The following is a 57,671-nucleotide window of genomic DNA, read 5'->3' on the forward strand; positions in this document are numbered from 1 at the left end:
CGGTGTTCGACGGCGCCAAAGACAGCCAGGGCCGCAGCTTGTACGCCAACTGGCCGTGGGATGCCGGGATTGCCAGCGATGGCTGGCGAGCCTGGAAGCTGGGCACCTCGCAAACCGGCCAGCCCAATGCGCGCAACGCCACCCTGACGCCCAACTCGCTGGGCTATTACTTCATGACCCCGCCCAACCCCAACCTGACCCTGGCTGAAGTGGACTTCGACCAGGCAGCCGCCGCCGTGGCAGAAACCGGCGCCATCAACGACCCGACCGGCACTCAGCTGTCGAGCTTCATCGCCAATGGCGGCAAGCTGATCGTGATCCACGGCAACAGTGACCCGGTATTCTCGGCCAACGACCTGCGTCATTACTGGCACCGTCTGGCGCGTGACAACGGCGGCCAGCAACCGCTCGGCCAGTGGGCACGGCTGTTCATGGTGCCGGGTATGGCGCACTGCGGCGATGGCCCGGCGCTGGACAACTTCGATCCGTTACAGGCCTTGCAAGACTGGCAAGACCACAACACACCACCGCAGCAGTTGATCGCCACCGGCAACGCCTTCCCCGGCCGCAGCCGGCCGCTGTGCCCCTACCCGCTCGAAGCCCGCTACAGCGGCCAGGGCGATATGCAGAACGCTGAGTCCTTTACCTGCAGCTTGCCGGATACTCAGCAACATGCCGTCCGTTAGACGTGCAGACCAAAAAACTGTCGATATAGCAAAAGGCTTACACAGGATAGCGAACAATTGCCATTTGCCTGCATGGCCGACACGCCTATATTTGGATCCAACCACTGGTGAACAGGAAGCTCACCAGGATCAAGGATGATCGACCGTGAAAGGATACTGCTGACAGGGAGTTGGAACGGTATGGACAAAGAACCCGCTTCGGCGGGTTTTTTATGCGTGCGGCAAAAGTCTCTGCTTCCCCCATGACAATGCCTCGCCAAATGGACTCGCACGGCGAGCGAATGACAGAGCCAGCATGACCGGACTATCTCCCTCGTTCGTGCCGCAGCAGTCGCCGCAGAGCGGCCTCCCACATCCGTTGACTGCAATCTCGGGTAACCTCGGCTGATCCACACCAACCGAGAACACGCATGTCTTTGACCCACCAGCAACTGATAGCCATAGCCTCAAACGATCCGGTGAATGCCGAGCTGATCCGGCGCTTGCCCGAACTGGGTCTGGAGCAATGCGCATTGGTTGCCGGTTGTCTGTTCCAGGCCGTGTGGAATCAGCGCTCAGGGCTGGCGCCGGGCTGGGGAATCAAGGACTACGACGTGTTCTACTTCGACACAGACCTGTCGTGGGACGCCGAAGACGCGGTGATTCAGCGAGCCGGAATTCTGTTCAAGGATCTTGATGCAACCATCGAATTCAAGAACCAGGCCCGGGTTCATCTCTGGTACGGCGAGCATTTCGCCAGGCCTTATCCACAGTTGCAATCTACCCGCGACGGTATTGATCGTTACCTGATCGCCGGGACCTGCGTAGGGCTTGAACTCGACAGCGGCGAACTCTATGCGCCTTACGGGCTGGACGATATCGACCAGGGACTGCTGCGCATCAACCCACTGAATGCCGAAGCGGAACTGTTTGCCAACAAGGCCAGCAGCTACCAGGCACGCTGGCCCTGGCTGCGCGTCGTGGACTGAGTCTGAGCAACGGACACAGATGACGCATGGCAGATAGCCAACCCAAAGACATACAAATATCTGATTATTAAAAAATCAATAGATAACCATTTTTCATAATTAGCTTAGAGCGAAAAAGACTTTCACAGTCATTTCTTATAGGGATAAGGTCTGATCCATACCCGACCCCTTTCCTGGTGGAGGCCATTGCCACGATTGATCCAGGACCTTGCGGCCCTGGTCAGGAGCCCTCTATGCCGACCCGTTCCCTGCTCGCCTCGCTGATTGGCACCGCCCTGCTTGGCGGCTCTTTGCTGTTCAGCACTCTGAGCCAGGCCGCCGACCTCGCGCCATTGAAAGTCGCCAACCAAAAATCTTCATACAAGTTGCTGTTGCAGGCGGCCGGTGAACTCAAGGATGTGCCCTACACCATCGATTTTTCCGAGTTTCCGGCCGCCGCGCCGCTGGGCGAAGCCCTGAACGCCGGGGCGGTGGATGTCGGCGGGCTGGGCGATGCGCCTTACGTGTTTGCGCTCGGAGCCGGGTCGCCGTTGAAGGTGGTCAGCATTACCCACGCCGATGGACGCTTCTCGACTTCGATTCTGGTGCCCAAGGATTCACCACTGAAAACCGCTGCCGATCTCAAAGGCAAGCGGGTGGTGACCAACCGTGGTTCCATCGGCCACTTTCTGGTGATCAAGGCGCTGCGCGATGCCGGGCTGCAAAGCTCGGACGTCACCTTCGTCAACCTGTTGCCCAGCGATGCCCGCAGCGCGCTGGAAAGCGGCAACGCCGATGCCTGGTCGACCTGGGATCCCTACACCACCATCGCCATCACCCAGAACGGCGCACGCATTCTGCGCAAGGGTGACGACCTGCTGACCAACCACCTGTACACCGCCGCGACCAGCAAGGCGATTGCCGAGAAGCGCGTGCAGCTCGACGACTTCGTGCAGCGCCTGGACCGCGCCTGGGAATGGGCCAACAAACACCCGAGAGAGTACGCCCAGGCCCAGGCGAAGGTCACCGGCCTGCCGCTGGAAGTGCACCTGGCCAGCGCCGAGGCCACGGAATTCCAGAAAGTCGCGATTACCGACCAGGTGGTCGCCAACCTGCAACAGACCGCCGATATCTACCGCGAGGAAGGCATTCTCAGCAAGCCGGTGGACGTCTCCAAAGGGTTCGATCCGAGCTTCAACACCGTGCGCGGTTTGCCCGCAGCGGCGGCGTTAGCCGCAATACCGTCCAGATAAGCCCTACGGACCCTGTGGGAGCGAGCCTGGTCTGGGCGGCATACCGACGAAGAGGCCAGTAAGTCAGAGCCTCTATTGCGAATGTGCCGCCGTCTTGGCTGAGCAACCGGAGCGCCGGCCTCCCACTCCCGCAGGTCTAATCGAACGGTATTGGTTTTAGCAGCCAGGCGGTCTTCGCGGCTAGCGCGGATCGCCGCCCGACCGCTCTTGCGATGCACCCATAAGGAAATGCTTCATGAATGCATACACCCGTCTGCAGTCAGGCCCGCGCTCGCCCGCGTTTTGCGGTCTGCTGCTGTGTGGCCTGGCCAGTGCAGTCCAGGCTGCCGACGCCGACACCGTGTTGGGCACGGTGTCGGTGATTTCCACCGGCACCCGTGGCAACACCCTGACCGTCGCCGAGAGCCCGTCGCCGATCGATATCATCAGCGGCGAGCAGATTCGCAAGACCGGCAAAGCCAGCCTGCGTGAAGCGCTGGGCAAGATCGTGCCGTCGTTCAGTGCACCGGCCCAGGCCGGTGGCGGGACCTCTTCGTCGGTGCGGCCGGTGTCGATCCGTGGTCTGTCCGGGGATCACCTGCTGGTGCTGGTCAACGGCAAGCGGCGCCACAACACCGCCGTGTACAACAACTTTGCGCGCATCGCCAGCGGCAGCGTGCCGGTGGACCTGGACCTGATTCCCACCGCCGCCATCGAGCGCATCGAACTGCTGCGCGACGGCGCGTCGGCGCAGTATGGCTCCGACGCGATTGCCGGGGTGCTGAACATCATCCTCAAAAGCCAGGCAGAAGGTGGCAGCGCCAGCGTCACCACCGGTCAGCAGCAAGACAAGCCCGGCGACCTGGTACAAACCGCGCTCAATGGCGGCTTCGCGCTGGGCCAGAACGGTGGGTTCTTCAACACCTCACTGGACATTCGCCTGCAAGGCCCATCCTATGCCGCAGGCGATGCTCAAGGCGCCTGGTATTACCCGGTACTCAATGGCCAGTCAGTGCCGTTCGGCACCCCCGGTGCCAGCCCCGACCCACGGGAAGGCTCGGTGGACCGACTGCTGGAGAAAGGCTATGGCCGCTCCAACCGCGACGAGGTCTATAACCTGTCGTACAACGCCGAACTGCCGATTCACGACAACCTCAAGCTGTATTCGTTTTCGACCTACAGCGACCGGACGATTGTCGACACCCGCGGCAGCTTTCGGGCGACCAATCTGGGCTCGATCCCGCAGATCGTCCCCGACGGCTTTCATGCCCAGCGGCTGATCGACGAGCAGGACTTTCAGGTCGCGTTCGGCGGCAAGGGCGATGTCGGCGGCTGGGGTTACGACCTGAGCACCACCTATGGCAAGGACGACGTACGGCTCGGTGCGCAGAACACCCTCAACTCGTCCATCGGCCCCACCAGCAAGACTGACTTCTACCTCGGCTCGCTGGAGTTCGAGCAGTGGACCAGTAACCTGGATTTCACCCGGCCATTCGACATCGGCCTGCCCAGACCGCTGCAGTTTTCAGCCGGGGTCGAGCACCGTTGGGAAAAGTATGTGCAAGGTGCCGGCGAGCCGGACTCCTACCGCGACGGCGGTTATGTGTACCCGGCCGGTCATCCGCGTGCCGGGCAACGCCCTACCGCCGGGCTGCAATCGTTTACCGGCACCTCGGTGGTGGATGCCGGTTCCCTGGACCGCGACAGCGTGGCCTTCTATCTGGACGCCGGCACCAATCTGACCGAGAAGCTCTACACCAGCGCGGCGTTTCGCTTCGAGCACTACGACGACAGCTCGGGCAACACCGCCAGCGGCAAGCTGTCGAGCCGCTATGAACTGGCGCCCGGCCTGGCGTTGCGCGGCACCTTCAATACCGGCTTTCGGGCACCGTCGCTGGCCCAGCAGACCTTCTCGGTGACCCAGAACACCGCGACCCTGCTGCCCGATGGCACCACCCAGTTACTCCTGGCCCGCTACCTGCCGCCAAGTAGCACCGCTGCCCAGGCGCTGGGGGCGCGGGATCTGGAGCCGGAGAAATCCACCAACTTCAGCGTCGGCCTGTCGTGGGAGCCAACCCGCAATGCACGGGTGACGCTGGACGCCTACCGCATCGAGATCAAAGACCGCATCGTCAAGAGCGAGATCATCCGCGACACCGGCACCTCGAGCCGGGTGCGCGACACCCTGGCCTCGCTGGGCATCAACGATTTGTACTCGGCGCAATACAACATGAACGGCGTCGACACCCGCACCGACGGTATCGATCTGGTCAGCGAGTTGCACAGTGACTACGGCCGCTTCGGTACGGTGCGCTGGTCGGCGCAATACAGCTACAACCGCACCACCCTCGAAGGCATCAAGCGCAACGGCACCGTCGACAGCCTGCTGGGCAGCAATTATGTGATTTTCGGTCATCAGGCGCAGACCGACCTGACCGAGGGCTCGCCGCGCGACAAGCTGGTGTTGGGCGGTCACTTGCAGGTCGGAGATTTCATCACCGACCTGCAAGTGAGCCGCTACGGCAAGTACACCGAGGCCGGCACCAGCGCCGCCGCCGATCAGCGTTTCGGCGCCAAGTGGATCACCGATCTGGACGTGACCTACCTGCTGACCGACAACATTTCTCTGTCGCTGGGCGCCAACAACCTGTTCGGCGTACGCCCCGACAAACAGGACCCGACCCCGACCGCCACCGGGTTGGGCAGCAGCAACCCCACCGAGATCAACAACCCCGACGCCTACGGCAGCTTCAGCCCGTACGGGCTGAACGGCGCGTTCTATTACGCGCGGGTTTCGTATGACTGGTAAGCGTCAGTGATTGCTTCGCGGCTAAAGCCGCTCCTCCCACCGCTATTACCGTAACCACAAGAGGACTACAGCATGCCCGCAGAAAACGTTGTATCCATCACTCCACCGCTCAGCGTAAAGCCGCTGGAACCCACTGTCGGGGCCGAGATCAGCGGTATTGATTTGAGTCGCCCGCTGAGTGCTCAGCAACGTGACGAGGTCCACGCGCTGATCCTCAAGCACAAGGTGCTGTTCTTCCGCGACCAGCACATCAACAGCGAACAGCAGATCGCCTTTGCCCGGCAGTTCGGTGAACTGTACGAGCACCCGACCACCAAGAAGCAGGACCACAGCAAGCCCCAGGCCCATCTGATCCTCGCCAGGGAGGCTCGCGAAACCTACGGCAATGCGCCCAAGGGCCGGTGGCACACCGACACCAGCTGGATGCTCAAGCCGACCTGGGGCGCGGTGTTGCGCGCGGTGGCGTTGCCCGAGCTGGGCGGCGATACGGTGTGGGCCGATGCCGGCCTGGTGTATCGCGGGCTGTCTGATGAACTCAAAACGCGCATCGACAACCTGTACGTGACGCATAACTTCAAGTCGTCGCTGGACAAGGTCGGCTATGCCTATCCGATCCTCGCTCACCCGCTGGTGCGCACCCATCCTGAAACAGGCGAAGACGCGATCTTCATCAACTTCTCGATGTCGCCGCAGTTTATCGGCTGGTCGGTAGAAGACAGCAAAGCGCTGGTCGCCGAACTGCTCAAGGAATTCAGCAACCCCGAATACCAGGTGCGCTTCAAGTGGACTCCCGGCACCGTGGCGTTCTGGGACAACCGCGCCCTGCTGCACTACCCGGTCTACAACTACGGCGAATTCGAGCGGGTGATGGAACGGGTGCTGATTGCCGATAACGATATCCCGCACCGGGTGCGCAAGCCTGAGGCGGCGCAATGACCCAGCCACCGGTAAATCGCCAATTGCACCTGGCGCTGTTCGTCAGCCACGCTGGCACGCATCTGGCGGGCTGGCGTTTGCCGGAGGCAGAAACCGGCAATGCGCTGGACATCCGCTGGTATCAGCAGCTTGCGCAAAAGGCCGAGGCGGCCAGGCTGGATATGCTGTTTGTCGCCGACAAACTGGCGCTGGACGATATTCATGGCGGCTCGTTCGACGCCGCCGTGAGCTGGCGACCGAATGGCTCACCGGAACCGCTGGCGCTGCTTTCGGCACTGAGCGTGCTGACCTCGCACATTGGCCTGGGCGCGACCATTTCCACCAGCTACCACCAGCCGTACCACGCGGCCCGCCAGTTCGCCACCCTGGACCACTTCAGCGGCGGCCGCGCGGCATGGAACGCGGTGACCTCGGTCAACGACGGTGAGGCGCGCAACTTCGGCTTCGACCAGCACCTGGGCCATGCCGAGCGTTATGCCAAGGCGGCCGAGTTTCTCGATGTGGTGCGCGGGCTGTGGGACAGCTGGCAAGACGAGGCGATTGTTGCGGACAAGGCCAGCGGTCGTTATGCCGACGCCAGCAAGCTGCACTACCTGAACCACGACGGTGAGCACTTCAAAGTGCGCGGGCCGTTGAACCTGCCGCGCCCGCCGCAGGGCCACCCGGTGCTGATCCAGGCTGGCGTATCGGCTGCGTTCCAGTCGCTGGCCGCGCAAAACGCCGAGGTGGTGTTCCCGGTGCAATCGACGCTGGAAAAGGCCCAGGCGTTCTACCGTATCTTCAAGCAACAGGTGGTGGATGCCGGACGCCAGCCAGACGATGTGAAGGTGCTGCCGGGCCTGTACCCGATCATTGCCGACACCGACCAGCAGGCCCATGAACTGGCCGCACGACTGGACGAATCAATCCTGCCCATCGCCGGCCTGGCGTTCATGTCGGCAAGCATGAACTACGACCTCGCCCGGCACGACCCGACCGCGCCGGTGCCCGACATCCGCGAGCAGATTCGCGGCAGCAAGGGCCGCTTCGACGTGGTGATCGGCAATGCCATCGAAGCCGGCTGGACGCTCGAACAACTGGGCCGCTGGTATGCCTCCAGCCTGGCCTTCGCCAAATTCATCGGCTCGCCGCAAACAGTGGCCGACCAGATGCAGCAGTGGCTGGAACAGAACGCTGCCGACGGCTTCGTGATCATGGCCCCGTACATGCCCGGCGGTGCCGAGCGTTTTCTTGAACAGGTGGTGCCCGAGCTGCAACGCCGCGGGTTATTTCGTACCGAGTATCAAGGCACGACGTTACGAGAACACCTTGGCTTACGAAAACCACAACGGCTGAATAGAGCCAGCCAATAAATAACCATTGAAAATAATATAACGATATTTTTATACGTTCTTTGCATATAAAAACCACCCCTCCTAGTATCGCCCTATTGCCCTGACGTGCATCACGACGCCGCTCCATGCAGAGCGGCGCCCAAGGTGTCTCTAAAAACGTAGGCGAGGCAGCCAGCGCAAGGCAAAAACAGGCGAAGGAGCGGAGTTTACGGTTGTAAATGAGCATCCTGAGCCTGGTTTTAACGCAGCGATGGCAACGCAGGTAGTTTTTAGAGGCACCTTCCACAGGATCAACAGGAGTTTACCCGCTATGAGTCTCGAATTTATCGGCCTGATCGGCCCTCAGGAAGGCAGCGAATCACAGGCACCGCGTGGTCCGGTGGTGGACGTGGCGTTCGTCAAGGCATTGGCCCAGGCCCAGGAATACGGCGGTTTCGACAAAGCCTTGCTGGCGGTCAGCACCAGCTCTGCCGACTCGATGATTCTCGCCAGTTATGCGGCGGCCGTGACCGACAAGCTTGGCCTGCTGGTCGCCCACCGGCCGGGCTTTCAGGCACCGACCTTCGCAGCCCGGCAGTTTGCGACCCTGGATCACCTGAGCAATGGCCGCGCCTCGATCAACGTGATCACTGGTGGCGACAGCGGCGACCTGCAACGCGACGGCGACTTCCTCGACAAGGACGCCCGCTATGCTCGCACCGACGAATACCTGGAGGTGGTGCGCAAGACCTGGACCGGCACCCAACCGTTCGATCATCAGGGCGAACACTACCGCGTCGAAGACAACCTGACCCTGGTCAAGCCGCTGCAAAAGCCCCACCTGCCGATCTACTTCTCGGGCGCCTCCGATGCCGCCGTGGAAGTCGCCGCCAAGCACGCCGACGTGTACATGATGTGGGGCGAGCCGCTGGAGCAGGTGCGCGAGCGCATTGCCAAAGTGCGCAAGGCCGCCGCCAAATATGGCCGCGAGCAACACATTCGTTTCAGCCTGTCGCTGCGGCCGATTCTGGGCGGCACCGAAGCCGAAGCCTGGGCCCGCGCCGAGCGCATTCTGGAAGACGCCCGGCATCTGCATCACCTGCGCCAGGGCAAGCGCCGCGACAAGGTCGGCATCAACAATATCGGCTCGGCGCGGCTGGTCGAACTGGCCAGCCAGCGCAAGGTGCACGACAAACGCCTGTGGACCGAAATCGCCGCGCTGACCGGCGCGGCCGGCAACTCCACCTCGCTGGTCGGCACCGCCGATCAGGTTGCCGAGGCGGCGCTGGATTACTACAACGCCGGTATCACTACTTTTCTGTTCCGCGGCTTCGAGCAACTGCGCGATGCCGCCGAGTATGGCCAAGACCTGCTGCCCCGCATCCGCGCACGGGTCACCCAACAAGGTTCGGCGAAGACCGCCCACACCGGCTGATTGATCTCCTCTGGCAGTGCTGCGCACTGCAATCGCCGGCAGAGCCGCCTCCCACTGGCTATGTGGGAGGCGGCTTTGCCGGCGACAAGGCCAGTAACCCCGATATAAAGGACTCTGATCATGTCTCAACGTCAACTGCACCTGGGCGCCATCCTCACCGGCGTCGGCACCAGCCAGCATGAATGGCTGCACCCGGAAATCCCTGGCGACGCCAGCATCGATATCGACTGGTACAAACAGCAGGCCCGTGCGGCCGAAGCGGCGAAGTTCGACTTTGTGTTCATCGTCGACAGCCCGTATATCACCCCCGACTCCGCACCGCATTTTCTCAACCGCCTGGAACCGCTGACCCTGCTCTCGGCGCTGGCCGGCGCCACCGACAAGATTGGCCTGGTGGCGACCCTGACCACCTCTTACACCGAGCCCTTCAACGTGGCGCGCCAGTTCGGTTCGCTGGACCAGATCAGCCGCGGCCGGGCCGGCTGGAATGTGGTGACCACAGGTCTTGAAGGCGCTGCCGGCAACTTCGGTCGTGAGCAGCACATTGACCATGGCGAGCGTTACCGCCGGGCCCATGAACATGTGGCGGTGGTGCAAGGACTGTGGGACTCCTATGAAGACGATGCCTTCCCGCGTGACAAAGCCGCCAAGCGCTTCATCGACCCGGACAAACAGCATCGCCTCGACCATCAAGGTGAGTTCTTCTCGGTCACCGGGCCGCTGAACATCTCCCGCTCGCCGCAGGGCCAACCGGTGATTTTCCAGGCCGGGGTGTCGGAGTCCGGGCGCGGCCTGGCGGCTTCGATTGCCGAGGGCATCTTTGCCGGCGTCGATAACTTCGAAGATGCTCAGGAGTACTACGCCGACATCAAGCGTCGTGCCGCTGCGGCAGGGCGTAATCCTGAGCAGGTGCTGCTGTTTCCCGGCATCGACCCGATCATTGCTGATACTGACGAACAGGCCCAGGCCATCGAGCGGGCGCGCAAGGGTGAGCTGGACCTGAACAAGGCGCTGATTCAGTTGGGCCGGCCATTCAACTATCACGACTTCAGCCAGTATGACCTCGACGGGCCGTTCCCGGATCTGGGTGAGCTGGGCAGCAACGGTTATCGCGGCCATGCCGAGCGCATCAAGCGCGTGGCCCGCGAGCAGAACCTCAGCGTGCGCCAGGCGGCGCTGCGTTTCGGCCAGCCCTATTCCAGTTTTGTCGGTTCACCGCTGACTGTCGCCAACGAGATCGAACGCTGGTTCCGCGAAGGCGCAGTCGACGGCTTCAACATTCATGTCGGCGCACCGAGCGACTTCGCCCGCTTCACCAACGAGGTATTGCCGATCCTGCGCGAGCGCGGGCTGTTTCGCGACGACTACCGGCACAGCACCCTGCGTGGCCATCTGGGCCTGACGGTGCCACAGAACCGGCACGCGCTGGCCGCTCAGGCCGAACACACCATTGGAGAACCGGCATGAGTACTGTGCAAAGCCTGTGGCAACAACGCTATCGCCAGGCCGATGACTACGCCCCGGCGTTAGCCAACCCGGTGATCGAAGCCCTGCTCGGCCATCGCAGCGTGCGGCAGTATCTGGATACACCGTTGCCCGAGGGCACCCTGGAAACCTTGCTGGCCGCTGCGCAATCAGCGTCAAGTTCGTCCAACCTGCAGGCCTGGAGTCTGCTGGCGGTGCAAGACCCGGCGCGCAAGGCGCGTCTGGCAACGCTGGCCAATGATCAGCAGCACATTCGTCAGGCGCCGCTGTTTCTGGTCTGGCTGGCCGACTTCTCACGCGCCCAGCGGATTGCTGACGTGCAGGGTCTGGAGCTGGAAGTACCGGCCTTGCTCGACAGCCTGCTGGTCGGCAGCCTGGATGCGGCCCTGGCTGCGCAGAACGCGGTGGTCGCAGCCGAATCGCTGGGCCTGGGCACGGTGTACATCGGTGCGCTGCGCAATAACCTGCAGGCGGTGATCGATGAGTTGCAACTGCCGCCGCTGGTGTTTCCGGTGTTCGGTCTGGTGGTCGGGCATCCCGACCCGGCACGCCCGGCAGCGATCAAGCCACGCCTGCCGCAACCTCTGGTGCTGCACCGCGAGACCTATACCATTGCCGACGATGAGCAGCAACGCATCAGCGGCTACGAAGCGCTGGCCGGCGCGTTTGCCCGCGAGCAGGGACAGACCACGCCGTCCTGGAGCGAGCAGGTGCTCAATCGCCTGAAAAGCATTGAGGCGCTGCATGGCCGCGAGCGTATCGCCGAGACTTTACGCGGCCAGAAGCTGGCCCTTCGTTGATTACTGGTGAGTGAGTCATGACTGTACTTGTTGTCGAAAAACCCATCGCGCCCAGTGTCGACGCTGCCAGTTTCAAGCTGGCGATGCGTAACACCGCAGCGTCAGTGAATGTCATCACCTGCGGCAGTGACGAGGGGGATTTCGGGCTGACGGCCACCGCGTTCAGTTCGGTCACGGCCGACCCGCCAACGGTGCTGATTGCGGTCAATAGCGGCGCCAGCATTTATCCGCATCTACTCAAGCAGCGACGCTTTGCGGTGAATGTGTTGAGCGCCGATGCGCTGCAGGTGTCCAACGATTTTGCCGGTGGTCTGCCGCCTGAGGAGCGTTTTGCCCGACATGCGTGGACGCGCCTGAGCAGTGGCAACCCGGCGTTGGCGGCAAGCAGTGCCGGGTTTGATTGCGTGGTGACCGAGCTGAGTCAGGTGGGCTCGCATCTGGTGGTGCTCGGCCGGGTCGAGCATTGCTGGTACTCGGACCAGCAACCACTGCTCTATTCCAATGGCCGTTACGGGCGGTTTGTGTAGGCGCGAGCCTGGTCACGGACGGGCCGGCAGCATCAACACTTGCAGACCCGACCTAGATCCGCTGGGCGTCGGCTCGGCCGACGAATCCTGACACCACCCAGACAGCGGCATTTACCGCCGCTTCGCCAGCAAAGCTGCCTGCCACCAAGATCGGTGCTGTGCGCTTGAACCAACAAGGCGGCTTCAGCCGGACAAATACTCGGACACCTCGATCAGGTTCAGGTCCGGATCACGCACATACACCGAACGGATCGGGCCGGTGGCGCCAGTGCGCTGCACCGGGCCTTCGATGATGGGCCAGTTGTGCTGTTGCAGGTGCTTGATGAACTGCTCCAGCGGCACGGCGCTGATAAAGCACAGATCCAGCGCTCCTGATACTGGCAGATGGGCCTTGGGCTCGAATTCGCCGCCCTTCACATGCAGGTTGATTTTCTGATTGCCGAACCGAAAGGCTTTGCGACCCGCGCCGAAGACCTCCAGCTGCATCCCCATCACCCTCACATAGAAGTTTTCGCACGCGTGCGGGTCAGTGGTGGTCAGCACCAGATGGTCGAGGTGATCGATCAGCATGGGTCACTCCTTGGGGGTTGCGTTGAGGTTGTCGCTGCGCGCTTGCAGCAGCTCTATGAAGCTGGACAGGCTGCGCGATACCGTGCCTTTGCGCCATACCAGCCAGGTGTTGAGGTGACGAAACTGTTCGTTCAACGGCCAGACGCTGACCATCGCGCTGCCGGGCATGCTTTCGAGCATGCTGCGCGGCATCAGGGCCAGGCCGGCGCCGGCGCTGACGCAGGCGAGCTTGCCGTGGTAGGACTCCATTTCGAAGATTTTGCCCGGCACCGCCGAGTCATGGGCGAACCAGCTTTCGAAGTGGTGGCGGTAAGAGCAGTTGGAGCGAAAAGCGTAGATCTGCTCGCCGTTCACATCGCGGCCGCCATGGATCGGTGCGTGGTTGAGCGGCGCGATGACGACCATTTCTTCCTGAAACACCGGGATGCCTTCCAGCGCCGGGTGCAGGACCGGGCCATCGACAAAGGCCGCCGCCAGGTTACCGGCCAGCACGCCGTCGATCATGGTCCCGGAAGAGCCGGTGGACAATGCCAGTTCAACCTTGGGAAAAGCCTGGTTGTAGGCTGCCAGCAACGCCGGAATGCGCACCGCAGCGGTACTCTCCAGAGAGCCCAGCGCCAGCGGGCCGCGGGGTTCTTCACCGGCGACGGTCATCCGCGCCTCTTCGACCAGCTCCAGAATGCGCCCGGCGTAATCGAGCAGGTTCCAGCCGGCCGGTGACAGGCGCAGGCGTTGTTTCTCACGGATGAACAACTCAACGCCAAGATCTTCTTCGAGCTGCTTGATACGTGTGGTGAGGTTCGAGGGCACCCGGTGAATATGCTGCGCCGCAGCGCTGATGCTGCCGTGCTCGGCAACCGCCTTGAAGATTTCCAGCTGGACAAGATCCACAGCATTCTCCAAACGTGAATGGGTTCGTCATTATTATTCAGTTTTCAGGATCATAGCAGGGCATTAGTCTGGCATCACTTTCCAATAAGACCGGAGCCTGAAAATGACCAGCGTTTCCCATACGACCCACGCCATCTCGATCAACCCGAACGACGGTGAACAGATCGGCGCCTATCCCTATGAAACCGAAGCGGCACTGGACGCCGCACTGTCGCGGGCTGCGGCAGGTTTTAGCGTATGGAAACGCAAGTCGCTCGCCGAGCGCGTCGAGCTCGTCACCGTGCTGGCCAGTGTGCTGCGCGAACAGGCCATCGACATGGCCCGCATGGCCACCCAGGAAATGGGCAAGCCGGCCACCCAGGCGCGTGGCGAAATCGAAAAATGCGCGCAGTTGTGCGAATGGTACGCCGAGAATGGCCCAACCATGCTCGCCCCGGAACCGACCCAAGTGCCGGGCGGCAAGGCGCGTATCGAATACCGCCCGCTGGGTCCGGTGCTGGCGGTGATGCCATGGAACTTCCCGTACTGGCAGGTGCTGCGCGGCGCGGTGCCAACCTTGCTGGCCGGCAATACCTACGTGCTCAAGCACGCGCCGAACATCATGGGTTGTGCCTATCTGCTGCGCGATGCGTTGCAGCAGGCCGGTTTCCCGGACGGCGTGTTCGAGGTGATCAACGTCACCCCGGACGGCGTATCGAAAGCCATCGCCGATGACCGCATTGCCGCCGTGACCCTGACCGGCAGTGTGCGCGCCGGTATTGCCATCGGCTCGCAGGCCGGTGCCGCCCTGAAAAAATGCGTGCTGGAACTGGGCGGTTCCGACCCATTCATCGTGCTCAACGATGCCAACCTGGATGAAGCAGTAAAAGCGGCCGTGATCGGCCGCTACCAGAACACCGGCCAGGTCTGCGCAGCGGCCAAGCGGCTGATCGTCGAGCAGGGCGTGGTCGAGGAATTTACCCGGCGGTTTGTCGAGCAGACTCGCCAGCTGGTCGTCGGTGATCCATCACAAAACGCTACCTATATCGGCCCGATGGCGCGCTTCGACCTGCGCGACGAACTGGACGGCCAGGTGCAGGCGACCCTGAGCGAAGGCGCGACCCTGCTGCTTGGTGGCAGTAAAGCCGAAGGCGCGGGTAACTTCTATCTACCGACCGTGCTGGGCGATGTCACCGACCGGATGACTTCGTTCCGCCAGGAGCTGTTCGGCCCCGTTGCCTCGATCATTACCGCCCGGGATGCACAGCATGCCCTGGAGCTGGCCAACGACAGCGAGTTTGGCCTGACGGCAACGATTTACACCCAGGATGTGGCGCGGGCTGAACAACTGACCGAACAGCTGGAAACCGGTGGGGTGTTTATCAACGGCTACAGCGCTTCCGACCCACGGGTAACGTTTGGTGGGGTCAAGAAAAGCGGCTTTGGTCGCGAGCTGTCACACTTTGGCGTGCGTGAATTCTGCAATGCGCAGACGGTGTGGCTGGATCGTAATTGATCGGCAGGCAACTTTGACATCCTCCCCGCCCTAAAGGGCGGGGATTCCCACAATTGGACGCTCATGCCCGAGCGCGAGAATGTTCTTTGCGGCGTTGACGTCGCGGTCGTGGGTGGCACCGCACCCACAACAAGTCCATTCCCTTATTCCAAGCCCTGCGATACCTCTGGGCCTCGAGTCCGGCAATTGCTTGCAGCTCGAACAGGTTTGGGTGGTGTTTCTCTCGCTAACAACCTTGAAAACCGTGCCTGCGTGATCGCATTTGTATTCCAGCATGGTTTTCAATTGGCCCCAGCCGGCGTCCAGCACCGACTTGGCCATTCTGGTTTTCGCAAGTTTCAGTGAGTTCACATCGCCCACCACAATGACGCCACAACGCGCTACCAGCGCATTGCTGAACTTGTGCAGGGCATCCTTGCGGCGGTTCGCAACCTTGGCGTGAATAGCCCGCACCCGGCCTTCTTGCCGGCGCGCTGGGCCGTGCCCAGGGCTCTCTCCAGATCCCGGTAGAACCTGCCGCTTTCAAGGCGATCACCGTCGCTGCAGGTGGCCGTGGTTTTCAGTCCGAGGTCGATCCCCACTGCATCCTGGCCTGGCGATAACTGGCGATCGACCTCGACCACGACGTTGAAATACCAGCGTCCACGGCTGTCCTCGTTGAAGCTACCGGATCTGAATTTAAAGCCCGCCAGGCCGTAGCTGTCCCAGACCTTGAAGTGCTGTTTGTTGAAGACGACCTGGCCGTTTTTCCAGACAGCCGCGCCGACCTTGAAGGGCACCCAGCCCAGGCTGCGCCGAGCGCCGCCCGAGCAGCGCCAGCGTAGCTGGCGCTTTTAGAACTGCTTGCGCCGTGTGACATATTCGTCGGCAACAGCCTGCACCGATTGGCTGTGCAGGCTCAGGTCTTTGCCGGCCCCGTTGGTGTACTTGTGAATGTCGAACGCCGACAGAAAACGACCACGCTCACGAATCGTGCGACTGCTCAAGTCGCTTTCATTTCAGTCATGAAACACAGAATAGGGGCGGTTTTATGGATCTTAACCCTTATGACCGCTTCGCGGTGGCGCTTTCATGCCCCACCTGAAGGAAGGGGCTTTTCGCACCAGTTTGGTAAGGACACCCCGTAGGAGCAGCTTTAGCTGCGAAGCCTTTCGCAGCTAAAGCTGCTCCTACGGAGGTTGCGTGTTTGCTGCGCGACAGCGCGGTGCCATGGCAGCGGGTGATCTCCCACCGAAGCCGAGCCAAACCTGCTAATCGCTTAACTGATCGGCATTGTTTCTACTGCCCCTTTCGCAGGCCAGCGGGTTGCTAAGCCACCACCGACTCGCCAATGGCGTAATACTGCCCACCCGCAATGTAATGCAGGCTGCGCCATTCGGGGCCAGCCTCGGCGAATTGCCAATGCCCGTTGCGGAACACCCGATCGTCCGCCCAGGCGCCCACCACCTCACCAATGAACAGGTCGTAGGCTTGCTGGTTATGTGGCTCGTCGATCACCTTGCAGATCAGCCACGCCGAACAGCCCACCACCAGAGGCGTTTTGAAGCCGTCCACGTGCATCAATTGCACGCCACATTTTTCCAGTTTGTCCGGGTCGTCGTTCAGGCTGTGGGTGCCCACCGCCTGGGTCAATTGCAACTGGGCAACATTGGGCACTTGCAGGGCAAAGTAGCCACTGCCCTCGACCAGAGCACGGGTGCGGGCGATCTTGTCGATGACCACAGTGACTTTGGAGGGCGAAAAATCCAGGCCACAGGCCCAGGCGGCGGCCATGACGTTGTCGGTGCCGCCGTGGCTGGCCGAGACCAGGATGGTCGGGCCGTGGTTGACCAGGCGGTAGGCTTTGTCCAGTTCAACGGGAAGCATATGCGGATTCATGGGCGCTCTCTTGCTGATAAAGGTGGTGCCGGCGAAGATGGTCGCCTTACACAAGGCTGCAAAGATGCCACACTTGCGGCTGGTAATGCTCAAACAAGGACTCAGCGCTTGATGTCTCCATCCCCTTCCCCTCTGGTGGCCGCGCTGATTCTGGCGGCGGGCAGCAGCCGACGTTTTGGCAGTGACAAGCGCCAGGCATTGATTGCCGACGGCCGCCGTGTGCTGCAAAGCAGTTGCACCAATGCCTGCCAGGCGTTTGCCGATGTGCGCGTGGTGCTGCGCGAGCAAGACGATGCCGCCGCGCTGGGCCTGGACCCCCAAGTGCGTGTGGTGCGCAGCCCGCAGGCAGATCTGGGTATGGGCCATAGCCTGGCCAGTGGCGTATCAGCGCTAACCGACGCGCCTGCCGAGGCGGTGGCCATCCTGCTGGCAGACATGCCCTGGCTGAACCCGGCAACCTTAGTGGCGTTGGCGGCGCTGGCAGGTCCGCAGCGCATCATCGTGCCGATGCACGAAGGTCAGCAGGGCCATCCGGTGATCATTGGCCGACACTTCTGGCCGCAGTTGCAGCAGTTGCGTGGCGACCGAGGCGCCAAGGCACTGCTCGCCGCGCACAGCGAGTACTGCGTGAGGGTCGAGACGGCCGACCGGGGCATCCTGCTCGACGCCGATACCCCGGCCGCGCTGGCTCAGGTGCTGCGCGACCAGACCTGTTGAGCGTGCATGCCATTGGCGCTGGCAAGGATATCCGCCATCACCGCCAGGGCAATTTCCGCCGGGGTCTTGCTGCCCAGATTCAAGCCGATCGGCGCATGAATGCGTGCCAACGCCCGGGCGTCCAGCCCGCCGATGCGCTGGAGGCGCTCCATGCGCTTGTGACTGGTCTGCCGCGAACCCATGGCACCGATGTAGAACGCCTCGCTGCGCACCGCCTCCATGAGTGTCAGGTCATCCAGGCGTGGATCGTGGGTCAAGGCGACTACGGCGGTCGCCGCATGACAACCGCCCTGCTCGATGTACAGCGCTGGCAGCACCGGACACACCTCGACGCCCGGCACGCAAAACCCGGCCAGCAGTTCGGTGCGCGGTTCACAGAGAATCACCTCGTAGCCCAGCGCCAGAGCGAAGCTGGCACAGAACTCGGCCACCGGTGACAAGCCGGCCAGCAGCAGCCGGTGTACCGCGCCGATGCGGATTGAAACCTGCTCCGCACTGACCGCCACCCGTGGATGACTCAGGCTGCCGGGCGATACCGCTGGCAATTGCCCGTTCAGGCTGACCTCGCGAATCAACCACGGGCCGGCGCTCAGGGCGCGCTCCACGCTGGCCAGATGCCGATCGACCTCGGCACGCGGTGACAGGTACTCCACCAGCACGTCCAGTACACCGCCACACGGCAGCACCAGATTGGGCGCAAACCCGCCTTCGCCATAGCGCACCCGCTGATTGCGATGCGGTAATGTGCCGTCGGCCAGACGCTGCAAAAAGTCCTCTTCGATGCAGCCGCCGGATAATGAACCGCGATGCTCACCGCCAGCCAGCGCAACCAGCATCGCCCCCGGCCCGCGCGGTGCCGAGCCATAAGTGGACAGCACCGTACACAACCACACCGGCCGGCCTTGGGCCAGCCAGTCGCGGGCCTGCTGTATGACCTGCAAATCAAGCTGTTGCATGACACTCCCCTGGGCTCAGACCCCGGCCATCAGCTTTTCCTTGGTGATCGGCAGGCTGCGGATACGCTGCCCGGTGGCGTGGTACACGGCATTGGCGACTGCTGCGGCCAGACCGGTGATGCCAATCTCGCCGATGCCCCTGGCGCCGAATTCGTTGAGGTTCAGATCCGGATAATCGAGCAGAATCACCTCGATTTCGGGCTGATCGGCGTGCACCGGCACCAAGTATTCAGCGTAGTTGTCATTGACCGGCAAGCCTGTGCGCGGGTCGTGCTCGGTGGCCTCGAACAGGGCCATGCCGACCGCCATCACGATGGCGCCTTCGACCTGGTTGCGCGCTGCCAGCGGGTTGACTACCTTGCCGACATCGATGGCACTGACCACCCTGGCCACTCGCAGCCGCGAGATGCCCGGGTCCCAGCGCACCTCGACAAAATGCGCACCGAACGAGCGAAACGAGTATTTCTGTTCTTTGCCCTGCTCGCTGTGATACGTGCCTTCGGCGCGGGCCAGACGTTGCTGAGCCAGTACGTCGGCAAAGCTGACCTGCCGCTCGCCCTTGACCAACCGACCGTCACGGACCTGCAGGGTGTGGGGCTTTTCACCGGCAAAAAAACCGCTCTCGGCAGTGGCGTAGCTGCGCAGTTTATCAAGCGCCTCGCGGGTTGCACCGGCCAGCGCCGGCATGATGCTGGCGGTGACCCAACTGCCGCCAGACACCGGGCCTGGACTGAACGACGAATTGCCCAATTGCACCTCGATGCGCTCGACCGGCAGCCCGGTGAGTTCGCTGACCGTCTGGGCGACGATGGTGTAGGTGCCAGTGCCGATGTCCTGCACCCCGCATTGCACCAGCGCAGTACCGTTGGCGCGCAGGCTGACCCGGGCTTCGGTCGGGACCTGAAACGCCTCCCAGTTGCAGGCGCCCATGCCGTAGCCAATGATCTCGTCGCCATCACGCATCGAGCCGACCTGAGCATTGCGCTGCTTCCAGCCGAAACGCTCGGCGGCCTTGTCGATGGCTTCGGGCAGGTGATTACTTGACCACGGCAAATCAGTGCTCTCATCCTTGCTGGCCAGGTTGAGCTGGCGAAATGCCAATGGGTCAAGGCCGGCAGCCAGGGCCATTTCATCGATAGCCGACTCCAGGGCGAACAATCCTGGCGCGGCGCCGGGCGCGCGCATGGACGTCGGGGTGCCGCGATTGACCGCACTGGTGTGGTGAGTGACCAGCACGTTGGCGCAGCTGTACAGGCTCTTGGTCACGCTGCCGCAGGTTTCGATGTAGGTGTCCAGGGTCGAGGTGCTATTGAACGACTCGTGACGCAGCGATACCAGCCGACCCTTGTCGTCAGTCGCCAGGCGCAGGCGCTGGCGGGTCTCGGGACGATGGCCCACGGTGCTGAACATCTGCGCACGGGGCAGCATCAGTTGCACCGGGCGGCCGGTCAGCCTGGCCGCTGCACAGGCAGCAATGGAGTGCGGCCAGGGCCAGAGCTTGCCGCCAAACCCGGAGCCAATGAACGGCGCCCGGACTTCGACCTGTTCCGGTGCCAGATCAAACACATTGGCCAGCAGGTTGCGATGGTTCACGACCCCCTGAGTGCTCTCTTCCACGTACAGCCGACCGTCCTGCCAGTGGGCGGTGGTGGCGTGCATTTCCATTGGGTTGTGGGTTTCCACCGGCGTGGTATAGGTCGCGTCGATGCGCTGCGCGGCCGACTGATAGGCCGGCTCTGGCGTACCCCGCTCGTGACTGCCGCTGGCGGGTTTGAAGCCGTTGATGCGCAGCCCCTCTTCCAGGCTCCGCACCGGGTCCTGGGCCGCGTAGCGAACCGTGACGCGCTGGGCCGCTGCCCGCGCCTGCGCGAACGTCTGCGCGACCACCAGCGCGACGAATTGGCCGGGGTAGTAAACCTGGTCATCTTCGAACGGCAGCCGGTGTTCGTCGGTCTTGCTGGCCTGCAGCAACTTGTCAAAGCTCATGGCCTCATCAGGTGTACGGTGCATGTCCGGGCGATGGCCGTGATGCAGGATATCCACCACACCCGGCATGGCGCGGGCGCTGGCATCATCGATTGCCAGAATCTTGCCACTGGCGATGGTGCTGAATACCCCGTAGGCGTAAAGCAGGCCTTGCTGCGGATAATCGGCCGCATAGCGCGCCTCACCGCTGACCTTGAGGCGGCCATCAACACGCTTGTGGGCCTTGCCAATCACGTTCTGGTTCATGCCAGCTCCTGGGCCGTGAGATCACGGAGGTTACGGGTGATGACCTGTTGGCCGAGAGGAATCTTGAACGCGTTGTGGGAATAGCCACGGGCGTCCTTCATCGCCAACTGCGCGACCTGGCCATACAGCGCCAGCGATACAGGCTGGCCAATCAGTGCCCGCTCGGCTTCGCTGGCGCGCCATGGCTTGCTGGCCACGCCGCCCAGGGCAATGCGCGCGTCGGTGATGCGCTCGCCATCGAGCACCAGCACCACAGCGCTGGAGGCCAGAGCGAACTGGTAAGAGGTTCGATCACGCAGCTTCAGGTAGGCCGAACGACTACCCGGCAACGGCGCATCAAGGGTCAGGTGAGTGATCAACTCGTGAGCTTGCAGAGCATGCTCCTTCCATGGCGTGCTGCCTGGCAGCAGATGAAAGTCGGCAAACGCAATGTCGCGGCTGCCTTGCGCGCTTTGCACCGTCACCTGAGCACCCAGTGCGGCGATGGCTACGCACATGTCCGAGGGGTGCGCGGCAATACACTGGTCACTGGTGCCCAGTACCGCGTGAACACTGCGGTTCAGGCCGTCAACGGCTGCGCAACCGGAGCCCGGCTCACGCTTGTTGCACGGTGACAGGCCGTCACGAAAGTAATTGCAGCGCACCCGCTGCATCAGGTTGCCGGCGGTGGTCGCCTTGTTGCGCAGCGCAGTACTGGCGCCCTGCAGAATCGCCTGGGCCAGTACCGGATAGCGCTCACGGACCAAGGGGTGATTGGCCAGCTCGGTATTGCTGACCAGCGCGCCGACCCGCAGACGGCCGTCGGACAGCGGCTCGACCTTGCGCAGGTCAAGCCGATTGATGTCCACCAGATGCTCGGCCTGCATCACATCAAGCTTGACCAGATCCAGCAAGGTGGTGCCGCCAGCCAGGTAGAACCGCTGACCGTCGCCGCTGGCCTGGCCGACCGCCTGGGCCGGCGATGAAGCTCGCAGATAGTCGAAGGTACGCATCAGGCCGACCTCCCCATCTTGCCCCGCGCCGACTGCACGGCCGCAAGGATGTTCTTGTAGGCCCCGCAGCGGCAGATATTGCCGCTCATGGCCTCGCGCACGCTGGCGTCATCGCTGCCGATATTCGGGTCATTGAGGATAGCGACGGCGCTCATGATCTGCCCCGAGGTGCAGTAACCGCATTGGTAGGCGTCGTGCTCCCAGAACGCTTGCTGCACCGGGTGCAGTTTGCCGTCCTGAGCCAGGCCTTCGATGGTGGTGATTTCATCACCGTCATGCTGCACGGCAATGGACAGGCACGAGTTGATCGCCACGCCATTGACCAGCAAGGTGCAGGCTCCGCACTGACCGTGATCACAGCCTTTCTTGGTGCCGGTCAGTTGCAGGCGGTCACGCAGCACATCGAGCAGGATCGCGTTGGCCGGCACGTTGAGCCGGTGGCTCTGGCCGTTGACCTTGAGTTCGATGCTTTGCTCCCCGGCGGCCGGCCCGGCGGCAGGTGGCTGGCTGACAGCCGGTGCTGATTGAGCCATACCGTCAGGAACCCAGGTTGCAACGGTGGCGGCGGCGATGCCGGAAGCGCCAGCCTTGAGAAAATTGCGCCGTGAGGCATGTAATGCGGGGCTGTCCTGCCCGGCCGCGGCCGGGCCTGGCGTGTTGGATTTTTTCATCAGGTTCACCATTGAGTGGTGCGCTCACGAAGGCGCTAACAGTCAGGTCGGGCGGTGGTTCATTGCCACACGCCTCGGTCCCGACCGGTCCAATCAGGTGACCCTGCCCGGATGAATAGATTCAGCTTGATTATGCGTTGAGCGGATCAGTTGCACGCCGCGCCCCCGCCTCGCCCCTGATTACCGGGCAGCACAGGCGGTGGGATAAACCTTACACCCCCAGCGCCAGGGGTGGTATTAAGCGATTGATCTGTCGTCTTGCTGTGGCTGTGGCTGGCGCCTGAGCTCAGTCGCCGCTGCGCTTGCAGGTCACGATCACGATGCCGCCGAGAATCGCCATTACCCCCCCAATCAGCGGCAGGGTCAGTTGCTCGCCCATGAATAGCACCGACATCAATAGCCCCACCACCGGCACGCCGAGCATCGCGGTCGACATGCTGGTGCTCGACAGCCACATGCTCGCCGCATTGACCGCGCAGAAGCAGAACGCGGTCGCCAATGGCCCCATGAACAACAGGATCTGCCACAGCGCCATGGAGCCATCACCGGTGAACGGCCCTTCCACCACGTGCGCCAGCACCAGCAACGGTACGGTGGCGGTGAGCATCTGCCAGGGCGCCAGTTGATAGGCGCTGGTGCCTGTGGACGCATGACGCAGATGCAATATGCAAAGCGCCCAACAGATCGATGCCGCGATCAGCATCAGGTTGGCTTTGAGCAGGGTGGTATTACCCCAGTCGAGGGTCAGCGGGTTGAACAGCACAGCCACGCCAATGCCGCCGAACAGCGTGCCGATCAGTTGCCGACGCGACAGCCGCTCGCCGAGGAAGGTCACCGCAATCGGCGTCACCCACAGCGGGGTGGTGTAGGCCAGCACCGCCGAGCGGCCGGCCGGCACTTCGGTCATGGCCATGGCACCAAGCACGGTAAAGGTCAGCATCTGCAGCAGGCCGACACTGAGAATCAGTGGCAGGTCGCGACGGCCCGGCACGCGCAGGCTACACGTGGCCAGTTGCAGGGCAAACAGGCAGGCGGCACCGGCGGCGAAGCGCACGGCGGAGAACCACACCGGGGTGATGTGCTGCAAACCGGCCTTCATCACTGGCCAGTTGGCGCCCCAGATCAGGATCGCCAGTACCAGTAACAACACGCCCTTGGCCTGGGGCGAAGCCAACAGACCATGGCTTGCGGGCAAGTGGGTGGCGGGTTTGCTGGTATTGATCATGATGGCTCCGGCGGCAGTGGCTGTGCAGGAGAAATGTTAATAAAGGTGCAAGAGAGATTCTTTGCGCTTTTATCTACCCAGCAAGCCGTTTGCAGAACTAAACTCTGCTAATCAATCCTTTTAAAGAGGTTTATTCTCTTGAAGAAGCTCGACCGTACCGATATCAGCATTCTCGACAGCCTGCAGCGCGACGCCAGCATCACCAATGCGGACCTGGGCCGCGCAGTCAATCTGTCGCCGACGCCCTGCTTCAATCGGGTCAGAGCCATGCAGGAGGCCGGGCTGATCAAGGGTCAGGTCACCCTGCTCGACCCCAAGGTGCTGGGCCTGGACCTGAACGTATTCATTCATGTGAGCCTGGAGAAGCAGGACGAAGGCGCGTTGCAGCGCTTCGAGGCGGCGGTGGCCGGGCGACCTGAAGTGATGGAGTGCTACCTGATGACCGGTGACGCCGATTATCTGCTGCGCATTCTGGTGCCCAATATCCATGAGCTGGAGCGCTTCATTCTTGAGCACCTGACCAAAGTGCCGGGGGTGGCCAATATTCGCTCCAGTTTTGCCCTCAAGCAGGTGTTGTACAAGACCGCCCTGCCCTTGCCGCCAGACGGGCTGGCGTTGGCGGCCAATCGCGTCAGATAAAGCCCAGGGTCAGCCACACCACCACCAGATAGCGCAAGCCCTTGGCCAGGCTGACGATCAAGCTAAAACGCCACAGCGGCTCGCCCATGACCCCGGCGACCACGGTCAGGGCGTCGCCGATCACCGGCACCCAACTGAGCAGCAGCGACCAGTAACCGTAGCGCTGGTAATGACCACGAGCCTGTTGCAGGCGTTTTTCGCTGACCGGGAACCAGCGTTTGTGGCGCAACCGTTCGACCGAGCGGCCGATCAGCCAATTGCTGATCGAACCCAGCACATTGCCGGTGGTGGCGGCCAGCAATAGCAACCAGGTCAGGTAGTGGCCAGAGATCAGCATCGCGACCAGCACGGCTTCGGACTGCATGGGCAACAGCGTGGCGGCGCCGAAGGCGGCGAAGAACAGCCCGAGGTAGCTGGAGAGTTCGAACATGAAGGAAGGGTCGAGGCGATAAAGGCACGCATAGTAGCGTGAGATTTATCGCCGGTTGCATAAAGGTGTTGCTGAATAATGCCATTAGTCATTTTGACCAAAAGAGTCATCCTGACTACAAAAATACAAGAGTCGAAATGACACAAGAGCGCGTAAACCCTTGAATTAAAAGGCCTGAAGGCCTGGCACGGAAGTTGACTCTGCTATGGCAACCGTTAACCGCCAGGGAGTCATTCCATGTTCACCGACCCGCAACGCGCGATCATCAAGGCCACTGTTCCTCTTCTGGAGTCCGGTGGCGAAGCGCTGACCACTCACTTCTACAACATGATGCTCAGTGAATACCCCGAGGTGCGTCCGCTGTTTAACCAGGCCAACCAGGCCAGCGGTGCTCAGCCACGGGCGCTGGCTAACGCGGTGCTGATGTACGCCCGGCATATCGACCGTCTCGAAGCCCTTGGCCCGTTAGTGGGCCAGATCGTCAACAAGCACGTGGCCTTGCAGATTCTGCCGGAGCACTACCCGATTGTCGGCACTTGCCTGTTGCGCGCCATTCGTGAAGTGCTGGGTGAAGACATTGCGACCGACGAGGTGATCGATGCCTGGGGCGCCGCTTACGGTCAACTGGCCGATATCCTGATCGGCGCCGAAGAAGCCGCTTACCAGCATAACGAACAGGCCCGGGGCGGCTGGCGTGGGGCGCGTCCTTTCAAGCTGGTGGGCAAGGAAAAAGAGAGCGCGCAGATCACCTCGTTCTACTTCGAACCGCTGGACGGTGGTGCGGTGCTGGACTTCACCCCTGGCCAGTACCTTGGCCTGAAGCTGAACATTGATGGCCAGGAACTGCGCCGCAATTACTCGCTGTCGGCACTGGCCAACGGCCGTGGCTACCGGATCAGCGTCAAGCGCGATGAGCAGGGTATCGCTTCGAGGTATTTACACGATCACTTGCAGGTCGGCGACCGGGTCGAGCTGTTCCCGCCAGCCGGGCATTTCACCCTGCAAGACTCGTCGCGTCCGCTGGTATTGATCAGCGCCGGTGTCGGCATCACCCCGACCCTGCCGATGCTGGAAAGCGCGCTGGCTAGCGGCCGGCCGATCACCTTCATTCACAGTGCCCGCAATGCCAGCCTGCAGGCGTTCCGCCCATGGCTGCAAGAGCAGCAGCGCAAGCACCCACAGCTGAGCCTGTACGTCTGCTACAGCCAGCCTGAGGCCGGTGACCGTTTTGATGCCCAAGGGCGTCTTTGCCAGGAAGTGCTGGCCAGCTGGCTGCCTGCCGATCGCAATGTGGATGCCTACTTCCTGGGGCCGGTCGGTTTTATGAGCAGCGTGCGCCGCGATCTCAAAGCACTGGGCGTGCCTGAGGCGCAGAGCCATCACGAGTTCTTCGGCCCTACCGGGCAACTGCCTGACTGACCGATTGAGCTGAGCGGCGACAGCCCGCAAAAACAGCTGATCCGGCCTGAGTGCCGGGTCAGCCTTTTGTGTTCAGCCACCCAATAGTCGTCTCAACCTGCCTGGCCTGGCGCTCAGTGCCTGGCGCAACTCTTGGGCACTGATGGTTCTGCACGCTGGCACCAGCGCCAGCGCCTGCCGCAGCGCAGGCCAGCAATGGCTGGGCAGGCGGGCCGGTTTGCTTAGCGAGCGATCCAGCCGCGCCGCCTGGGCCTGGTCGCCGGGCAGGCGCTGGTAAGGGTGCCTGCCGCAGGCCAGTTCGAAGATCAGACAAGCGCAGGCATAGAGATCGGTGGCTTCAGACAACCCACCACCGGCGCAGAGTTCAGGAGCGGCGTAGGCCGGGGTCCAGGCGTTGTAGCGCTCGCGACTCAACTGCGGTACGCCGGGCAGAATGCCGGGCTGGCTCTGACCGAGGCCGAAATCGAACAGCTTCAGCCCCTGCTCGCTGAGCATCACGTTGCCCGGTTTCAGGTCGCCATGCACGACCCCCCTTGCATGACTGTGCTCCAGAGCCTCAAGCAGCGCACTCGCCACCTCCAGCAACTCGCTAAACGGCAAGCCGGTCAGTTCGTCACAGAGCCAATGATCCAGAGTCAGGCCACGCAACAGCTCCAGGGTCATGAATGCACAGCCTTGCGGGATATCAACTTCAAAACTGTGGCAGCGCACCACGTTGGGGTGATGCAGATGCCGGGTCAGCGCAAATTCGGCAAACAACAATGACCCGGCATCCGGCACGTGCTGGAACGACTCACCCAGCAGTTTGACAGCGATATCGGCAGCCGGATCACCGTACTGCTCGTGCAACAGGTCGCGGGCCTGCCACACCACCCCCATGCCGCCAACGCCCAGCAAGCGGTCGAGACGATAGCGCCCGGCCAACACCCGTGGCGGCTTCATCGGTCGACCACCACAGCGGTCAGATTGTCCGGTGCCGGCCCCTGCAGAACCTGCGCGAACAACCCGTGCAACGCAGCCTGCGGGGTCGCCAGACCGAGCGCCTGGCCCAGCCGCGCTTGATCCAGCATGCGGTACAGACCGTCACTGCATAACAGATAGCGGTCACCGGGCTGAGCGTGCCAGCGCAGCACCTCCAGTTGCAGATGCTCGCGCCCGCCGAGTGCGCGGGTCAATGCGGCCCGGCCTCGCTCTGCGGCATGATCGCGGGTCAGTTGGTAAAGCTGCTGACCACGCCACAGGTAGCAGCGGCTGTCGCCAACCCAGACACAAGCGCCCTGCTGCCCCTGCAACAACAGCGTCACCAAGGTGCTGCCCATGACCCGCGGCGCTTGCCCCTGGCTTTGGGTGAGCTGCAACGCCAGATGGCGGTTGAGCCCATGCAGGCGGCAGCGCAGCAGCTCCAGGCGCTGCTCCAGCTCGCCGGGCCAGCACAGGCCTGCCAGCGTATCGACGATCAAGCGGCTGGCAAGCTCGCCAGCCTGATGCCCGCCCATCCCGTCGGCCACCGCCCACACGGCCTGCTCCGGACAGTCGAAAAAGGCATCCTGATTACACACGCGCACCTTGCCCGAGTGGCTGCCCGCCGCGCTGCGATACATCACAGTTGCGCCGGCAGACGGAAACCACGCAGCACACTCAGGTCCAATGGGTTGGGCATGCGTTGGCTGGTCAGCAGATAATTGGCGCGCAGGCCGCCGACATCGGCCTTGAACAGCAAGACATCCCGGCCACTGAGCGGCTCACTGGGCATCAGGTCGAGCAGCCGAAACAGCGACCAGGGGCCGAGGTTTTTCTCGATACCTACAGTGCGCCCGGCCATCCGCTCGACCAGCAGGCTCGCACTGCCCTGCCCGGCCTCGTCGGGCCAGCTAAAGGTCATGGGCACGATGGGCCCGTGACGGTACTCATGACGCCGCTCGCCAAAGCGGAATTCAGCGCGGCTGGCGCCGCTGTCAAGGCTGTAGGGTTCCAGCCGAAAACGCACTTGCGGCTGGCTCGGGTCTTCAGCGAAAAAACCCTGTCGGATGCGCTGGCCACGGGCAATCTGTTCCAGCACGGCACGAGACATCGGCAGGCTATGGCCGTCGATGCTGCGCAGCCGGTAATTATCGGCAGAACCGCTGACAAACGCCTTCAGATGCTGCTCGAAAAAGCGTTCCAGGACCCCCTGAGCCTTGAAGAACTCACGAAAGTCATTGAGCGCCACATCGCTGCTGCTGTGGGCGTGAAACGGATAACGCTGGTCAATGGCACGGCTGTAAAAAGCGTACAGCTCACTCTGATAGCGCTGATCGAGATGCCGGTAGGCATCGGCCAGGATCAGGCGCCAGGCATCATCAGCCAGCAGGTTGAACCAGCCGCCCACCGGCCTTGGCAGGCGCGCTGCGGTGTTGCGCAACTGGCTCAGGGCATCGCGCTGCCCGGCCATCCGCGCCCGGGCCATTTCGTAGGCGAATGGCTCGGGTTGACTGGCACGGGCCAGGCTCGCCAGTTGCTGCTGGACCGCATCCAGTCCTTGCAGGACCGCCACCAGTTCAGCGGTGGGTGCGTCATTGTCATCCAGGAGCCGATGCAGCGGTTCGAAGCGCAACTGCATGGCTTTGCGAGCATTCTCCGGCAGCACCAGGGCCTTGCTCGCGGCCCCCGCAGCGGCCTGCAACGCAGCCCCCGCGACTGGCGCCGGCAGCGCTTGTTCAGGATCCGGCAGAGCCAACGGGAAACGCGTGTTGTCGCGGATCTGGGCCAACAACTGCACAACCGGCGAGCTGGCCGACAACAGACCGCTGACCAGATCGGCGCCCTCCCCGGCCTCGCTGAACGGCAGCAGGCCCAGGCGGCCCACGGCATCACTCCAGTGGCTGGCGTAGTCACGAAAATACAGTTGCTCCAGTTCGACCAGCAGGCGACGCATGTCCGTCCCGCTCAGCTCACTGCCCTCGCCCAGCACCCAGTTATCGCGCAACAGCTCGCTGATCTGCGCGGCACTTTGTACCGAAAAGAACTGCCGATAGCCTTGCCGGGTGAAGAATCCGGGAATCGCCTGCTCGGCACCGACGAACAATTCACGCTGCGGCCCCAGATGCTGGCCGAGGCGGTAATCCGGCAGGCTGCCCGCGCGTTCCCGCAAGACCTTATAGGCCAGGCTGGCTTGCGACTCGTTGCGCAATGCCTGACGGGCCTGGGCCACCAGCGGCTCATCCAGCGGCTGGCTGAAGGACAATTTCAACAGCTTGGCAACGTGCTGCCCCAGCCCTTGCTGCACCGCTGCATGACCTGGATACAACCGCGCCCACTCGCTGCCCAACTGTTCTTCCAGCCAGGCTGGATCACGGCGCGTCGGCAAGTGCAGCATCAGGTAGGCACGCAGATTATCCAGCAACGCCTCACGGTCGTGCAGGCTGGAGCGTACGCGGGCTTCGAGCAGGCGGGTCAGCCGCGGCAGCAAATGGCTGCGCAATTCGTCCTCGTAGCGCGCCTGCAACAACGGATTGCTGGCCCAGCCCTGATACAAACCGTTGCGCTCGTGCCAACTCATGGCCAGACCATCAGGAAACACCTGGGTCGCCTGCCAGCTGATATCAAGGGTTTTCAGCGCGGTCATGGCGTCGGCGGCCGGGTCCAGCGCCTGCCGCTGCTGTTGCCAGTCGCCGGCCAGTCGCCGCAGAGTTTCCAGACGCTGATGATTGGCGGAAAACCCGCTGGTCCATAGCGCGCCGCCGACCATCAAGGTGGCCAGCCCGCCCCCCAACAACAGCCGCTGCCCCCAATGGATACGCTGCCGTTCACTTGGTGCAAGGCTTTGCTGATGCGCCTCACGCAGGATCACCCGGGCGAACAGTTCATGGACGAAACGACCTTGCGCACCACCTGCCCCGCCGAGAGGCTGCGCCTGCGACTCAGGCTCCGCCGCGCTGGCGCAGGTCAGGTAAACGCCGATCAGCCGATGACCACTGACATAGCGGCCGGAGAAAAACAGCTGATCGATGAGCATCTCCATTTGCTCGCCAAGAGCAGCCATGCCTGGCGGGAAGTCGAGCATACGACTGCGCAGTTGCTTGTCGCGCTGCTGGTGCAGCCGGCCAATGAGCTGGCTGTCGAGATGGCGCAGCAACGCGTCGATCTGCTGATGTACCGCCTGCCGGTCGGTCGCGGGTTGTTCAGCGCTGAAGCTGACCCCCAGCGCCTGACTGTTTTGCTCGCGGCTAAGTGAATCAAAGAACGCGTTGAAACCCGGCAGTTGATCCGCTTTGCTCAGCACCAGATACACCGGCACCTGCACTTGCAGGTGCCGACGTACCTCCTGCAAGCGCTGACGAATCTGGCTGATCAGCTCCAGTAGCGCTGGCGTCTTGCCCAGCTCAGGATTGCGCGCCTCCAGTAACATCGGCACCGCAACGGTGATTAGCACGCCGTCGAGCGGTCGCGCCCGGCGACGTTTGCGCAGCAGTTCCAGCAGCGTGCGCCAGCCACCGCCATCCACGCTGGCATCGGCCTGGGCCAGGTAGCGCCCAGGCGTGTCGATCAGCACCGCCTGGTCGGTGAAATACCACTGGCACTGCTCGCCATCGTGGTCCTGGCCGAGCGCCAGAGGTTCGCCGCGGTCGAGGGCGAACTCCAATCCTGAGCACGCCAGCAGACGGCTCTTGCCACTGCCTTGCGGGCCGATCAGCAGATACCAGGGCAATGGCTGCCGATCCTCGCTGAACAGGCTGGCGTGCCTGAGGCTGCGCAGCGCTTCGGCAAAGCGTTTGTGCAGGCTGCGGCGCTCATTGTCGAAGCGCTGCTGGTCGGCCTGCTGTGCTGCCCGCTGCGGGTCAATGACCGATGGCCGGCCGCGCCACCAACGACTCAACAGCATGACCGCTCCCCAGAGCAGCAAAAGTGCGCAGACGGCCAGCAATCGGGCAAGCACGCTGGCCAATACCCGCACATCATTGATCGCCAGTGTCGGGCCGCCCCACCACACCAGTGCGCCGCACGCCAATACCAGCGCCAGGCTCCACACCCAGGTCTGGCACATAGCCCCCGGAACTTTCTTCAGGAAATCTCTCATCATGCTCTCACGGCAGGTTCTGGATCAGGCTCGGGACGGCGACTTGCCAAGGCTGCAGTACGCTCTGACGCTGCTCATCGAGCACCCAGGCAAATCCGCCATACAGCATCGCCAGGCCAGCGAGGGTAAACAGCAAAACCATCCACCACGGCACAATCCGCAAGGTGGCCTGGTGACTGTCCGGCACCCCAGGCCAGGCCGGGGTCAACCCGCCGGACGCCTCGCCGCGTAACTGGCGGATCTGCCGGTACAACGCATCGCGAACCTCCTCCAGTTCCACATGGCCTGCGTTACGCACCCGATAGCGACCCTCGAAGCCCAGCGCCAGGCACAGGTACATCAGTTCCAGCAACGGCAGATGCCGAACCGGGTTGCGGCTCAGTTGCTCAAGCAGGCGAAAGAACGTGTCGCCACCGAAGGTCTCGTTATGAAAGTGACTGAGCAGGCTGTTCTGTGCCCAGTCGCTCTGGCGCCCCCACTCGGTGGTCACCACCTGCTCATCGAGCACCGTGCACAACACGTAGCGAGCGGTGTTCAACTGCTCGCTGTCGATACCGTCGCGCAACGCCTGCCACTCAAACTGACGCACCTGTTCACGCAAGCGGTTGTTGAGCTGGCTGATATCGGGAGGTGGCAGATCAAGCCTGATGCGCACGATGCTCGACAGCAGTGCCGAAGCCGCCGCCACCAGAGCATTCAGTCCCAGACTGAAGCCGGCCGCTGGCCGCGCCTCAGCGCTGTAGACCATGCGTTCCTGAAGCTGGGCAAAGCGCGGGGCGTCACTGGCGGTGGTCAGCGGTGCCTGGGTCGGCCCCTGGCCCTGATGGTCGAGCAACACCGTCATTTCATCGTCTGGCTGCGGATTATGTTGATTCATGAGGTTCAGTTCCTGATGGCCCAGAAGGTCAGTTCCAATCCGGCAAACTCGCCGGCGACATGAAAGGCAAAGCCTCCGGAGCGCCCCAGCAGTTCCAGTGCCTCGCGGTCAGGCTCCAGGACGAAGTAGGTCTTGTTGGCATGGAAAGGAATCTGCCGGGGTGCTACCGGCAGCGGTTTGAGACGAATGCCCGGCAGATGCAGGTTGACCAGTTGGCGGATGTGCTCCACTGCACCGGCCTTCAGGTGTGCCGGCAAGCGCTGACGCAGCTCTTCGCTGTCGCACAGTGCACTGGCAGCGAGCACGAAGCTCGACGACGCCAGCAGGCTGTGGTCATGAAGGATCGCCACCTGCACGCCGTACTGGCGCTGTTGCAACGGTAGCTCGATGGCGTGCTGCTCAAGCACCATCGACAGCACCTGGCGGATCGCCTCCAGTAGCGGCCGCAGGCTGGCCCCTTGATCGTTGTGCCGATAATGGCTGTCAAGCACGGGGCGTTTGCTGTCGCTGGCAAAAGTTGCCAGTTCTCCCAGCAACCCCAATAGCAGGCGGTACAAGGCTTCGGGCGCGACCCGCGGTTGTGCCAGGCAGTGCCGCAGCAGCAGTTCGTTACGATTGATCAGTTGCAGCATCAGCAGGTCACCAACCTGGGCGCTGCCCTGCGTGCCGCTGCCGCGAATCCGCTCGGCAATGGTATCGCCTCGATGGGCCAACAGGCTGATGACTTCCTTGAGGCATGACAGCATCCATGGCGAAGCCTGCAGATGCACAAAACTGGGGATGAAGTCAGCCGCCAGAGTGATCGCGCCAGTGGCCGCTGCTTCGCGGATCTGGCAGATTTTCAAGCGCACCCAGGCCTGTTCGCCGGACGGCTCGCCCAGCAAAAGGCGCAGGTCGGGCCGCGCACAGTGAATGGCGGTGCTGCCCTGCTCCCCGGCGTTGGAGTCACTGACCTGGGTCTGGTAGACCGTGTAGCGCGCCAGCACGTCGGACTGCTCGGGGTGCCGGGCTTCGATGTGGTTGCCGGTCACCAGTGGCAAGCCCAGATAAACTGCGGTATCGACAGTATTGGCCGGCACGTCGAGCGCCAGCGGCTCGGGCGTGTTGCCCAGTTCGAACAGGCTGCCGTCGGGCAGCACACCGCTGGCCTCGCTGACCACCAGCTTGCCCATATTGAGAAATTGCAGGTCGATCACCAGACTGAAAAAACCCCAGTTGTAGGCCCCCAGCAGGCAGGTGCGGGTCTTGAGCTGATGGTCGTGGTAACGATCGTTGTGTTGCAGGTGCTGGGGGCGCAGCAGCATCCCTTCCTGCCAGATGACTTTATGCGCGTTCATCACCACTCTCCGTCTGGCGCAGGCGGCCCGCGACGCTGTTCGATACCATTGTGATCAAGCAGCAGTACCGCCTGGTTGCGCTGACCGGGGCCGAGGGTCAGCACCTGGCGCCAGCGAGTCTCGTTAAGCTCACGGTAGGCCGCCAGCACGCCGAGGTGCCGGCCGCTTTCCACCAGCAACTTGAGCCGCCGGGTTTCCCCAGGACGCAGTTCAAGCTCTTCGCTGACCAGCAGATCAGCCGCCAGGGTGTCGCGAGGTCGTTCATACAGACTGAAAAAATCCGCCGTCTCGAAGGCCACCGGGTGGCGCAGTTCGAACAGGCGCAACACAACTGGTGAGGGACGGTCATGCTGGTCCGGGTTAAGCCGGTCACTGGCCGCCAGGGTCAGGTCCAGACGGGTCGGTTCAGGGGCGGACGACAAAAGGCTGCAACCGCTCAATGACAGCAGTGCAATCAAGGTCAGCCAGCGCTGTGGCGGGCATTTGAAAAATGGCATCGGCATCACTTGCGAAGATCGCTATGAAGGGGCCTGATCAGGCGCAGTTGTTGGTCATAGGCACGGGTCAGCTCCTGGAGCAGCAGGTTCTGGCGCACTAAAGCAGCGCCATCGAGTGCCAGTTGTTCGCACGCGGCCTGGTCAATACCGTCCAGGCAAACGCCAAGCGCTGTTGCGTAGGCCTGCCAGAAGGCTGCGGTCGGTGGTTGGCGCGCGATCGAGTCAGCCAGCAGTCGGGGCACTTGCAGTTGCTCCCTGTCGATGCCGGCAGGCGGCAACTGTTGTTGCTCGGTGTGCTGGTCATCCAGGTCGCTCAGTAGCCGGCCCAGTGGCTGCCGATGAGCCAGGGACTCACTGAGCAGAAAGGCGTCGTCTGGAATCAGGCTGCCTGCCGGTATCGGTCGCCCGCCCCGTGTTTCGCTGTCATCTGCTGCTGGCAGAAGGCGCGCATGCAGTGTCAGCGAACCAAGGCGATAGCAGGCGTCCGACGCGACTGGTTGCGCCACGCCTCTGGGCAGTCGGCTGCCAGTTCGTAAATCGAAGGAGCCGTTGCGGCTGATATCGGTCAGCCAGAACCGGCCGTCCTGCCAGCTGATGCGCGCATGCCGGCTGGATACGTGACGCAGCGTGTCCACCAGCACCCAGTCAGCCTCCGGACTTCGGCCAATCAGGCCACCAGTCTGGCCGAAACACATGTGCGCAGTGCTCACCTGCTGGCGCTGTGCGGGGTCGAGTATCTCAAGGATCAATTGCATTTCTACACTCACACTCCAGGCCCACGTTCGGCCGCCCGAGGGTCACCCAACGGGCGGTAATCACTGTCATCATTGGCCTGAAACAGGCCACAAGCGCTAAGACCAAGCATCACCAGAACCAGCAACAAGGCATGCCGAAGGCGCAGGAACATAGGTTTCTCCATTTATGAATCGAGGTTCAGCTCAGCAATCAGCGGGAAGTTCGCAGCGGATGTTGAGTCGTTGCAGGCGGTACAGCAGCGTGCGCCGGGCCATGCCAAGCTCGCGGGCCGTCTGGGTGCGATTGCCACCGTTGTTGTGCAGGCTTTCGATCACCAGGGCACGCTCGACCCGCTCCAGACGCTGGCGAAGATCGCCGCTGCCTGACGCCGGCAAGACGCCGGGCGGGCCGATGAAATGCTCAAGGCGCAACTGGCGGCCCTCACTGAGCAGTACAGCGCGCTCGACCAGGCCTTTGAGCTCGCGGACATTGCCGGGAAAGCCATAACCATTGAGGTAATCCAGGGCCGCTTCTGACCAGCGCACCGTGCCCTGGCGCTTGGCAACCGCCAGCGCGGCAAAATGGCGAGCCAGGGTCGCCACATCACCCTGGCGATGACGCAGGGCCGGCAACTCGATAGGAAATTGTGCAAGCCGGTAATACAGGTCCTCACGAAAGGCTCCGGCCTTGACCAGCGCCCGCAGGTCGCGATGGGTCGCAGCGATCACCCGCACGTCGATCCGGTGCGGCTGGTTACAACCCAGCGGACGAATCTCGCCTTCCTGCAAGACCCTGAGCAGCTTGGCCTGCAAGCTCAATGGCATGTCACCAATCTCATCGAGCAACAGCGTACCTCCGCACGCGGTATCGAACAGGCCGGGGCGGTCGCGCAACGCACCGGTAAACGCACCTTTGCGATAGCCGAACAACTCGCTTTCCAGCAGACCTTCCGGGCAGGCCGCGCAGTTCTGCACCACGAACGCACCGGCCCGACGCTCTCCGTAATGATGGATCGCCCGCGCCACGACTTCCTTGCCGGTGCCAGTCTCGCCATTGAGTAATACGGTGCAATCGCTACGCAGAACCTTGCCGATCATCTGCCGGGTCTGGCTGATCGCCAGGCTGTCGCCGATCAGGCCATAGCCGTCAGCCGGCGCCACCGGCGAGTGAGTCGGCCCCGCCACGCCGGACGGCTCAAGCGCTGCGTGGTCGGCCTTGCGGGCAAGCATCAGCGTGCCCAACTGCGCCAGCACCCCGGCCGCGCCATGCAGTGGTCGCTGGCGGCTACTGGCGCATAGCATCAGCCCTTTGACCTGCCCGGCGACATCGGCCAGCGGCACACATAACAAGGTCCGCCAGCTGCACTCCGGCAGGAAGCTAATGTCATGCAATACCGCAATGATCGGGTTCAGGTACAGCGGCTCACCCTGACGCAAAGTGAAATGCAACAGCGGGCAGTCGCGGTAGTCCAGCGCCGGCTGCGCGGTGCCGTGCACCACAGCGTCGTCAGCCACAGACGCGGCAACGTGATGTTCTGCATCCAGATGCAGCCTCACGCCTGTGCTGTCGAGCAGGTAGACCTGAGCCAGTTCGCAGCCGGTGATGTCACTGAGAATGCGCACAAAATCGTGCAGTAGAGTCTCATGCCCGGCGCTGGCCAGCGTCACGCACTGGCGCAACAGCTCAGTGGTTTGCTCATCGAAGCTTGGAAGCGGCATTTCAGGAGAACTCCCAAGCCACGTGACCATCGCTGGCGAGACCGGCATGGACCCGCTCAAGGGTTTCGCCACTGGCCATGGCGGCCAGCAGGCGATCGACCAGAACCGGCATCAGTTGCTGGTCGAACAGAGGGTCGATCAGCCGCGCCCCACTGGGATCCTGCTGGCAGCGCTGCGCCAGTTGCACCACCAATTCAGGGCTGTAGCTGAACTCCAGCTGACGCTGGCGCAGGCGTTGCCCCAGCTGTTGCAGTTTCAGGCCGACCAGTTCGCCCAGCACGGCAGCACCCACCGGGTAGTAAGGCACCACACGCATCCGCGCCAGCAACGCCGGCTTGAAATGGCAACTAAGCGCGGGGCGAATCTGCTCGACCAATAACCCTGGCTCGGGACGCGCACCCTCGGCACACAACGCTTCGATCTGCTCGCTGGCAAGATTGGAGGTCAGCAGGATCAAGGTATTGCGAAAGTCGATCTCGCGGCCCTCGCCATCGTTGGCAATGCCTTTATCGAAGATCTGGTAAAACAGGTTGAGCACATCCGGATCGGCCTTTTCGACTTCGTCGAGCAGCACCACCGAATAGGGCCGCCGGCGTACCGCCTCGGTGAGCATGCCGCCCTCGCCATAGCCGATGTAGCCCGGCGGTGCACCGATCAGCCGGGCCACGCTGTGCTTTTCCTGAAACTCCGACATGTTCAGAGTGGTCAGAAAACCCTCACCGCCATACAGCAATTGGGCCAGCACTCGCGCCGTCTCGGTCTTGCCCACGCCGCTGGGGCCGACCAACAGAAATACCCCTACCGGCGCATCGGGGCGATTGAGCCCGGCAGCAACCGTACGCACTGCTTGATCAAGGATCTGTACCGCCTGGTCCTGGCCTCTGATCCGCGCCTGCAAGTCTTGGGCAAAGCCTGCGACCCGCGCATTGTGTTCGCGAGCCAGTTGTTCTACCGGCACACCGGTCCAGGCACTGATCACTTGCGCGACCAGCCGTGGGCAAACTTCACAACTGGCCAGACGCTGCTGCGCATGGGCGTCGGCCAGGGCTGCGCGGGTTTGCAGCAGCTCACTCAGTGCCACGCCGTCATCCTGGCCGGCCGCTCGGACCTCACTGAGTTGCTGACGCAGCTCAGGCAAGCGCTCGGCCAACTCGCGCTGCCGATGCCAGTCGGCTTCCAGCGCCGGGAGCTGTTGTTCGGTATGCACCAACCGGTCTTGCAGCCGGGCCATGGCCTGCGCCGCCACGGTGAGTCCGGCGTCCTGATCGCGGCGCAGCGCCTGAAGTTGGCGCAGTTGTTGGGCATGCTCATCACGTAGCCGCTCCAGCTCCGCTGGCGCCGCGACCAGACTGATGCGAGCTCTGGCACAGGCGGTGTCCAGCACATCCACGGCTTTGTCCGGCAGTTGTCGGCCTGCCAGGTAACGTGCTGAAAGTTCGGCAGCGGCCACCAGCGCATCATCGCGGATGTAAACACCGTGGCTGTGTTCATAGGCAGGCGCCAGCCCACGCAGGATCGTCAACGCCTCAGCCACGCTGGGTTCGTGCACCTGCACAGGCTGAAAACGTCTGGCCAGGGCCGGGTCTTTCTCGAAGTATTTTTTGTATTCCGACCAAGTGGTGGCCGCAATGGTACGCAGCTCACCGCGGGCCAGGGCCGGTTTGAGCAGGTTGGCGGCATCGCTGCTTCCGGCCTGGTTACCGGCACCGATCAGGGTGTGGGCTTCGTCAATGAATATGATCACCGCTGGAGTGGCTGCGCGGGCCTCCTCGATCACGCCCTGCAAGCGCCGCTCGAACTCGCCCTTGATGCTCGCCCCGGCCTGCAACAGCCCCAGATCCAGCGCCAGCACGCGAACGCCTTGCAGCGCCGGCGGCACTTCACCGGCGCTGATGCGTAGCGCCAGGCCTTCGATCAAGGCGCTTTTACCGACGCCAGCCTCACCGACCACAATCGGATTGTTCTTGCGCCGCCGCAGCAGAATATCGATCAACTGACTGATTTCGGCATCCCGGCACAGCACCGGGTCAAGTCGACCCGCCAGTGCCTGACCGGTCAGATCATGGGTAAAGCGCGGTAACAGTGCTTCGCTACTGGCCGCCAGCACGGCGTGCTGGCTGTCGGCTTGCGCGGCCGCCTTGAGTCGTTCGAGATTGAGTGACGCCAGCAATGGCTGATAGCCCTGACCGGCGTGCGCCAGCGGGTTGCCCAGCAGCGCCAGTAACAGCGCCGCCTGGTCGATGCAGGCCCGGCCCAGCTCCAGATTGGCCACCAACAGCGCTTGCTGCAGCCATTGCACCAGCTCCGGGGCAAACGTCGGATGGCGCGAGGTGCTCTGGCCTGGGCGCGGTTGCAGCACAGCCTGCAACCGGCCAGCGTCGACACCGGCATCGCGCAAACCGCGCTCGAGCAGGCCCTGTGGGCGCTCAAGCAGACACAACAGCAGGTCGTCGACCAACAACTGACTGGCACCACGGCTGACACAGCGCTCGGCGCAGGTTTGCAGGTCGGCGCGGGTTGGGGCGTCGACTGCCTGAATGAGTTTTTGCAGGTCCAGATTGATCATGCTTCAAGAGGTCCTTTAGTGAGTCCGGTTGCCCAGCGTGACCAGACCATCCGCCTGGTCAGCGCCCAGCCAGCTGGTCCAGCCCAGCCGGCAGGGGTTCTGCTCGCCAATGCGCAATTCACGAATCTGCTCGTGGCGCAGTTGCAGGCGGATGTCGTAGTCGAGTGGGTCACGCAGCGTGAAACGCACCAGCGCGCACAGCGGCGCAAAGCCACTGCCGATCGGTAGAAAGTCGTGGAAGCCTTGCCAGTCGAGCTGGCAGACATGAATGCGGAATTTGCCGCCACCATCGCGCACCCGATGGCCGACAATCAGGTCGTTGCCCAGGCGGCAATTGTCTGCCCCCAAACGGTTGCGTTGCTGCTGGTGCACCGTGACCCGGCGCTCGACACACTGCTCAATGTGCAAAAGCGGATGCTTGAAGTAGTAGCGCAACACCGCCTCGATCAACGCCGCCGAATGGGCGCGCAGGCTGAGCAGCCCCAGATAGGGCAGCAGGCGCTTCCAGTTCAGGTGCCGAGACTGGCGAATCGTCTCGCCGCCCAGGCCAATCAGCGCAAACAGCCGCTGCGAAAAGCGGTCATCGGCCCCACTCCTGAAGCTGGCGTGGTATCGGTATTTGGTCCATACCGGCAGCAGCAGCCGCTGCAAACGATGGTGGAAAAGATCGAGAAACAGCCGGGTTCGCTCACCCTCGCAGCCGTCGCGCAGTGCCTGCTCGGCATAGAAGGCCGGTAACGGTGAGGCAGAACCACACAGGCCGAGCAGGTTCAGGCGCAGGCGGGCACGTAACCGGCCATGCTCGGTAAAAAACTCGACCCGCTCCACGTCACTGACCGGAAACCCCAGGCTCGGGTTGGCCTGGAACTCCAGCAGCTCGTAAAGCTCATCGTCGTCCAGTTCAGGGTGTTGCTCAGCCAGCCGGGTAATGATCTGGCGTACCGCCTGAAACAGCGAGTACTCGCGGATTGCGCTGCACAGCCCGCTCAGAGCAGGGGCTGCTGACCCATGCGTGGCGTCCATTGATACACGTCTCCCTGTGTGGTGCTGACTTGCAGCTCGTGAAAGGAATTGAGGCTGGCGTAGAGCGCGAAAAACTCATTGAGTACCGAGCCGAACAGATACAGGTCGCCATCTGCGATGTAGTGACGCGCGTCGATGCTCAGTTCGGTGCGCAGGCCACGCAGCGGCAGAGCGCCGTGCATCCGGTCGACCGCTTCATGGCGCACCGCCTGCAAGCCATCGAGCCGACGACGGCTGACTTTCTCGGCATGCGGGTCGTGGTAACGCGGCCAGTCATAGGTTTGCAGGATGACTTTGAGCGCCTCGACGTTGGCCAGCGACAGATAGTTGAGCGACATGTTGCTGATCAGCTTCCAGAGAAATCCACGGCTCAACGGCGGCGCATGACTGGCGGTGGCCGGGACGATGTTGCGAAAGCGGATGAAACCCGGACTGTTCTCGCAAGGCTGGTCAATCTCACCGACCTTGAGCTGGCGTGGCAGGTTCTGGTTGGTGCAGGTCAGTTGCACGGATACGGTTTCATCGCCGCCCCGACCAGCCACCGCAAAACTCAACCAGGTCTCCAGCCCCTCGTGCAGCGCCGATGGCCGCTGGCGCAGGCTGTAATGTGGCCGGCCCTGGGCAACGTCAAAACTCGGATCATGTTCGAAGGACTCGAACGGCACGTAGGTCCGGTAATCCAGCCCGCCACTGTTCCAGCCCGTCACCGAGTCGACCGAATACACACCGCACGTTGCCGAGCCTCGGCTGCCGGGCAACAACAGGTATTCGTCCTGGCGCTGGTCGAAGCGGATCGGCAACGCGTCCTGGCAAAACAGGTTGACGATGGGGGTGCAATAGAGCTTGATGTTGTCCAGGGTCGGACGCAGGTGCTCGATCGCCTTGCTGCGGATATCCATGCGCAGTTCCAGGCCGCGCAGGTTTTTCAGGGTCTGTTCCGGCAGGCTGCCCAGCACGTCGAGGCCATTGATATCGACAAACAGAAACTTGTCCTCAAAGGCAAAGTACTCCTGCAAGAAGCGGTAGCCGCGAAAGGTGTTCAGAGGATAGGGAATCAACGCCTGGTCCTCTGCAAAGCCTACCGGCTGGACGCAGTCGGCAGACAGCTTGAAACTCAGCGGGCTGCCATTGACGTCACAAGCCGGTTTGCCGTGCAGATCCAGCGGCACCAGGCACAGCTCATCCAGATGACGCAGCAGGCTCAGGTACAGCATCTGGCTGATGTAGCGCTCGCCCGCCAGGTGCAGACGCAGGTTAGCCAGTTGCAATTGGCCAAGGTGACCGTCAGCGGTCATGCTCAGGTGCAAGCTGAGCAACGCGCCCTCCCCCTTTACCGAGAACTCCAGGCCGCTGGTTTGCAGAGCGTGTAACCGGGTGGCGTAGCAGGTGCGAAAACGGCAACGCACGCCCTCCACCTCACGGCTTTCCAGCTCTGTATCGCGGGCCACCAATTGACCGGGGCCGGCCTGCGCCAGCGCTTCGAACTGCACGATGCTGAACGCCGGCAACGGCCGCATGTAGTTGGGCCACAACAGGTGGATCAGCGAATGGGTAAGCTCGGGCAGTTCGTCGTCAAGCTTGTGCCGCAGCCGCCCGGTGAGAAAGGCAAAGCCTTCAAGCAGCCGCTCAACGTCCGGGTCGCTGCCCGGTTGCCCCAGCCAGGGCGCCAGCGCCGGACTGCGCTCGGCAAAGCGCCGGCCCAGCTGGCGCAAGGCACTGAGCTCACTCTGGTAGAAATGATCGAAAGACAAGGTCAGTCACCTGGGCAGTTCATGATTCGACGCACACCTGACCACCAGCCTGGAGCCGCACCTGCCACCGCAGCGGGCGCCTTACGCCGGCCGCGACCAGTAGCGCCTCGAGCGCAAAGGCCAGGCGCAGCGGGTCACCCTGAGCTGGCAGCGGGATGACCCTGACCTCTGCCAGCCGTGGCTCATGGGCCGTGATAAACGCTTCGATGGCTGCGCGCGCCTGGCTCAGCGCGTCGTACAGGCTCAAGTGCAGGTTATTGAGGTCCGGCAGCCCGTAGTCAGCGCGAATCTGCACGCTGCCGGCACGGGTGCCGAGCATGCGTTGCAGATGGCTGGCCACCGAGTCTGTTACCGCCGCCTCATGACTCATGCCGCAGCGCCGGGCGGCTTCGCCCCCCAGGCGTTCGAACAGGCTGCCGTAGCCGGTCACTGGCTGACGTCCTTGTCCAGTTTGCCGACCAGCGACAAGGTGAAATCAGCGCCCATGTATTTGAAATGCGGGCGCACGTTGAGGCTCACCCGATACCAGCCCGGCTCGCCCTCGACGTCACTGACGCTGATCTGCGCGGCACGCAGCGGGCGCCGGCCACGGACTTCGGCACCGGGGTTTTCCTGGTCGGCGATGTACTGGCGAATCCACTTGTTGAGTTCCAGCTCAAGATCGGAACGCTCTTTCCATGATCCAAGCTGCTCGCGCTGCAGCACCTTGAGGTAATGCGCCAGCCGGTTGACGATCATCATGTACGGCAGTTGCGTGCCCAGCTTGTAGTTCAGCTCAGCGTTCTTGCCCTCGGCGCTGTTGCCGAAGAACTTGGGCTTCTGCACCGAACTGGCAGAAAAGAACGCCGCGTTATCGCTGCCCTTGCGCATGGTCAGAGCGATGAAGCCCTCCTCGGCCAGCTCGAATTCACGACGGTCGGAGACCAGCACTTCCGTGGGGATCTTGGTCTCGATTTCGCCCATGCTCTGGAAATGGTGCAGCGGCAAGTCTTCTACTGCGCCGCCGCTCTGCGGGCCGATGATGTTCGGGCACCAGCGAAACCGCGCAAAGCTGTCGGTCAGCCGGGTGGCGAAGGCATACGCCGTGTTGCCCCACAGATAGTGCTCGTGGCTCGCGGCGACGGTTTCGCGGTAGACGAACGACTTGACCGGGTTTTCTTCCGGATCGTAAGGGTTGCGCAGCAGAAAGCGCGGCAGGGTAAGGCCAAGGTAACGGGCATCCTCGGACTGGCGCAGGCTCTGCCATTTGGCGAACTGCGGCCCTTCAAAGTGATCACGCAGGTCTTTGAGATCGGGCAAGCCGGTAAAGCTTTCCAGGCCGAAAAACCCGGGGCCGGTGGCCGCAATGAACGGCGCATGGGCCATGCAGGCCACACTGGCCACGTACTGCATCAGTTTGATATCCGGGGCGCTGGGCGACAGATAGTAGTTGGCAATCATTGCCGCCACCGGCTGGCCACCGAACTGCCCGTATTCGGCGGTGTACACGTGCTTGTACAAGCCCGACTGCATCACCTCGGCAGAGTCTTCGAAGTCTTCCAGCAGGTCCTGGCGCGAGACATTGAGGATTTCGATCTTGATGTTCTCGCGAAAGTCCGTGCGCTCGACCAGCAGCTTGAGGCCGCGCCAGGCGGACTCCAGTGCCTGAAAATCGGGGTGGTGGAGAATCTGGTCGACTTGCTGGCTGAGCCGCGCATCGATCTCGGCGATCATCCGGTCGGCCAGGGCTTTCTTCACCGGTTCGGCGCTGTTGTGCGGTTTAAGCAGTTCGGCGATGAACGCCGACACGCCGCGCCGGGCAATACCCCAGGCTTCGTCTTCGGGATTCAGGCGGGTCTGGGCGATGATGCTGTCCAGCAGGCTGTCGTGCTGGTCACCGGACGGGTTACGGGTTGCAGTCTGGGTATTCATCTAGCGGCTTTCCTTGGCAATGGGCTTACTGGGCGGGCGAGGTTTCAGGGCTGATACCCAGTTCTTGCAGCACGCGGTTGCGCGAAGGTTCGTCGCTCAGCACATCTTCAATGGCCTTGCGGAACGCCGGCGCATTGCCCAGCGGCCCCTTGAGCGCGACCAGCGCATCGCGCAAGTCCATCAGCTTGCGCAACTGCGGCACCTGGTCGACCAGGCTGGCGGGGTTGAAGTCGTTCATCGAGCGCACGCTCAGGCTCAGTGCCAGTTCATCGGTGGCCTCGTCATCCTGCAGGCGGTTAGCCACGCTGAGGTTCAGACACAGCTCCTGCTTGGCCAGCACCTCGTCAAAGTTGTGCTTGTCGATGGAGATGGGTTTGCGTTCTTCAAGCTTGCGTGGGTCAGGGCGACAGGTGTAATCGCCCAGGGCCAGCAGTTTGAGCGGCAGTTCGAGCTCTTCCTGAGCACCTCCGGTGGCAGGTTTGAAGGTGATGTTGATGCGTTCCTTGGGGGCTACCGAGGCGTCTTTGGCCATGCTGTTTCTCCTGGGGTTTGCGGCCCTTGGGCCTGTTCGAGCACCACCTCGGGATCGAGGTGGCACAGCCTGCGAAAAATCTCTTCCTTGCGCTCGCGCACGGCGTTGTTCTGCGGCAAGCGCTCGCAGCAGTTGTGCAGCAGGTGCAGGACCTGAAGTTGCAGTTGTGGCTCCCAACCGGCCTGCTGAGCCTGTAGCAAAAGCTGGTCGAGACCCTCGAGCTGAATGCGCGCCAACTCATACTGCTGCGCGGCGAAACACAGCCGGGCCAGGCTCAACTGCCAGAAAAATCGCTCGCGGCCACAGGTCGCGCCGGTCAGCCCGGCCTTGAGCGGCTGCCCGGCGACCTTCAGGCCGTCCTTGGCCAGTCGTGTTACGGCCGTTTCCAGGGCCGGCTCCCAGGCCGGTCGCAGGTCTGCTTCGGCGGGTTCGACGACTGTCGCAAGGGGCGCCTGTTGCAGATGGACAGCGACGTATTGGGTGATCCAGAGGCTGGTAGCCGGGTCGACAAATGGCCTGCCGTCTTGAAAGCGCAACTGCGCCAACGCGGGTAAGCGTTGCAACAGCAAAGCCAGATGCAATTCGACGGCGCGCATCGCAAGATCGGCGTTCAGTTGCTCAAGGCACTGCCAGACCATGCGCTGCCCGTCGAGCCAGAACGGCGCCTGGCTCAGGCTGTGCTCCAGGTCAATCAACAGATCGGCGTAGCCTCCGTCGGCGAAGCGCTTGTGATAATCGGCGAGCTGCTCAGCGGCCAGGCCGCGTACTGCGGTGACCTCACCGTTACGCTCTGGCAGTGTCTGCACCGGCAGCCACAACAGGCTGCGGCTCAGATGTACGGCGCGAAAATCGCAAGCCTTGCTCTGCAACCACCAGCGGCACAGTGGCCCGGCCTGCTCTTGCAGGTTGCGCAGGGACTGCTGCGCCTGCTTGTGGCTGCTGACCTCGGCGCTTGGTGCCAGCCACTGGCTGGCGGCCTGACGGACCTGGGTGGTCACCGCCTCGACCACACCGACGGCCGGACGGTTGTCTTGCGCACGCTGAATCATTGCCGCCAGACGCCGACACAGCGGTAACAGCAGCGGCGCGGCAGTACCGAGTTGCTCGCTGAACAGCCGATCAAGTGCTTCGAGCAAGGTCAGTAAACGGCGGAACAGCTCAAGCTGTTCGCCCACTGCGATCTTGTCTCCCAGCAACGGGTCGAGGCGGTTCAACAGCCAGTTGATGGCTGCACAGCGGGTCCGCGGTTTGAGGGGATGCACGCTCGCCCAGTGGCGGCTACAGAGCTGCTCAAGCATGCCTATCCCGGCCAGCAGGCCGACAAAGGATTCGCGCTGGTACAAGGCCCAGGTCAACCAGACCGCCACCCGCAAGTCTTTGGACTGGTTGCGCAACAATGCTTCGCTGCGCTCCAGGACCAGCAGCCAGTCGACTCGTTGCCCGGCATGCAGCGACTGCGCCTTGGCAATTTCCTGCTCCAGCGCTTCGAACTCGGCGCAGAAACGCACGTCTTCGCCCACGAAACTACGTTCGCTGATGGCGAGCTCGGCAATTTCCAGATAAACAAGGCACAACTTTGCGCGATAAGGCATTGGCATTCCGGCAGCAAAAGTGCGGTTAAGCACAATGCAGCCGAGAATATACCCGTGAATAAAAAACCAGCCAAAACAAGGGTTAGCGAGTATTTTAGGATGTTGTTAAATATTTAAACCATGGCTCAACCTGCAAACAACTCGCATCAATAAACACTGGAAACACTTATCTAGCCCACTCTAAGACACCGCATATACGGCATTAAAAGACCGAAAACAGCACGGCAAAACAAGTTGAAACAATAAATAAATTGCTTTTCAAATCATCACTAAAGTCGTGATCAGAGCGAGATGGCAAAAGCCCATCTCTTTCTTCGCTGATCGTATAACCGACCAACGGTACAGGGCCGCAGGTTCTGTAGAAGCCCTTGAAGCACAAGCCTCTGCGTGTTCATCACCCCCTAAAAAGCACCGCTTCAAGGCACCATGGGAACTTGCCAAGTTGTACGACATCCTATGTTGTGCTTGACTGCATCTCGTCCCACTACAATAACAATCGGAGACTTTCACCATGGCGAACAGTCGATCTGTCACAGCCAAATCCGCCGACGCTGCACAACCGCTACTCAAACGCATGACCAAACTACTGGGGCCAGGCATCATCGCCGTGTTGTCCTGGCTGGGTGCTGGCGATCTGATCACTTCATCGGTCGCGGGCGCCAACTACGGCTACGCCATGATGTGGGTACTCGCGGTGTCGCTGCTGTTGCGTTTTCTGATCGTCAACATCATTGCGCGCTTCCAGCTCTGCAATAACCAGGGCATGACCATCCTTGAGGGCTACGCCCAACTGCATCCCCTGTTTGCCTGGTTCATGCTGGGTTATGCCTTGCTCATGGGCCATCTGATCAATGCCTACATGATCAAAGGGGCCGGTGAGGCATTGGCGATGTTGCTCAATATCAACCAGCCATTGCTGTGCTCGGTGGCCGTAATTATCGCGGTCTGGTTGCTGGTCGGGCGCAACGTCTACAGCCTGATTGAAGGCGTGATGAAAGTCCTGCTGGCAATCATGACCCTGGCCTTCCTGGCGCTGGCCGTGATGTCCGGCCCCGATCTGGGCGGCATTCTCAAGGGCACCATCGGCTTCAGCATTCCACCAGACCAGGGCGTGCATGGCGCCGTGCTGGTGGCGGTTTCGGTAATTGGTGCGGTGGCCGGCTCCATCGCCAACTTCGTGCATCCGTACGTGATGCGCGAAAAAGGCTGGACGGGGCCGGAGCACAAGCGCATGCAGCGCAACGACCTGTTGTTCGCGGTCATCGTCGGTATTGTGATTAACCTGGCGATCTGGGTCGTTGGCGTGGAGATCCTGCGTCCTAATGGCCTGCAGGTCAGCACGCTGGGCGATCTGGGCAAAGCACTGGAAATGTTCTTCGGCCCGGCAGGCTGGTATGTGTTCTTCGTCGGGGTGTTCGCCACCTTGTTTGCCAGCATTGCGGGCAAGACCACGGCCTTTCCGATGCTGATCACCGACGCATTCCAGCACATCCGTCCTGAGCGCCGTGAAAAGTACGGCAAGGAATTTCATCAGGACCCGATGCACAAGTGGTTCATGCTGTTCATCCTGGTGACCCCGATCGTCTGGTCGCTGCCCGGCATGCCGGACTTCGTGACCCTGACCCTGGGCGTCAACGCGCTGAACATCGTCGGCCTGCCGATCATCTCGCTGGGCCTGTTGATCATGTCCAACCAGAAGTCGCTGCTCGACAAGCAATACCGTAACAACTGGTTCGAGAACATCGCGCTGGGCTTTGCCACCGGGCTGGCAATCTGGGTTGCCTTCCAGCTGGGTGGCGAGGTGTTTGGCTGACACTGGCTAAAGGCGGCCGGTTACCACCGCGCCGCCACTTGCCACGCAGCGGCTAAAGATTGGCGTCCGCCAGCCGATAGCGCCTTATCAGTCATGACTGACTCCCGGCTACCCAGGCCGGGTTTGTTCACGCGGACAAGGACCTCTGCAGTGCAGTTGCACACTCTCCCGTTTCATCCCGAACACACCCCACCCGTTGATCTGCGCACCGCTGAGGTGGGCGTATGAGCGGGGATTTTCTGCATTTTTTGCTACCGTCTGCTGACAGCGGGCTGGAACTGACCTTCTTTACCCTGATCATCGGCAGCATGCTGGTTTCACTGGTGGCCGCGGAGTTTTTCGGCCGCGAGCAAACCTGGCAACACAACTGGACCGGCGGAGCACAGCAAGGCGCACTGGATCTTGAGCACGGCTCGATCAGCGAACTTAGCCACGCCCTGGCGTCATTGCCCGAACGCATCGTCGCCAACATGCCAGGCCTGCTGCTGATTTTTGGCTTGCTGGGCACCTTTCTCGGCCTGGGCATGGCGCTGGACAAGGCTTCCGGCGTGTTGCAAGGCAGCGGTGATTCGCTCAATGCCATGAGTGATTCGCTGGCGCAACTGACCGGCATGATGAAAGACCTCGGTTCGAAGTTCAAAACCTCCACCTGGGGCATCATTGCGTTCATCGTTTTGAAACTCTGGGAAGCATCGCGCTGGTCGGCCGATAGCCGCCGGGTTGATTGGTGCGTGCGGCAGATGAAGCTGGAAATGGAGCTAAGCCGCCGTGACCAGCGCGCCGACAACGAGCGCCGCGACCTGCAAAGCCGCGACACACAAGAGCGGGTTGGCGAGCGCCTGGTGCAGACCATGAACCAGCAATCGGCGTTGCTGACCGACGCCTTCGCCAAGCTGATGAATTTGCAAGCGACCCTGGCCAGCGAAACCCGCGAGCAGTCCGAGTCGCTGAATAAACGACTGATTACCCTCGCCAGTGTCAGCAATCGTCTGCTGACCAGCCTCGATCAACGCATCGAGACCGGTTTCGGACAACTTGACGGGCTCAAGCTCGAACAACTGCGCCACACTGAACAAACCCGGCAGCACTATGCCGAGCAAGCCAGGCAACTGGCGAACCTCGCTGCGCTGAACGAGAAAGGCAACCTGTGGCTGGACAGCCTCGATCAACGTGCCGAGTCCAGTGCCGGGCAACTGAGCGAGCTGAAGATCTTCAATGCCCGATTGATTGACCTGGCTCAGGAGCGCGACGATCACCTGCTCACGCAGGTGACCGAATTCATCAATCAGGTACGCGAGAGCAACCTGTCGTTGGCCAGCCTCGATCAGCGTGGTGAGTCGGTCGCCCGGCAACTCGATGCGCTGCTGCACGGCACCCGGGACATCACTCAGCGGCTCGATGCCCTCAACACCTCCAGCGTCGCCCAGGAAACCCATCTGGAATCCACGCTGGAAGGCATCGCCAGCGTGCACACGACCCTGCATGCGGCGACCGAGTCAGCCGGGCAGATGCTTGCCGAACTGAACAAGCCTGTGGCCCGGCGCACCCCCAAACATCCTGAATCCACTGAGCTTGCATAACAGCATGAAAGACAAACCCAACGAGTGGGTGTCCATCTCCGACCTGATGGCCGGGGTGATGGCGGTGATCATGCTGATGCTGGTGGTCTCGGTGCTGCAGAACAAGGCCGCCGAGGCCGCCAGCCAGGCCGAACGGCAGTTGCAGGAAGCTGCACGCAGCAAGGGGCTGGATAATCTGCTGGCTCAATTGCAGGCCGATCTGGCCCAGCACGGTCAGTCGGCGTTGGTGGATATTGATCTGGCCAGCCGACGTCTGACGCTGCCCGATGATGCGTTTGCCCGTGGCAGTGCCTGTGTGACCCCGGCCACTGAGGCGGTGTTGGTCCGGCTGGGCACACGGATCGCACGCTTTATGCAGGACAATGCCCAGGCGCAGGTGCAGGTTGAGGGGCATACCGATAACGTGCCGGTGAGTCGGGCGGTGACCGATATCCGGCGGTTTTGTACGGTGTATGACGATAACTTCACGCTTTCGGCGGCGCGCGCCCGGGAGGCGCGCAAGCGTCTGGTAGCCGCACTTGATGCGCGCCAGGCGTTGCGGGTGGTGGTGGCCGGTTATGGTGATTCGCGGCCCAGGCCGGGGATCGATCCGGCCAGCCCGCTCAATCGGCGGGTGGAGATTCAGCTGCTGATGGTGCCGCAGTTGGCTGCGGCGTCGCAGGAGCGGTTTTAACCGCAACACTGGTCACTTAGGTACTGTATACCCCCGATGGGAGTGACCTTGGTCTGGACGGCACTCCGACGAAGAGGCCAGTAACAACACTACATCTGCCGTGAACGCGCCGCCGTCTTCGTTGGCAACCGGAACACCGGCAGGCTTTAGCCCCTGCGCAATAACACCACGAAAAACACTCCGCCCAACGCTGCGGTGGCGATGCCGATCGGCAGGTCCTGGGGGGCGATCAATGTGCGTGCGGCGACGTCGACCCAGACCAGGAACAAGGCGCCCAGCAAGGCACTGACGGGAATCAGCCGGCGGTGTTCGGCACCGACCAGGTAGCGCGCCAGGTGCGGCAGCATCAGACCGACGAAGCCGATCGCGCCGGCTTGCGAGACCAGCACACCGGTCAGTAACGAGCAGCAGACAAATACCTGCCAGCGCACTTTGCGTGTGTCGTAGCCGAGACTGACTGCGGTTTGTTCACCGCTTATCAGGGCATTGAGCGGCCGGGCGAGGGTCAACAGAAGCACAAACCCCGCCAGGACGCATATCGCCGGTACCGCCAGCAGCTCCCAACGTGCCAGGCCCAGGCCGCCGAGCATCCAGAACATCACCGAACCGGCCGCGTGCGGGTCGCCGATGTACAGCAACAGATTGACCAGCGCCATCAAGACAAACGACACCGCCACCCCGGCCAGCAGCAACCGGTCGCTGGCCAGCCGGCCTTGGCGGTTGGCCAGGTTCAGCACCAGCAGCATGCTGCCCAGCGCGCCGATAAAAGCGGCCAGTGGCAGGCTCAGGTCACCGGCAAAGCGTACCAGGTACATCACCACCACCACCGCGCCCAGCGCCGCGCCGGAGCTGACGCCCAACAGATGCGGGTCGGCCAGCGGGTTGCGGGTGACCGCTTGCAGGGCACTGCCGACCATCGCCAGCCCGGCGCCGACCAGCGCGCCGAGCAATACCCGTGGAGCGCGAATCAGCCAGACGATCTGCTGTTGTCCCTGGCTCCAGTTGCCGTTTACCGAAAAGCCCAGTTGATCCAGGACGATGCCGCCGACCTGGGTCGGCGACAGGCTGGCCGAACCGAAACCAAGCGCCAGTACGCACGACAGCGTGAGCAGCGCCAGCAGCCCGAGAATCAGGGCACGATAGGCAATCCGTGCGGTCACCGGCTTCACCGCGTGCTCTGGCTGAACAGCTGCGGATACAGCGCGGCGGCGAGTTTCTCCACCGCTTCGGCGTTGTGCAGTGAAGGCGTGGCTTGCAGGTAGCTGAGCACGACGAAACGCTGTTTGCGAATCGCCTCGACACTTTGCAGCGCCGGGTGACGCAGCAGGAAGTCGCGTTTGGCCTGCCAGCCGATGGGGCCGTAATCGACGATGACGATCAGTTGCGGATCGCGCTCCACCACGCTTTCCCAGTTGACGCTGGTCCAGCTGGCGGCCAGCTCAGCCATGACATTGTGGCCACCGGCGCTGTCGATCAGCGCTTGCGGCATGCCCAGTCGTCCGGAGGTCAGTGGCCGGTCTTCGCCGCTGTCGTAGAGAAACACCCGCGGCCGCTGGGCTTGCGCGGCCACATGTTGATGGACCTGTTGCAGGCGCTGCTGCATCTGTCCAATCAATTGTTGCGCGCGGTCTTCGACGGAAAAGATTTTCCCCAGGTTGCTCAGGTCGCGGTACAGGTCTTCGAAGCGCGCCTCGCGCTGCTGCATGACAAACGAGCAGGATTCGCTGAGTTCATAAACCGGGATACCAAACGGCGCCAGGCTTTGCGGGGTGACCGGGCCGTTGATGCGCATGCCGTAATTCCAGCCGGCGAAAAACAGGTCGGCACCGGCTTCGAGCAGGTTCTCCGGCGACGGATAACGGGCGGCCAGTTCAGGCAGCCCAGCGAGTTGCTCGCGCAGCGACGGGTCGAGGGTTTTCCAGCCGCTGATGCCGGTGTAGCCGACCATCCGCTCACGCAGGCCCAGCGCCAGCAGCATGTCAGTCATGTTCACGTCATGACTGACGGCACGCTGTGGCGCGCGCTCGAAGGTGACCTCGCGCTCGCAACTGCGCACGGTCAACGGGTATTCACTGGCCTGAGCCGCATGGCTGACGGCCAGGGTAAGTAACAACAGGATACGGATCATGCTTGGGTTATCCAGGTAATACGCGGGTGGTCGGCCAGCGGGTGACTGTCGACCAGGGCTTGGACACCGAACACTTCGCGCAGCAATTGCGGGGTCAGCACTTGCGCAGGCGTGCCGCTGGCCGCCAGTTGGCCGTCATGCAGCACGTAGAGGCGATCACAGAAGGCTGCGGCCAGGTTCAGGTCATGAAAGCTGGCCAGGGTGCTGAGCCGCAGGCGGCGCAGCAACTGCAGCAGCTCCAGTTGATAGCGTGGGTCGAGGTGGTTGGTCGGCTCGTCGAGAATCAGCAGTTGTGGCTGTTGCACCAGCGCGCGGGCCAGCAGCACCCGCTGCTTTTCACCACCGGACAGGCTGGCAAAGGTGCGCGTTGCATGCAGCTGCATGCCGCTGCGTTGCAGGGCCTGGTCGATCAGCGCCAGGTCCTCGACGTTGTCACCTTGTAACAAGCCTTTGTGCGGCGCACGCCCCATGGCCACCACATCCTGCACGCTGAGGCCGAAATCCTCCGGGAATTCCTGCTGCATCACCGCGATGCGCCGGGCGCTCCAGCGCTGGGTCTGCTGCCAGAGATTCTGGCCGTCAAGCAGCACCTGGCCGGCATCCGGCTGGCTGAAGCGCCAGGCACAGCGCAACAGGCTGGTCTTGCCGCTGCCGTTGGGACCGATCAGGCCGACGAACTCGTGCTCACCGACCTGCAGGTCAATGCCGTGCAAGGCGAAGCCAGCGGCGCGCGCCCATTCAAGTTGCTGGATGTTCAGATACGCCATAAAGGATTCCAGTCGGGGCGCTGGCGGTGGGCCGCCAGCGCCAATGGCGGTCAGAAACGGTAGTCAGCACTAACAAACAACGAACGAGGCTGGCCCATCAGCCATTGCTGACCGCTGTTCTGCCCGGTCACCACGTAGCGGCGATCCAGCAGGTTATACAGTTGCAGCCCCAGACGCACGTCTGGCAATGCCTGCCAGCCGAGGTTGGCATCCACCACCGTGTAACCCGGCACCTGAGTGGTATTGGCAGCGTTGGCATAACGGGCATCGACATAGCGCAACCCAATCCCTGCATCCACATTGTCGCTGACCGCCTTGTTCAGCCACAGGTTGGCGCTGCGCCGTGGCACGTCGGTGGGACGGTTGCCAGCCCGCGATACGCTCTGGCCGTTGGAGACTTCGTCAAAATCATCGTATTTGGCGCGTACCACCGAGGCATTGGCCGAGACCTGCCAGCCCTGCGCCAGGCTCAGGTCGAGACTGGCTTCCAGGCCATTGGAGGTCTGTTGGCCGACCTGCTGGCTGAGGCGGGTCAGCGGATCGACCGACAACAGCTTCTTCTTGACGATGTGGTAGGCCGCCAGGGTCCATTCGCCCTGCCCGTCCCAGAACTGCTGCTTGAGGCCGAACTCGGTCTGTTTCGCCTCAGTCAGGTCCATCTGCTGCTGGGTCGGGTTGAGGGTGATCAGGTTGCTGATGCCGTCCTCACTGGTGGAATACTGGCCGTACAACGACAGTTGGTCGGTGACCGCAAACACCAGCCCGGCACGCCAGTTGCCGCCATCGAGGCTACGGTCGCTGCGGGTGCCGGCACGCAGGTCGTCACGATCGATGTGGTTCTGGTCGCGGCGGATGCCGGTGACCAGCGACCAGCGCTCGGACAGTTGCAGGCGGTTTTCGGCAAACAGGGCGAAGGTGTGGGTGACGGTGTTGGCCAGCGGCCGGAACGGCGAGTTGCTCTGGAAGTAGCCGTCAGCCGCTTGCCATGGGTCGATGTAGTCGCCGCCAACATCGTTGTACGGCGAGTTGTTATCGAGCTCGAAGCGGATCTTGTTGTACTCGGCGCCCACCACGGTCTGGCTGTCCAGGCCGAACAGCGAGTGCTTGAAAGTAAAGCTCTGGCGGTCGCCGATCTGTTCCTGGTCGTGCTTGATTTCCAGGTAGTCGCCGCGCAGCAGTTGGCCGCGTGTACGGTCCCAGCTGTAGATTTCAGCATTGCGCCAGTGACGGCGGCTCTTGATGTAGTACAGCTGGTTGCTGGCGCTGATTGAGTCGCTGAGCGTCCAGTCGGTGGTCAGGCGTGTCCACTGATCGTCGTAACGCTGCACGGTGTTACGCAGGTTGTAGTTCTCGTCGCGCAGGCTGTCGCGGTAGTGGCCGTCGATCAGTGGCGTGCCGAAGTATGACGAAGGTTCGCTGTTGCCGCGATCATGGGCCAGGGTAAAGCTCAGGTCATCGCTGGCCTGCCAGCGCACGGCCAGGCTTAGCGCATTGCTGCGCGAATCGCCGTGATCGACCCAGCCATTGCTCTGTTGCTGGTTGAGGGTCAGGCGATAGCTCAGGCTGTCGCTCAGCGAGCCGCCACTGTCCAGTGCCGCCTGCTGACGATCGTATGAGCCATAACCCAGGCGCAGGCGGTTGCGGATCTCGCCCTCGAAGGGCTTCTTCGGCACGATGTTCACCGTCGCCCCGGTCGCACCTTCGCCATACAGCACCGACGCCGGGCCGCGCAGCACATCGATGTGCTCGACCATCCAGGTGTCCACCGGAAAGGTCTGGGTGCCCATGCCGGTGTAGAAGCGTGAGCCGTCAAACAGGGTCATTACCGATTCGTGCCCGGTAAAACCGCGCGCCGACAGTGCGGTATTGCCATTGCCCGGTGCGGCAATGCTGGTGATACCCGGTGCGCGGGTCACTGCGTCCTGGACACTCTGATTGTTACGCTGCTCGATCGCGGCGCTGTCGATCCGGGTAACGCTGGCCGGCGTTTGCAGTGGCGTCAGGTTGAGCCGCGAAGCCGTCGGCAGCGGCGTGCTCAGGGTGCTGGCTGGCTGGTCGGCCAGGTCGTTGACCGTGGTCGCAGGCAACGCCAGGCTGCCGGGTTGCTCGGCCAGGGCCACAGGAGAAACGACGATAGGCGAAAGTGCCAGCAGCGGCAGCAGACTGAGCTGCAAGGGAGAAAAACGGGACATGCTATTCCAACTCGATGAGGAAAGATGAACCCGGAGGGGAATAACGCATAGGGAATCAGGCACGCAGACGCACCCGAATACCGGCCTGCGCCCGCCCACCGCGGGGTTGCCAAACTAAAGTTGCAGGCCGGTCTCCGGGCTTGCGAGGATCATGAAACCTTCACCTTCCCATGCAGCCTGTGAGGCTGTAGCACAGTGGTATATAGAAGGTTTCGCTCGCCTACCGTTGCGGGGGCAGCGCCGGACTGGTCATCTGAGTGACGCACCGGCTTCCCGTTTCACCCCATGCACGGCGGCATGGGACACCTGAAACTGGGCGGCATCTGACCACCGATGAACGGTCGAGTCAATAGTAGATGACTCACCGCCGTAGGAGCGGCTTTAGCCGCGAATTGGTCTTGCGTTTTGTGCATGGGTCATTGTCGCGGTTGTCTGGGCTGCCGGTTTCGCCCCCGAATCGACGCCTACCCTCGGCCAGCGCCCAAGTCGCGATTTGCGTCGTCTGTGCCATCTCTACTCAAAGATCAAAGGCAAAGGCAAAGGCAACAGCAACTGAAGAAACTTCAGTTGCTTGAGTGTTCAGTCGTAACGAAACGCTGTTGCACGCTAACCCGGATAAACGCGCCGATAAACAGCACGGTATAAAACATCACGATGGTCGGCGCCGGGGCGCTGTCGAGGAAGAACGCCAGGTACACTCCGAAGAACGCTGCCAGCACTGAAATCAGCATGGCCACCAGCAGCATGGCCCTGAAGGTGCGGGTCAGTAGCAGGGCAATCGCTCCCGGCGCGATCAACAAGGCAATCGCCAGGATGATCCCCGCCGCCTTGAGCGCACCGACGATGGTCAGGGAAATCAGACTCAGCAGTCCATAATGCAGCCAGCGCACCCGCAGGCCCACCGCCTGGGCATGCGCCGGATCGAAGGCATGCAGCAGCAGGTCTTTCCACTTAAGGCCGATGACCAGCATGGTCAACGCGGCGATCAACGCTGAGCCGAGGATGTCGTCCAGCCCCACCCCGAGGATGTCGCCGAACAGAATGTGGTCCAGATGCACGGCAGACTCGATCTTCACATAGAGCACCAGCCCCAGACCAAACATCCCGGAGTACACCACGCCCATCACCGTGTCCTGTTTGATGCGGCTGTTGTCCTTGAGAAAGCCCGAACTGATGGCGCAGAACATCCCCGCCACGAAGGCGCCCACGGCGTAGGGAATATTGATGATGTAGGCGATCACCACCCCCGGAAACACTGCGTGGGACACCGCATCGCCCATCAACGCCCAACCGCGCAGGACCATGAAGCACGACAGCAGCGCCATCGGCAGCGAGACCAGCACCGCGACGATCAGTGCGTTGACCATGAAGTCGAACTCAAAGGGGCTGAGCAAGGTTTCCAGCAGGCTCATGGCTGCACGTCCAGAGCCGCCTTGCCGCGTCGCCGCGCCGCCAGCATGCCGTGTTTGGGCGCGAGGAAAAAGGCGCTGAGGAAGATCAGGGTCTGCAGCACCACGATGATCCCGCCGGTGGCGCCGTCGACAAAGTAGCTCAGATAGGCACCGGCAAAGCTGGTCAGCGCACCGATGCTCACCGCAATGATCAGCAGCCGCTCGAAGCGGTCGGTCAGCAGGTAGGCCGTGGCGCCGGGGGTGATGACCATGCAGATCACCAGAAACGCCCCCACGGTCTGCAATGCCGCCACCGTGCAGGCTGACAACAGGGTGAAGAAGATACCCTTGAGCAGGGTCGGGTTCAGGCCAATCGAGCGGGCGTGGTTTTCATCGAAAAAGGTGACCATCAGGTCTTTCCATTTGGCGGTGAGAATCACCAGCGAGATCACGCCAATCAACACCAGTTGCACCGTATCGCCCGGCGTAATCGCCAGAATATTGCCCTGCACGATGGTCTGGATGTTCACGGAGGTGGGCGATAGCGAGACCATGAACAGGCCCAGGCCGAAGAACGAGGTGAAGATCAGGCCGATGATCACATCTTCCTTGAGCTTGCTGCGCTGGTTGAGAAACAGCATCACTGCTGCGGCCAGGCCGCCAGCGAAGAACGCGCCGATCGAGAACGGCAGACCGATCATGTAGGCACCGGCCACACCGGGCACGATCGAGTGCGACAGCGCATCGCCGATCAGCGACCAGCCGCGCAGCATCAGGTAACAGGACAGAAACGCACACACACCGCCGACCAGGGCCGCGACCCACATGGCGTTGCGCATGTACTCATAGGCGAAGGGTTCCAGCAGCCCGGCGATCACGACTGCGGCTCTCGCGGTTCACGGCGGGTAGCGATGCCATCGCGAATCACCAGCGGCCGTTCGTCGTCGGTGAAGATTCCGACCCGATGCCCCGGATCGCCCACCGCCGGATTGATCATGAAGTGGCGTAATACACCACCGAACGCCTGTTCCAGATTGTCCTGAACAAACACCTCTTCGGTCAGGCCGTAGGCCAGTACCGTGTTCTTGACCAGCACGGTGCGGTCGCAGAACTCAGGCACCGAGCCCAGGTTGTGGGTAGAAACCAGCATCACCCGGCCTTCGTCACGCAGCTCACGCAACAGCGTGATGATCTGGTCTTCGGTCTTGACGTCCACCCCGGTGAACGGTTCGTCGAGCAGGATCACC

At 62.4% G+C, this 57,671-nt stretch carries 50 protein-coding genes, 1 pseudogene and 1 riboswitch (2 of these 52 cut by a window edge); of the genes and pseudogenes, 17 read left to right on the forward strand and 34 right to left on the reverse strand.

Going from position 1 to position 57,671, the window contains the following annotated elements:
- The 10 genes from NJC40_RS23005 to NJC40_RS23050 form a co-directional block, all read left to right on the forward strand.
- Positions 1–686, forward strand: partial view of a tannase/feruloyl esterase family alpha/beta hydrolase gene (locus NJC40_RS23005; RefSeq protein ID WP_253142448.1) — the end only. 976 nt of this gene lie to the left of the window's left edge; only the last 686 of its 1,662 coding nucleotides appear in the window; its start codon lies beyond the left edge, outside the window; the stop codon is at positions 684–686.
- 410 nt (positions 687–1,096) lie between these two features.
- Positions 1,097–1,654, forward strand: a complete 558-nt coding sequence (locus NJC40_RS23010) for a nucleotidyltransferase family protein (RefSeq protein ID WP_253142449.1) — start codon at positions 1,097–1,099, stop codon at positions 1,652–1,654.
- Positions 1,655–1,887: 233 nt separating this feature from the next.
- The gene (locus NJC40_RS23015; RefSeq protein ID WP_253142450.1) at positions 1,888–2,886 is read left to right on the forward strand and encodes an ABC transporter substrate-binding protein; all 999 of its coding nucleotides are present in this window, start codon (positions 1,888–1,890) and stop codon (positions 2,884–2,886) included.
- A gap of 235 nt (positions 2,887–3,121) precedes the next feature.
- Complete coding sequence (locus tag NJC40_RS23020; protein WP_253142451.1) at positions 3,122–5,674, forward strand: TonB-dependent receptor plug domain-containing protein; 2,553 nt, start codon at positions 3,122–3,124, stop codon at positions 5,672–5,674.
- Between the two features lie 72 nt (positions 5,675–5,746).
- Positions 5,747–6,610, forward strand: a complete 864-nt coding sequence (locus NJC40_RS23025) for a TauD/TfdA dioxygenase family protein (RefSeq protein ID WP_253142452.1) — start codon at positions 5,747–5,749, stop codon at positions 6,608–6,610.
- On the forward strand, positions 6,607–7,962 hold the full coding sequence (locus tag NJC40_RS23030) for an LLM class flavin-dependent oxidoreductase (protein WP_197540962.1): 1,356 nt from the start codon (positions 6,607–6,609) through the stop codon (positions 7,960–7,962). The genes NJC40_RS23025 and NJC40_RS23030 overlap by 4 nt, the downstream gene beginning before the upstream one ends.
- Before the next feature lie 292 nt (positions 7,963–8,254).
- Entirely contained in the window at positions 8,255–9,358 is a 1,104-nt protein-coding gene (locus tag NJC40_RS23035) for an LLM class flavin-dependent oxidoreductase (protein WP_253142453.1), read from the forward strand.
- Positions 9,359–9,478: 120 nt separating this feature from the next.
- Positions 9,479–10,825, forward strand: coding sequence for an LLM class flavin-dependent oxidoreductase (locus tag NJC40_RS23040; protein WP_045492251.1), 1,347 nt, complete (start codon positions 9,479–9,481; stop codon positions 10,823–10,825).
- Positions 10,822–11,643 (forward strand): NADPH-dependent oxidoreductase, encoded by an 822-nt coding sequence (locus NJC40_RS23045; protein ID WP_253142454.1) that lies wholly within the window; start codon positions 10,822–10,824, stop codon positions 11,641–11,643. The genes NJC40_RS23040 and NJC40_RS23045 overlap by 4 nt, the downstream gene beginning before the upstream one ends.
- Before the next feature lie 17 nt (positions 11,644–11,660).
- Complete coding sequence (locus tag NJC40_RS23050) at positions 11,661–12,170, forward strand: flavin reductase family protein (protein ID WP_045492255.1); 510 nt, start codon at positions 11,661–11,663, stop codon at positions 12,168–12,170.
- A gap of 183 nt (positions 12,171–12,353) precedes the next feature.
- On the opposite strand, the gene NJC40_RS23055 is transcribed toward NJC40_RS23050, so the two are convergent.
- Both NJC40_RS23055 and ptrR read right to left on the reverse strand, forming a co-directional pair.
- Positions 12,354–12,737, reverse strand: a complete 384-nt coding sequence (locus NJC40_RS23055) for a VOC family protein (RefSeq protein WP_253142487.1) — start codon at positions 12,735–12,737, stop codon at positions 12,354–12,356.
- Positions 12,738–12,743: 6 nt separating this feature from the next.
- A complete protein-coding gene (gene ptrR / locus NJC40_RS23060) occupies positions 12,744–13,631 on the reverse strand; it encodes a putrescine utilization regulator PtrR (protein ID WP_253142455.1) in 888 nt (295 codons plus the stop codon).
- A gap of 103 nt (positions 13,632–13,734) precedes the next feature.
- Between ptrR and NJC40_RS23065 the strand changes: the two genes are divergently transcribed.
- Positions 13,735–15,126 carry an aldehyde dehydrogenase family protein gene (locus NJC40_RS23065; protein ID WP_253142456.1) on the forward strand — a complete coding sequence of 464 codons (1,392 nt, stop codon included), beginning with the start codon at positions 13,735–13,737 and terminating at the stop codon, positions 15,124–15,126.
- Positions 15,127–15,156: 30 nt separating this feature from the next.
- On the opposite strand, the pseudogene NJC40_RS23070 reads toward NJC40_RS23065, so the two are convergent.
- From NJC40_RS23070 to NJC40_RS23080, 3 genes and pseudogenes are all read right to left on the reverse strand, one after another.
- Positions 15,157–15,905: pseudogene (locus tag NJC40_RS23070) on the reverse strand (RNA-guided endonuclease InsQ/TnpB family protein).
- A gap of 54 nt (positions 15,906–15,959) precedes the next feature.
- The gene (locus NJC40_RS23075) at positions 15,960–16,112 is read right to left on the reverse strand and encodes a hypothetical protein (RefSeq protein ID WP_253142459.1); all 153 of its coding nucleotides are present in this window, start codon (positions 16,110–16,112) and stop codon (positions 15,960–15,962) included.
- 322 nt (positions 16,113–16,434) lie between these two features.
- A complete protein-coding gene (locus NJC40_RS23080) occupies positions 16,435–17,004 on the reverse strand; it encodes a flavin reductase family protein (protein ID WP_045492266.1) in 570 nt (189 codons plus the stop codon).
- Between the two features lie 111 nt (positions 17,005–17,115).
- On the opposite strand from NJC40_RS23080, the gene NJC40_RS23085 reads away from it, so the two are divergent.
- Positions 17,116–17,721, forward strand: coding sequence for a nucleotidyltransferase family protein (locus NJC40_RS23085; RefSeq protein WP_045492268.1), 606 nt, complete (start codon positions 17,116–17,118; stop codon positions 17,719–17,721).
- On the opposite strand, the gene NJC40_RS23090 is transcribed toward NJC40_RS23085, so the two are convergent.
- The 5 genes from NJC40_RS23090 to NJC40_RS23110 form a co-directional block, all read right to left on the reverse strand.
- Positions 17,694–18,677 (reverse strand): XdhC family protein, encoded by a 984-nt coding sequence (locus NJC40_RS23090; protein ID WP_253142460.1) that lies wholly within the window; start codon positions 18,675–18,677, stop codon positions 17,694–17,696. The genes NJC40_RS23085 and NJC40_RS23090 overlap by 28 nt on opposite strands.
- A 15-nt stretch (positions 18,678–18,692) precedes the next feature.
- A complete protein-coding gene (locus tag NJC40_RS23095) occupies positions 18,693–20,909 on the reverse strand; it encodes a xanthine dehydrogenase family protein molybdopterin-binding subunit (protein WP_253142461.1) in 2,217 nt (738 codons plus the stop codon).
- Positions 20,906–21,901, reverse strand: coding sequence for an FAD binding domain-containing protein (locus NJC40_RS23100; protein WP_045492273.1), 996 nt, complete (start codon positions 21,899–21,901; stop codon positions 20,906–20,908). Before NJC40_RS23100 ends, NJC40_RS23095 begins: the two co-directional genes overlap by 4 nt.
- On the reverse strand, positions 21,901–22,572 hold the full coding sequence (locus NJC40_RS23105; RefSeq protein ID WP_045494919.1) for a (2Fe-2S)-binding protein: 672 nt from the start codon (positions 22,570–22,572) through the stop codon (positions 21,901–21,903). The genes NJC40_RS23100 and NJC40_RS23105 overlap by 1 nt, the downstream gene beginning before the upstream one ends.
- A 286-nt stretch (positions 22,573–22,858) precedes the next feature.
- Positions 22,859–23,797 (reverse strand): DMT family transporter, encoded by a 939-nt coding sequence (locus tag NJC40_RS23110; RefSeq protein ID WP_253142462.1) that lies wholly within the window; start codon positions 23,795–23,797, stop codon positions 22,859–22,861.
- 138 nt (positions 23,798–23,935) lie between these two features.
- Between NJC40_RS23110 and NJC40_RS23115 the strand changes: the two genes are divergently transcribed.
- A complete protein-coding gene (locus NJC40_RS23115) occupies positions 23,936–24,436 on the forward strand; it encodes an Lrp/AsnC family transcriptional regulator (RefSeq protein ID WP_045492275.1) in 501 nt (166 codons plus the stop codon).
- Here NJC40_RS23115 and NJC40_RS23120 read toward each other — a convergent pair.
- On the reverse strand, positions 24,429–24,866 hold the full coding sequence (locus NJC40_RS23120) for a YqaA family protein (protein ID WP_045492276.1): 438 nt from the start codon (positions 24,864–24,866) through the stop codon (positions 24,429–24,431). The two genes, NJC40_RS23115 and NJC40_RS23120, sit on opposite strands and share 8 nt — an antisense overlap.
- Positions 24,867–25,103: 237 nt before the next feature.
- Between NJC40_RS23120 and hmpA the strand changes: the two genes are divergently transcribed.
- The gene (gene hmpA, locus NJC40_RS23125) at positions 25,104–26,285 is read left to right on the forward strand and encodes an NO-inducible flavohemoprotein (protein ID WP_253115931.1); all 1,182 of its coding nucleotides are present in this window, start codon (positions 25,104–25,106) and stop codon (positions 26,283–26,285) included.
- Positions 26,286–26,357: 72 nt separating this feature from the next.
- Here hmpA and NJC40_RS23130 read toward each other — a convergent pair whose 3' ends face one another.
- Genes NJC40_RS23130 through tssA form a run of 16 tightly spaced genes read right to left on the reverse strand, consistent with a single transcriptional unit; the run spans position 26,358 to position 45,880 of the window.
- Positions 26,358–27,227, reverse strand: a complete 870-nt coding sequence (locus tag NJC40_RS23130; protein ID WP_052483524.1) for a serine/threonine-protein kinase — start codon at positions 27,225–27,227, stop codon at positions 26,358–26,360.
- Positions 27,224–27,886 carry a PP2C family protein-serine/threonine phosphatase gene (locus NJC40_RS23135; protein WP_253142463.1) on the reverse strand — a complete coding sequence of 221 codons (663 nt, stop codon included), beginning with the start codon at positions 27,884–27,886 and terminating at the stop codon, positions 27,224–27,226. The genes NJC40_RS23130 and NJC40_RS23135 overlap by 4 nt, the downstream gene beginning before the upstream one ends.
- Complete coding sequence (gene tssM / locus NJC40_RS23140; RefSeq protein WP_253142464.1) at positions 27,886–31,341, reverse strand: type VI secretion system membrane subunit TssM; 3,456 nt, start codon at positions 31,339–31,341, stop codon at positions 27,886–27,888. Before tssM ends, NJC40_RS23135 begins: the two co-directional genes overlap by 1 nt.
- A 7-nt stretch (positions 31,342–31,348) precedes the next feature.
- Positions 31,349–32,218 carry a type IVB secretion system protein IcmH/DotU gene (gene icmH / locus NJC40_RS23145; RefSeq protein ID WP_253142465.1) on the reverse strand — a complete coding sequence of 290 codons (870 nt, stop codon included), beginning with the start codon at positions 32,216–32,218 and terminating at the stop codon, positions 31,349–31,351.
- Between the two features lie 5 nt (positions 32,219–32,223).
- The gene (gene tssK / locus NJC40_RS23150; RefSeq protein ID WP_045492288.1) at positions 32,224–33,555 is read right to left on the reverse strand and encodes a type VI secretion system baseplate subunit TssK; all 1,332 of its coding nucleotides are present in this window, start codon (positions 33,553–33,555) and stop codon (positions 32,224–32,226) included.
- A complete protein-coding gene (tssJ, locus tag NJC40_RS23155) occupies positions 33,555–34,052 on the reverse strand; it encodes a type VI secretion system lipoprotein TssJ (protein WP_045494927.1) in 498 nt (165 codons plus the stop codon). The genes tssK and tssJ overlap by 1 nt, the downstream gene beginning before the upstream one ends.
- A 5-nt stretch (positions 34,053–34,057) precedes the next feature.
- Entirely contained in the window at positions 34,058–34,807 is a 750-nt protein-coding gene (locus NJC40_RS23160) for an FHA domain-containing protein (protein WP_253142466.1), read from the reverse strand.
- Between the two features lie 8 nt (positions 34,808–34,815).
- A complete protein-coding gene (locus tag NJC40_RS23165) occupies positions 34,816–34,959 on the reverse strand; it encodes a type VI secretion protein (protein ID WP_144403335.1) in 144 nt (47 codons plus the stop codon).
- 31 nt (positions 34,960–34,990) lie between these two features.
- A complete protein-coding gene (locus NJC40_RS23170; protein WP_253142467.1) occupies positions 34,991–36,505 on the reverse strand; it encodes a sigma-54 interaction domain-containing protein in 1,515 nt (504 codons plus the stop codon).
- Between the two features lies 1 nt (position 36,506).
- Positions 36,507–39,071, reverse strand: coding sequence for a type VI secretion system ATPase TssH (gene tssH, locus NJC40_RS23175; RefSeq protein ID WP_253142468.1), 2,565 nt, complete (start codon positions 39,069–39,071; stop codon positions 36,507–36,509).
- A gap of 15 nt (positions 39,072–39,086) precedes the next feature.
- On the reverse strand, positions 39,087–40,094 hold the full coding sequence (gene tssG, locus NJC40_RS23180) for a type VI secretion system baseplate subunit TssG (RefSeq protein ID WP_253142469.1): 1,008 nt from the start codon (positions 40,092–40,094) through the stop codon (positions 39,087–39,089).
- Positions 40,058–41,845: a type VI secretion system baseplate subunit TssF gene (tssF, locus tag NJC40_RS23185; RefSeq protein WP_045492296.1), complete on the reverse strand. Its 1,788-nt coding sequence runs from the start codon at positions 41,843–41,845 to the stop codon at positions 40,058–40,060. The genes tssG and tssF overlap by 37 nt, the downstream gene beginning before the upstream one ends.
- Positions 41,846–41,864: 19 nt before the next feature.
- Positions 41,865–42,275 (reverse strand): type VI secretion system baseplate subunit TssE, encoded by a 411-nt coding sequence (gene tssE / locus NJC40_RS23190; RefSeq protein ID WP_253142470.1) that lies wholly within the window; start codon positions 42,273–42,275, stop codon positions 41,865–41,867.
- Positions 42,272–43,756 (reverse strand): type VI secretion system contractile sheath large subunit, encoded by a 1,485-nt coding sequence (gene tssC / locus NJC40_RS23195; protein ID WP_253115954.1) that lies wholly within the window; start codon positions 43,754–43,756, stop codon positions 42,272–42,274. The genes tssE and tssC overlap by 4 nt, the downstream gene beginning before the upstream one ends.
- 25 nt (positions 43,757–43,781) lie before the next feature.
- Positions 43,782–44,288 carry a type VI secretion system contractile sheath small subunit gene (gene tssB, locus NJC40_RS23200; RefSeq protein ID WP_045492302.1) on the reverse strand — a complete coding sequence of 169 codons (507 nt, stop codon included), beginning with the start codon at positions 44,286–44,288 and terminating at the stop codon, positions 43,782–43,784.
- Positions 44,267–45,880 carry a type VI secretion system protein TssA gene (gene tssA / locus NJC40_RS23205; protein ID WP_253142471.1) on the reverse strand — a complete coding sequence of 538 codons (1,614 nt, stop codon included), beginning with the start codon at positions 45,878–45,880 and terminating at the stop codon, positions 44,267–44,269. Before tssA ends, tssB begins: the two co-directional genes overlap by 22 nt.
- Positions 45,881–46,391: 511 nt before the next feature.
- Between tssA and NJC40_RS23210 the strand changes: the two genes are divergently transcribed.
- The 3 genes from NJC40_RS23210 to NJC40_RS23220 all read left to right on the forward strand — a co-directional run bounded on the left by NJC40_RS23210 (position 46,392) and on the right by NJC40_RS23220 (position 49,946).
- Complete coding sequence (locus NJC40_RS23210; protein ID WP_045492306.1) at positions 46,392–47,693, forward strand: Nramp family divalent metal transporter; 1,302 nt, start codon at positions 46,392–46,394, stop codon at positions 47,691–47,693.
- 224 nt (positions 47,694–47,917) lie between these two features.
- Entirely contained in the window at positions 47,918–49,273 is a 1,356-nt protein-coding gene (locus tag NJC40_RS23215; protein WP_253142472.1) for a coiled-coil domain-containing protein, read from the forward strand.
- A gap of 4 nt (positions 49,274–49,277) precedes the next feature.
- Positions 49,278–49,946: an OmpA/MotB family protein gene (locus NJC40_RS23220; RefSeq protein ID WP_253142473.1), complete on the forward strand. Its 669-nt coding sequence runs from the start codon at positions 49,278–49,280 to the stop codon at positions 49,944–49,946.
- A 146-nt stretch (positions 49,947–50,092) separates the two neighbouring features.
- Here NJC40_RS23220 and NJC40_RS23225 read toward each other — a convergent pair whose 3' ends face one another.
- The 7 genes from NJC40_RS23225 to NJC40_RS23255 form a co-directional block, all read right to left on the reverse strand.
- Complete coding sequence (locus NJC40_RS23225) at positions 50,093–51,115, reverse strand: FecCD family ABC transporter permease (RefSeq protein ID WP_253142474.1); 1,023 nt, start codon at positions 51,113–51,115, stop codon at positions 50,093–50,095.
- Positions 51,112–52,074, reverse strand: a complete 963-nt coding sequence (locus NJC40_RS23230; protein ID WP_492180416.1) for an ABC transporter substrate-binding protein — start codon at positions 52,072–52,074, stop codon at positions 51,112–51,114. The genes NJC40_RS23225 and NJC40_RS23230 overlap by 4 nt, the downstream gene beginning before the upstream one ends.
- Positions 52,071–52,841, reverse strand: a complete 771-nt coding sequence (locus NJC40_RS23235) for an ABC transporter ATP-binding protein (protein ID WP_253142475.1) — start codon at positions 52,839–52,841, stop codon at positions 52,071–52,073. The genes NJC40_RS23230 and NJC40_RS23235 overlap by 4 nt, the downstream gene beginning before the upstream one ends.
- Positions 52,842–52,891: 50 nt before the next feature.
- Complete coding sequence (locus NJC40_RS23240; protein WP_253142476.1) at positions 52,892–55,033, reverse strand: TonB-dependent receptor; 2,142 nt, start codon at positions 55,031–55,033, stop codon at positions 52,892–52,894.
- Between the two features lie 108 nt (positions 55,034–55,141).
- Positions 55,142–55,358: riboswitch (cobalamin riboswitch) on the reverse strand.
- 238 nt (positions 55,359–55,596) lie between these two features.
- Complete coding sequence (locus NJC40_RS23245) at positions 55,597–56,445, reverse strand: metal ABC transporter permease (RefSeq protein ID WP_253142477.1); 849 nt, start codon at positions 56,443–56,445, stop codon at positions 55,597–55,599.
- Entirely contained in the window at positions 56,442–57,302 is an 861-nt protein-coding gene (locus tag NJC40_RS23250; RefSeq protein ID WP_363321697.1) for a metal ABC transporter permease, read from the reverse strand. Before NJC40_RS23250 ends, NJC40_RS23245 begins: the two co-directional genes overlap by 4 nt.
- Positions 57,299–57,671, reverse strand: partial view of a manganese/iron ABC transporter ATP-binding protein gene (locus tag NJC40_RS23255; RefSeq protein ID WP_253142478.1) — the 3' portion only. It continues 515 nt past the right edge of the window; the window shows 373 of its 888 coding nt (coding positions 516–888); its start codon lies beyond the right edge, outside the window; the stop codon is at positions 57,299–57,301. The genes NJC40_RS23250 and NJC40_RS23255 overlap by 4 nt, the downstream gene beginning before the upstream one ends.

This window comes from Pseudomonas sp. 21LCFQ02 (assembly GCF_024129895.2).
Taxonomy (GTDB): Bacteria; Pseudomonadota; Gammaproteobacteria; order Pseudomonadales; family Pseudomonadaceae; genus Aquipseudomonas.

Bases quoted from the DNA above. Each gene is read 5' to 3' on its own strand.
- tssH (WP_253142468.1), bottom strand. From the start codon at position 39,071: ATGATCAATCTGGACCTGCAAAAACTCATTCAGGCAGTCGACGCCCCA.
- icmH (WP_253142465.1), bottom strand. From the start codon at position 32,218: ATGAATCAACATAATCCGCAGCCAGACGATGAAATGACGGTGTTGCTC.
- tssG (WP_253142469.1), bottom strand. From the start codon at position 40,094: ATGGACGCCACGCATGGGTCAGCAGCCCCTGCTCTGAGCGGGCTGTGC.
- NJC40_RS23215 (WP_253142472.1), top strand. From the start codon at position 47,918: ATGAGCGGGGATTTTCTGCATTTTTTGCTACCGTCTGCTGACAGCGGG.
- NJC40_RS23080 (WP_045492266.1), bottom strand. From the start codon at position 17,004: ATGAATCCGCATATGCTTCCCGTTGAACTGGACAAAGCCTACCGCCTG.
- tssA (WP_253142471.1), bottom strand. From the start codon at position 45,880: ATGCCTTATCGCGCAAAGTTGTGCCTTGTTTATCTGGAAATTGCCGAG.
- NJC40_RS23010 (WP_253142449.1), top strand. From the start codon at position 1,097: ATGTCTTTGACCCACCAGCAACTGATAGCCATAGCCTCAAACGATCCG.
- NJC40_RS23135 (WP_253142463.1), bottom strand. From the start codon at position 27,886: ATGTATCGCAGCGCGGCGGGCAGCCACTCGGGCAAGGTGCGCGTGTGT.
- NJC40_RS23065 (WP_253142456.1), top strand. From the start codon at position 13,735: ATGACCAGCGTTTCCCATACGACCCACGCCATCTCGATCAACCCGAAC.
- NJC40_RS23100 (WP_045492273.1), bottom strand. From the start codon at position 21,901: ATGCGTACCTTCGACTATCTGCGAGCTTCATCGCCGGCCCAGGCGGTC.
- NJC40_RS23105 (WP_045494919.1), bottom strand. From the start codon at position 22,572: ATGAAAAAATCCAACACGCCAGGCCCGGCCGCGGCCGGGCAGGACAGC.
- NJC40_RS23130 (WP_052483524.1), bottom strand. From the start codon at position 27,227: ATGAAGCCGCCACGGGTGTTGGCCGGGCGCTATCGTCTCGACCGCTTG.
- NJC40_RS23045 (WP_253142454.1), top strand. From the start codon at position 10,822: ATGAGTACTGTGCAAAGCCTGTGGCAACAACGCTATCGCCAGGCCGAT.
- tssJ (WP_045494927.1), bottom strand. From the start codon at position 34,052: ATGCCATTTTTCAAATGCCCGCCACAGCGCTGGCTGACCTTGATTGCA.
- tssC (WP_253115954.1), bottom strand. From the start codon at position 43,756: ATGAATACCCAGACTGCAACCCGTAACCCGTCCGGTGACCAGCACGAC.
- tssM (WP_253142464.1), bottom strand. From the start codon at position 31,341: ATGAGAGATTTCCTGAAGAAAGTTCCGGGGGCTATGTGCCAGACCTGG.
- tssK (WP_045492288.1), bottom strand. From the start codon at position 33,555: ATGAACGCGCATAAAGTCATCTGGCAGGAAGGGATGCTGCTGCGCCCC.
- NJC40_RS23220 (WP_253142473.1), top strand. From the start codon at position 49,278: ATGAAAGACAAACCCAACGAGTGGGTGTCCATCTCCGACCTGATGGCC.
- hmpA (WP_253115931.1), top strand. From the start codon at position 25,104: ATGTTCACCGACCCGCAACGCGCGATCATCAAGGCCACTGTTCCTCTT.
- NJC40_RS23120 (WP_045492276.1), bottom strand. From the start codon at position 24,866: ATGTTCGAACTCTCCAGCTACCTCGGGCTGTTCTTCGCCGCCTTCGGC.
- NJC40_RS23230 (WP_492180416.1), bottom strand. From the start codon at position 52,074: ATGATCCGTATCCTGTTGTTACTTACCCTGGCCGTCAGCCATGCGGCT.
- NJC40_RS23170 (WP_253142467.1), bottom strand. From the start codon at position 36,505: ATGCCGCTTCCAAGCTTCGATGAGCAAACCACTGAGCTGTTGCGCCAG.
- NJC40_RS23035 (WP_253142453.1), top strand. From the start codon at position 8,255: ATGAGTCTCGAATTTATCGGCCTGATCGGCCCTCAGGAAGGCAGCGAA.
- NJC40_RS23095 (WP_253142461.1), bottom strand. From the start codon at position 20,909: ATGAACCAGAACGTGATTGGCAAGGCCCACAAGCGTGTTGATGGCCGC.
- NJC40_RS23210 (WP_045492306.1), top strand. From the start codon at position 46,392: ATGGCGAACAGTCGATCTGTCACAGCCAAATCCGCCGACGCTGCACAA.
- NJC40_RS23030 (WP_197540962.1), top strand. From the start codon at position 6,607: ATGACCCAGCCACCGGTAAATCGCCAATTGCACCTGGCGCTGTTCGTC.
- NJC40_RS23245 (WP_253142477.1), bottom strand. From the start codon at position 56,445: ATGAGCCTGCTGGAAACCTTGCTCAGCCCCTTTGAGTTCGACTTCATG.
- NJC40_RS23040 (WP_045492251.1), top strand. From the start codon at position 9,479: ATGTCTCAACGTCAACTGCACCTGGGCGCCATCCTCACCGGCGTCGGC.
- NJC40_RS23235 (WP_253142475.1), bottom strand. From the start codon at position 52,841: ATGGCGTATCTGAACATCCAGCAACTTGAATGGGCGCGCGCCGCTGGC.
- NJC40_RS23015 (WP_253142450.1), top strand. From the start codon at position 1,888: ATGCCGACCCGTTCCCTGCTCGCCTCGCTGATTGGCACCGCCCTGCTT.
- NJC40_RS23050 (WP_045492255.1), top strand. From the start codon at position 11,661: ATGACTGTACTTGTTGTCGAAAAACCCATCGCGCCCAGTGTCGACGCT.
- tssB (WP_045492302.1), bottom strand. From the start codon at position 44,288: ATGGCCAAAGACGCCTCGGTAGCCCCCAAGGAACGCATCAACATCACC.
- NJC40_RS23025 (WP_253142452.1), top strand. From the start codon at position 5,747: ATGCCCGCAGAAAACGTTGTATCCATCACTCCACCGCTCAGCGTAAAG.
- NJC40_RS23020 (WP_253142451.1), top strand. From the start codon at position 3,122: ATGAATGCATACACCCGTCTGCAGTCAGGCCCGCGCTCGCCCGCGTTT.
- NJC40_RS23085 (WP_045492268.1), top strand. From the start codon at position 17,116: ATGTCTCCATCCCCTTCCCCTCTGGTGGCCGCGCTGATTCTGGCGGCG.
- NJC40_RS23160 (WP_253142466.1), bottom strand. From the start codon at position 34,807: ATGCAATTGATCCTTGAGATACTCGACCCCGCACAGCGCCAGCAGGTG.
- NJC40_RS23165 (WP_144403335.1), bottom strand. From the start codon at position 34,959: ATGTTCCTGCGCCTTCGGCATGCCTTGTTGCTGGTTCTGGTGATGCTT.
- NJC40_RS23110 (WP_253142462.1), bottom strand. From the start codon at position 23,797: ATGATCAATACCAGCAAACCCGCCACCCACTTGCCCGCAAGCCATGGT.
- NJC40_RS23090 (WP_253142460.1), bottom strand. From the start codon at position 18,677: ATGCAACAGCTTGATTTGCAGGTCATACAGCAGGCCCGCGACTGGCTG.
- NJC40_RS23240 (WP_253142476.1), bottom strand. From the start codon at position 55,033: ATGTCCCGTTTTTCTCCCTTGCAGCTCAGTCTGCTGCCGCTGCTGGCA.